At 72.2% G+C, this 57279-nt stretch carries 51 protein-coding genes and 1 pseudogene; 39 read left to right on the top strand and 13 right to left on the bottom strand.

Annotation, left to right across the window (positions count from 1 at the left end):
* Positions 1–140: 140 nt before the first annotated feature.
* Together ACH4SL_RS24560 and ACH4SL_RS24565 are read right to left on the bottom strand one after the other, a co-directional pair.
* Entirely contained in the window at positions 141–392 is a 252-nt protein-coding gene (locus ACH4SL_RS24560; RefSeq protein WP_398449075.1) for a DNA-binding response regulator, read from the bottom strand.
* A 253-nt stretch (positions 393–645) separates the two neighbouring features.
* Positions 646–1710 (bottom strand): PAC2 family protein, encoded by a 1065-nt coding sequence (locus ACH4SL_RS24565; RefSeq protein ID WP_398449077.1) that lies wholly within the window; start codon positions 1708–1710, stop codon positions 646–648.
* A 272-nt stretch (positions 1711–1982) separates the two neighbouring features.
* On the opposite strand from ACH4SL_RS24565, the gene ACH4SL_RS24570 reads away from it, so the two are divergent.
* The 7 genes from ACH4SL_RS24570 to ACH4SL_RS24600 all read left to right on the top strand — a co-directional run bounded on the left by ACH4SL_RS24570 (position 1983) and on the right by ACH4SL_RS24600 (position 9825).
* Positions 1983–3308 (top strand): L-fuconate dehydratase, encoded by a 1326-nt coding sequence (locus ACH4SL_RS24570; protein WP_398449080.1) that lies wholly within the window; start codon positions 1983–1985, stop codon positions 3306–3308.
* Entirely contained in the window at positions 3305–4102 is a 798-nt protein-coding gene (locus ACH4SL_RS24575) for an SDR family NAD(P)-dependent oxidoreductase (RefSeq protein WP_398449082.1), read from the top strand. Before ACH4SL_RS24570 ends, ACH4SL_RS24575 begins: the two co-directional genes overlap by 4 nt.
* Before the next feature lie 165 nt (positions 4103–4267).
* On the top strand, positions 4268–5305 hold the full coding sequence (locus tag ACH4SL_RS24580) for a sugar ABC transporter substrate-binding protein (protein WP_398449084.1): 1038 nt from the start codon (positions 4268–4270) through the stop codon (positions 5303–5305).
* A gap of 6 nt (positions 5306–5311) precedes the next feature.
* Positions 5312–6883: a sugar ABC transporter ATP-binding protein gene (locus ACH4SL_RS24585; RefSeq protein WP_398449086.1), complete on the top strand. Its 1572-nt coding sequence runs from the start codon at positions 5312–5314 to the stop codon at positions 6881–6883.
* Entirely contained in the window at positions 6880–7917 is a 1038-nt protein-coding gene (locus tag ACH4SL_RS24590) for an ABC transporter permease (RefSeq protein WP_398449088.1), read from the top strand. The genes ACH4SL_RS24585 and ACH4SL_RS24590 overlap by 4 nt, the downstream gene beginning before the upstream one ends.
* Before the next feature lie 73 nt (positions 7918–7990).
* Complete coding sequence (locus ACH4SL_RS24595; RefSeq protein WP_398449090.1) at positions 7991–8968, top strand: aldo/keto reductase; 978 nt, start codon at positions 7991–7993, stop codon at positions 8966–8968.
* Between the two features lie 2 nt (positions 8969–8970).
* On the top strand, positions 8971–9825 hold the full coding sequence (locus ACH4SL_RS24600; RefSeq protein ID WP_398449092.1) for an amidohydrolase family protein: 855 nt from the start codon (positions 8971–8973) through the stop codon (positions 9823–9825).
* On the opposite strand, the gene ACH4SL_RS24605 is transcribed toward ACH4SL_RS24600, so the two are convergent.
* Positions 9822–10538 (bottom strand): type 1 glutamine amidotransferase domain-containing protein, encoded by a 717-nt coding sequence (locus tag ACH4SL_RS24605; RefSeq protein WP_398449094.1) that lies wholly within the window; start codon positions 10536–10538, stop codon positions 9822–9824. The two genes, ACH4SL_RS24600 and ACH4SL_RS24605, sit on opposite strands and share 4 nt — an antisense overlap.
* Positions 10539–10712: 174 nt before the next feature.
* Between ACH4SL_RS24605 and ACH4SL_RS24610 the strand changes: the two genes are divergently transcribed.
* On the top strand, positions 10713–11609 hold the full coding sequence (locus tag ACH4SL_RS24610; RefSeq protein ID WP_398449097.1) for a LysR family transcriptional regulator: 897 nt from the start codon (positions 10713–10715) through the stop codon (positions 11607–11609).
* A gap of 15 nt (positions 11610–11624) precedes the next feature.
* On the opposite strand, the gene ACH4SL_RS24615 is transcribed toward ACH4SL_RS24610, so the two are convergent.
* A complete protein-coding gene (locus tag ACH4SL_RS24615) occupies positions 11625–12296 on the bottom strand; it encodes a FadR/GntR family transcriptional regulator (RefSeq protein WP_398449099.1) in 672 nt (223 codons plus the stop codon).
* 101 nt (positions 12297–12397) lie between these two features.
* Complete coding sequence (locus ACH4SL_RS24620) at positions 12398–13195, bottom strand: DUF6597 domain-containing transcriptional factor (RefSeq protein WP_398449101.1); 798 nt, start codon at positions 13193–13195, stop codon at positions 12398–12400.
* A gap of 79 nt (positions 13196–13274) precedes the next feature.
* Here ACH4SL_RS24620 and ACH4SL_RS24625 point away from each other — a divergent pair, with 79 nt between their 5' ends.
* Together ACH4SL_RS24625 and ACH4SL_RS24630 are read left to right on the top strand one after the other, a co-directional pair.
* The gene (locus tag ACH4SL_RS24625) at positions 13275–13838 is read left to right on the top strand and encodes a TIGR03086 family metal-binding protein (protein ID WP_398449103.1); all 564 of its coding nucleotides are present in this window, start codon (positions 13275–13277) and stop codon (positions 13836–13838) included.
* A complete protein-coding gene (locus ACH4SL_RS24630) occupies positions 13835–14593 on the top strand; it encodes a hypothetical protein (RefSeq protein WP_398449105.1) in 759 nt (252 codons plus the stop codon). Before ACH4SL_RS24625 ends, ACH4SL_RS24630 begins: the two co-directional genes overlap by 4 nt.
* Before the next feature lie 16 nt (positions 14594–14609).
* On the opposite strand, the gene glpK is transcribed toward ACH4SL_RS24630, so the two are convergent.
* Positions 14610–16169 (bottom strand): glycerol kinase GlpK, encoded by a 1560-nt coding sequence (glpK, locus tag ACH4SL_RS24635; RefSeq protein ID WP_398449107.1) that lies wholly within the window; start codon positions 16167–16169, stop codon positions 14610–14612.
* An 87-nt stretch (positions 16170–16256) separates the two neighbouring features.
* Positions 16257–17012 carry an MIP/aquaporin family protein gene (locus ACH4SL_RS24640; RefSeq protein ID WP_398449109.1) on the bottom strand — a complete coding sequence of 252 codons (756 nt, stop codon included), beginning with the start codon at positions 17010–17012 and terminating at the stop codon, positions 16257–16259.
* Positions 17013–17291: 279 nt separating this feature from the next.
* On the opposite strand from ACH4SL_RS24640, the gene metH reads away from it, so the two are divergent.
* The 8 genes from metH to ACH4SL_RS24680 all read left to right on the top strand — a co-directional run bounded on the left by metH (position 17292) and on the right by ACH4SL_RS24680 (position 30049).
* On the top strand, positions 17292–20822 hold the full coding sequence (gene metH / locus ACH4SL_RS24645) for a methionine synthase (RefSeq protein WP_398449111.1): 3531 nt from the start codon (positions 17292–17294) through the stop codon (positions 20820–20822).
* 278 nt (positions 20823–21100) lie between these two features.
* Positions 21101–21817 (top strand): HAD family hydrolase, encoded by a 717-nt coding sequence (locus ACH4SL_RS24650; protein ID WP_398449113.1) that lies wholly within the window; start codon positions 21101–21103, stop codon positions 21815–21817.
* Between the two features lie 315 nt (positions 21818–22132).
* Positions 22133–23713, top strand: a complete 1581-nt coding sequence (locus tag ACH4SL_RS24655) for an ABC transporter substrate-binding protein (RefSeq protein ID WP_398449115.1) — start codon at positions 22133–22135, stop codon at positions 23711–23713.
* Positions 23714–23832: 119 nt separating this feature from the next.
* Positions 23833–24852, top strand: a complete 1020-nt coding sequence (locus ACH4SL_RS24660) for an ABC transporter permease (RefSeq protein WP_398449117.1) — start codon at positions 23833–23835, stop codon at positions 24850–24852.
* The gene (locus ACH4SL_RS24665; RefSeq protein WP_398449119.1) at positions 24852–25916 is read left to right on the top strand and encodes an ABC transporter permease; all 1065 of its coding nucleotides are present in this window, start codon (positions 24852–24854) and stop codon (positions 25914–25916) included. Before ACH4SL_RS24660 ends, ACH4SL_RS24665 begins: the two co-directional genes overlap by 1 nt.
* Positions 25913–26974: an ABC transporter ATP-binding protein gene (locus tag ACH4SL_RS24670; RefSeq protein WP_398449122.1), complete on the top strand. Its 1062-nt coding sequence runs from the start codon at positions 25913–25915 to the stop codon at positions 26972–26974. Before ACH4SL_RS24665 ends, ACH4SL_RS24670 begins: the two co-directional genes overlap by 4 nt.
* Positions 26958–28304, top strand: coding sequence for an oligopeptide/dipeptide ABC transporter ATP-binding protein (locus ACH4SL_RS24675; protein ID WP_398449124.1), 1347 nt, complete (start codon positions 26958–26960; stop codon positions 28302–28304). Before ACH4SL_RS24670 ends, ACH4SL_RS24675 begins: the two co-directional genes overlap by 17 nt.
* Positions 28305–28453: 149 nt before the next feature.
* Positions 28454–30049 (top strand): ABC transporter substrate-binding protein, encoded by a 1596-nt coding sequence (locus ACH4SL_RS24680; RefSeq protein WP_398449126.1) that lies wholly within the window; start codon positions 28454–28456, stop codon positions 30047–30049.
* 91 nt (positions 30050–30140) lie between these two features.
* On the opposite strand, the gene ACH4SL_RS24685 is transcribed toward ACH4SL_RS24680, so the two are convergent.
* Positions 30141–30812 carry a response regulator gene (locus tag ACH4SL_RS24685; RefSeq protein WP_398449128.1) on the bottom strand — a complete coding sequence of 224 codons (672 nt, stop codon included), beginning with the start codon at positions 30810–30812 and terminating at the stop codon, positions 30141–30143.
* A gap of 19 nt (positions 30813–30831) precedes the next feature.
* Positions 30832–31734, bottom strand: a complete 903-nt coding sequence (locus ACH4SL_RS24690) for a RecB family exonuclease (protein WP_398449130.1) — start codon at positions 31732–31734, stop codon at positions 30832–30834.
* Positions 31735–31890: 156 nt separating this feature from the next.
* On the opposite strand from ACH4SL_RS24690, the gene ACH4SL_RS24695 reads away from it, so the two are divergent.
* The 3 genes from ACH4SL_RS24695 (at position 31891) to ACH4SL_RS24705 (ending at position 34837) form a co-directional block, all read left to right on the top strand.
* Positions 31891–33096: a site-2 protease family protein gene (locus tag ACH4SL_RS24695; protein ID WP_398449132.1), complete on the top strand. Its 1206-nt coding sequence runs from the start codon at positions 31891–31893 to the stop codon at positions 33094–33096.
* A gap of 50 nt (positions 33097–33146) precedes the next feature.
* Positions 33147–34055: a tRNA (adenine-N1)-methyltransferase gene (locus ACH4SL_RS24700; protein WP_031515101.1), complete on the top strand. Its 909-nt coding sequence runs from the start codon at positions 33147–33149 to the stop codon at positions 34053–34055.
* 182 nt (positions 34056–34237) lie between these two features.
* Positions 34238–34837: a hypothetical protein gene (locus ACH4SL_RS24705; protein WP_398449135.1), complete on the top strand. Its 600-nt coding sequence runs from the start codon at positions 34238–34240 to the stop codon at positions 34835–34837.
* A gap of 39 nt (positions 34838–34876) precedes the next feature.
* On the opposite strand, the gene ACH4SL_RS24710 is transcribed toward ACH4SL_RS24705, so the two are convergent.
* Positions 34877–35176: a ferredoxin gene (locus ACH4SL_RS24710; RefSeq protein WP_398449137.1), complete on the bottom strand. Its 300-nt coding sequence runs from the start codon at positions 35174–35176 to the stop codon at positions 34877–34879.
* Between the two features lie 241 nt (positions 35177–35417).
* On the opposite strand from ACH4SL_RS24710, the gene arc reads away from it, so the two are divergent.
* The 6 genes and pseudogenes from arc to prcA all read left to right on the top strand — a co-directional run bounded on the left by arc (position 35418) and on the right by prcA (position 41119).
* Positions 35418–37184, top strand: coding sequence for a proteasome ATPase (gene arc, locus ACH4SL_RS24715; RefSeq protein ID WP_398449140.1), 1767 nt, complete (start codon positions 35418–35420; stop codon positions 37182–37184).
* A 94-nt stretch (positions 37185–37278) separates the two neighbouring features.
* Entirely contained in the window at positions 37279–38790 is a 1512-nt protein-coding gene (dop, locus tag ACH4SL_RS24720; protein ID WP_398449142.1) for a depupylase/deamidase Dop, read from the top strand.
* A gap of 189 nt (positions 38791–38979) precedes the next feature.
* Positions 38980–39198, top strand: a complete 219-nt coding sequence (locus tag ACH4SL_RS24725; RefSeq protein ID WP_398449144.1) for a ubiquitin-like protein Pup — start codon at positions 38980–38982, stop codon at positions 39196–39198.
* An 84-nt stretch (positions 39199–39282) separates the two neighbouring features.
* Positions 39283–39465 (top strand): annotated as a pseudogene (locus tag ACH4SL_RS24730) (endonuclease VII domain-containing protein); the annotation flags it as partial.
* Positions 39417–40262, top strand: coding sequence for a proteasome subunit beta (gene prcB / locus ACH4SL_RS24735; protein ID WP_398449146.1), 846 nt, complete (start codon positions 39417–39419; stop codon positions 40260–40262). The pseudogene ACH4SL_RS24730 and the gene prcB, both read left to right, overlap by 49 nt.
* Before the next feature lie 65 nt (positions 40263–40327).
* Positions 40328–41119: a proteasome subunit alpha gene (gene prcA / locus ACH4SL_RS24740; protein ID WP_398449148.1), complete on the top strand. Its 792-nt coding sequence runs from the start codon at positions 40328–40330 to the stop codon at positions 41117–41119.
* A gap of 69 nt (positions 41120–41188) precedes the next feature.
* Here prcA and ACH4SL_RS24745 read toward each other — a convergent pair whose 3' ends face one another.
* Positions 41189–42166 carry a LacI family DNA-binding transcriptional regulator gene (locus ACH4SL_RS24745; RefSeq protein ID WP_398449625.1) on the bottom strand — a complete coding sequence of 326 codons (978 nt, stop codon included), beginning with the start codon at positions 42164–42166 and terminating at the stop codon, positions 41189–41191.
* 328 nt (positions 42167–42494) lie between these two features.
* Between ACH4SL_RS24745 and ACH4SL_RS24750 the strand changes: the two genes are divergently transcribed.
* From ACH4SL_RS24750 to ACH4SL_RS24805, 12 genes are all read left to right on the top strand, one after another.
* Complete coding sequence (locus ACH4SL_RS24750; RefSeq protein WP_398449150.1) at positions 42495–43748, top strand: MFS transporter; 1254 nt, start codon at positions 42495–42497, stop codon at positions 43746–43748.
* 9 nt (positions 43749–43757) lie between these two features.
* The gene (gene pafA, locus ACH4SL_RS24755; RefSeq protein WP_398449152.1) at positions 43758–45119 is read left to right on the top strand and encodes a Pup--protein ligase; all 1362 of its coding nucleotides are present in this window, start codon (positions 43758–43760) and stop codon (positions 45117–45119) included.
* Positions 45120–45280: 161 nt separating this feature from the next.
* A complete protein-coding gene (locus tag ACH4SL_RS24760; protein WP_398449154.1) occupies positions 45281–46294 on the top strand; it encodes an FKBP-type peptidyl-prolyl cis-trans isomerase in 1014 nt (337 codons plus the stop codon).
* A 100-nt stretch (positions 46295–46394) separates the two neighbouring features.
* On the top strand, positions 46395–46766 hold the full coding sequence (locus ACH4SL_RS24765) for an FKBP-type peptidyl-prolyl cis-trans isomerase (protein ID WP_398449156.1): 372 nt from the start codon (positions 46395–46397) through the stop codon (positions 46764–46766).
* Positions 46767–46926: 160 nt separating this feature from the next.
* Entirely contained in the window at positions 46927–47865 is a 939-nt protein-coding gene (locus tag ACH4SL_RS24770; protein ID WP_398449158.1) for a helix-turn-helix transcriptional regulator, read from the top strand.
* 15 nt (positions 47866–47880) lie between these two features.
* Complete coding sequence (locus ACH4SL_RS24775) at positions 47881–48837, top strand: helix-turn-helix transcriptional regulator (protein ID WP_398449160.1); 957 nt, start codon at positions 47881–47883, stop codon at positions 48835–48837.
* 9 nt (positions 48838–48846) lie between these two features.
* On the top strand, positions 48847–49098 hold the full coding sequence (locus ACH4SL_RS24780; RefSeq protein ID WP_398449162.1) for a hypothetical protein: 252 nt from the start codon (positions 48847–48849) through the stop codon (positions 49096–49098).
* An 11-nt stretch (positions 49099–49109) separates the two neighbouring features.
* Positions 49110–49313 (top strand): hypothetical protein, encoded by a 204-nt coding sequence (locus tag ACH4SL_RS24785; protein WP_398449164.1) that lies wholly within the window; start codon positions 49110–49112, stop codon positions 49311–49313.
* A gap of 258 nt (positions 49314–49571) precedes the next feature.
* Positions 49572–49835 carry a Sec-independent protein translocase subunit TatA gene (tatA, locus tag ACH4SL_RS24790; protein WP_398449166.1) on the top strand — a complete coding sequence of 88 codons (264 nt, stop codon included), beginning with the start codon at positions 49572–49574 and terminating at the stop codon, positions 49833–49835.
* A gap of 97 nt (positions 49836–49932) precedes the next feature.
* Positions 49933–50871 (top strand): twin-arginine translocase subunit TatC, encoded by a 939-nt coding sequence (tatC, locus tag ACH4SL_RS24795; RefSeq protein WP_398449168.1) that lies wholly within the window; start codon positions 49933–49935, stop codon positions 50869–50871.
* A 63-nt stretch (positions 50872–50934) separates the two neighbouring features.
* Complete coding sequence (locus ACH4SL_RS24800; RefSeq protein ID WP_398449170.1) at positions 50935–51822, top strand: diacylglycerol kinase; 888 nt, start codon at positions 50935–50937, stop codon at positions 51820–51822.
* 176 nt (positions 51823–51998) lie between these two features.
* Positions 51999–54836: a DEAD/DEAH box helicase gene (locus ACH4SL_RS24805; protein WP_398449627.1), complete on the top strand. Its 2838-nt coding sequence runs from the start codon at positions 51999–52001 to the stop codon at positions 54834–54836.
* A gap of 16 nt (positions 54837–54852) precedes the next feature.
* Here the strand turns inward: ACH4SL_RS24805 and ACH4SL_RS24810 are convergent, their stop codons facing one another.
* Positions 54853–55428 carry a hypothetical protein gene (locus ACH4SL_RS24810; RefSeq protein ID WP_398449172.1) on the bottom strand — a complete coding sequence of 192 codons (576 nt, stop codon included), beginning with the start codon at positions 55426–55428 and terminating at the stop codon, positions 54853–54855.
* Positions 55429–55649: 221 nt separating this feature from the next.
* A complete protein-coding gene (locus ACH4SL_RS24815; RefSeq protein ID WP_398449174.1) occupies positions 55650–57278 on the bottom strand; it encodes an allophanate hydrolase in 1629 nt (542 codons plus the stop codon).
* Position 57279 lies beyond the last annotated feature (1 nt).

Below are 57279 nucleotides of genomic sequence, written 5' to 3' on the forward strand. Positions count from 1 at the left end.
GGGTGGCTCTGTGACGGGGGGCCGGGCACGGCGTGGAGGGGTGGCACCGCGTACCTGCGGTGCCACCCCTCCTTCCCCCCTTGCTCCGGGGTCCCCCCCATCCCCCCCGGCTCGGACGCCCCCCCGCGCCCGGGTCTGTGTTACGTGCAGGTGCTCGCGGTAGCCGTACGGCCGAGGTCGGCCGTATGTCCGGGCAGTTCCCGGGCCGCGAGCAGGTTCAGTTCCGCGACTTTCAATCCCAGTGCGAAACGGCCGGAGACGCCGAGACTGTCCATCATGTGGCAGATCCGCCGCTGGATGGTCCGATGACCGCGCGAGAGTTTTCTCCCGATAGTGGCGTCGGACAGTCCTTCACTCATTAATGCCAGAATTCGGAAATCTACGTCGTCCATACGTTCGTCGATTACCAAGATCCCCCCCCCGGGGAAGGTATGCCAACGGATGGAGCACATGCTAACCGGCGACAGTTCCTCCGCGCAACTAACATTCCGGTAAATGCAGGCGGTCGCACCGGGTACGGGATCCGTCCGTGGGCGGCGGGGGCCGTGGCAACCGGCAACGCCAGCGTGGCAGGTGCCGGACGTGGGCGCTTTGGCATGGCGTGCCCGGCTCTTGACGATCCGTTGCCTGTCGGGGGCCCGCGGGCTACTCCGGGTCCTCGCCGGTGCCGTGGCCGCCGCCGGACCCGTCCCCGTCGTTCCCGCTGCCCCCGTCGTCCTCGTCGCCGCCGTCCGCGGTGTTCTCGGGTCTGCCTTCCGTGTTTCCCCCGCGCCCTTCGGTGTTTCGCGGTTCCTCCGGCCGCTGCTGCCGGCCGAGGTCACGGAATTGTGGGACGCCGTCGCCGCCTTCGCTCGCGTAGTCACCGGGCTGCGGGTCGCGGCGTCTCAAATAACGCTCAAATTCCCGCGCGATGGCCTCGCCCGACGCCTCCGGCAATTCCGCGGTGTCGCGCGCCTCCTCCAATGTCTGCACATATTCGGCGACCTCGCTGTCCTCGGCGGCCAGCTGGTCGACCCCGACCTGCCACGCCCGCGCGTCCTCGGGCAGCTCGCCCTGCGGGATGCGCAGGTCCAGCAGGTCCTCCAGGCGGTTGAGCAGCGCGAGGGTGGCCTTGGGGTTGGGCGGCTGCGAGACGTAGTGCGGCACCGCGGCCCACAGGCTGACGGCGGGCACCCCGGCGTGCGTGCAGGCCTCCTGGAGGATGCCGACGATGCCGGTGGGGCCCTCGTAGCGGGACTCCTCCAGGTCGAGCGCGGTGGCCAGGTCCGGGTCCGAGGTGACACCGGTGACCGGGACGGGGCGGGTGTGCGGGGTGTCGCCGAGCAGCGCGCCCAGCACCACGACCATCTCCACGCCCAGCTCGTGCGCGAAGCCCAGCAGTTCGTTGCAGAACGACCGCCAGCGCATGCTCGGTTCGATCCCGCGGATCAGGACCAGGTCGCGCGGCTTGGGGGACTGGATCCTGGCCACCGAGAGCCGGGTGGTCGGCCAGGTGATCCGCCGGACACCGTCCTCCATCCACACGGTGGGGCGGTTGACCTGGAAGTCGTAGTAGTCCTCGGCGTCCAGCGCGGCGAAGACCTCGCCCTTGAACTCCCGGTCCAGATGGGCCACCGCGGTGGAGGCTGCGTCCCCGGCGTCGTTCCAGCCCTCGAACGCCGCCACCATGACCGGATCGACCAGCTCGGGCACCCCCTCAAGCTCGATCACCCGGCGCCTCCTTCCGGCCGGCGGGGCCGTACGGTCCCGATCCGGCACTGCTCTTACCTGCTCGTCACGTGCGCCACCAGCCTACGTGTCCGGGCCCCCGCGGACGGCGGTCCCGCCACCGCCGGAAGGGCCGGGAACGCCACCGATGCGAGACCTGAAGACATCCGATCTGTTATCAACAACTTCGCCCAGCCCCCTGGACGGGCACCCGGCACCCCCGCTATACATCGGATCATCAAGAAAAGATCCGATGTCTCGCGACGGGAGTGTGCATGAGTCCGACCATTACCGAGGTCGACGTGTACGACATCCGCTTTCCGACCTCGGAGCAGCTCGACGGCTCGGACGCCATGAACCCCGACCCCGACTACTCCGCCGCCTACGTCGTGCTCCGTACCGACGCCCCCGGCGGCCTCGCGGGGTACGGCCTCTGCTTCACCATCGGCCGGGGCAACGACGTCGTCGCCGCCGCGATCGAGGCGCTGCGACCCTACGTGGTCGGCCGCTCGGTGGACAGTGTCACGGGCGACCTCGGCGCCTTCTACCGGCTGCTCACCCACGACTCGCAACTGCGCTGGCTCGGCCCCGAGAAGGGGGTGATGCACATGGCCGCCGGGGCGGTGGTCAACGCCGCCTGGGACCTCGCCGCACGCCAGGCGGGAAAGCCCGTGTGGGCGCTGCTCGCCTCCATGAGCCCCGACCAGCTCGTCGACCTCGTCGACTTCCGCTACCTCAGCGACGCGCTGACCCGCGACGAGGCGCTGGACATCCTGCGCCGCGCCGAACCGGGCCGCGCCGCCCGCGCCGAGACCCTGCGCAAGGAGGGCTACCCGGCGTACACCACCGAGCCCGGCTGGCTCGGCTACTCCGACGAGAAGCTCACCCGGCTCGCCAAGGAGGCGGTCGCCGCCGGGTTCGGCCAGATCAAGCTGAAGGTCGGCGCCGACCTGGAGGACGACCTGCGGCGGATGCGGCTGGCCCGCGCCGCCGTCGGCCCGGACATCCGGATCGCGGTCGACGCCAACCAGCGCTGGGACGTCGCCGAGGCCCTGGAGTGGATGGCGGCGCTGGCGCCGTACGACCCCTACTGGATCGAGGAGCCCACCAGCCCCGACGACATCCTCGCGCACGCGGCGGTCCGCGCCGGGCAGCCCGTCCGGGTCGCCACCGGCGAGCACGTCGCCAACCGCGTGGTCTTCAAACAGCTGCTCCAGGCCGGCGCGGTGGACTTCGTCCAGATCGACGCCGCCCGCGTGGCCGGCGTCAACGAGAACCTCGCGATCCTGCTGCTGGCCGCCAAGTTCGGCGTCCCGGTCTGCCCGCACGCCGGCGGGGTGGGCCTGTGCGAACTGGTCCAGCACCTCGCGATGTTCGACTACGTCGCGGTCTCCGGCAGCCTCGAAGGCCGCGTCATCGAGTACGTACCGCACCTGCACGAGCACTTCTCGGACCCCGCCGTCGTCGAGAACGGCCGCTACGTCGCCCCTTCGGCGCCGGGCTTCTCGGCCCGTATGGTTCCGGAAACGCTCACGGACTACCGCTATCCCGAGGGGCCCGTGTGGCAGGAGCGCGCCCAGCGACAGGAGCTCACCCGATGACCGACGGCACCACCACCCCCGCGCCCCTCCAGGACTTCGCCGGCCTGACCGCCCTGGTCACCGGCGGCGCCTCCGGCATCGGCGCGGCCACCGCCGCCCTGCTCACCGCCCGCGGCGCCCGCGTGGCCGTGCTGGACCGCGACCCGTCCGGCGCCCCCGAGGGCTGCCTGCCGGTCGCGGCCGACGTCACCGACGACGCCGCCGTGCGCGCCGCCGTCGAGGAGGCGGTACGCGAGCTGGGCAGCCTGCACGTCCTGGTGAGCAACGCCGGGATCGGCGCCATCGGCACCGTCGAGGACAACGCGGACGACGAGTGGTCGCGGGTGCTGGACGTCAACGTCCTCGGCATGGTCCGCACCGCCCGCGCCGCGCTCCCGCACCTGCGCCGGGCCGCCGCCGACCGCCCCGGCACCGCGTCGGTCACCCACACCTGCTCCATCGCCGCCACCGCGGGGCTGCCGCAGCGCGCCCTGTACAGCGCGAGCAAGGGCGCGGTCCTCTCGCTGACCCTGGCGATGGCCGCGGACCACGTACGCGAAGGCGTACGCGTCAACTGTGTCAATCCCGGGACCGCCGACACCCCGTGGATCGGCCGGCTGCTCGACCAGGCCGGAGACCCCGCCGCCGAGCGCGCCGCCCTCAACGCCCGGCAGCCGATGGGCCGGCTGGTGACCGCCGACGAGGTCGCCGCCGCCATCGCCTACCTGGCGAGCCCCGCGGCCGCCGGTGTCACCGGCACCGCGCTCGCCGTGGACGGCGGCATGCAGGGCCTGCGGGTGCGCCCCGCCAACTGACCGGCGCGCACCACCGCCGGCCGGTGCACCCCGGCCGGCACCGCACCACCGAGCACCACCCGCACCACCGAGCACCACCACCGGCACCACCGCACCACCCACCGGCACCACCGCTTCACCCGCACCACCCCGAGCCGACACACTCCCGAAGGGCAGAACTCGACGATGAGACTGCGCAAGACGACCGTTGCCGCCCTCACGGCGCTTCTCGCGGTCACCGCGCTCGCCGGCTGCAACAGAGGCAGCGACGACAAGGCCGGCAGCTCCGGCAAGGTGGGCATCGACCTGCCGCGCTCCGACAGCGACTTCTGGAACTCCTACAACAGCTACATAGAGAAGGACCTCAAGAGCGACGGCGTCTCCGCGCTGCCCCGCACCAACTCGCAGAACGACATCGGCAAGCTGGTCTCCAACGTCCAGACCTTCACCGACCAGGGCGCCAAGGCCATCGTGATGGCCCCGCAGGACACCGGCGCCGTCGCCTCCACGCTGGACAAGCTGGCCGGCAAGAAGATCCCGGTGATCAGCGTCGACACCCGCCCCGACAAGGGCAAGGTCTACATGGTCGTGCGCGCCGACAACAAGGCGTACGGCTCCAACGCGTGCGACTACCTGGGCAAGCAGCTCGGCGGCAAGGGCAAGGTCGTCGAGTTCGAGGGCGCGCTCGACTCCATCAACGGCCGCGACCGCTCCGAGGCGTTCGCGTCCTGCATGAAGAGCAAGTTCCCCGGCATCAAGGTCATCGAGCTGGCCACCGACTGGAAGGGCGACGTCGCCTCGGCCAAGCTGCAGACCACGCTGGCCTCCGACCCGGACATCAACGGCATCTACATGCAGGCCGGCGGCGTCTTCCTGCAGCCGACGCTCGCCCTGCTGGAGCAGAAGCACCTGCTCAAGCCGCCGGGCACGCCGGGCCACATCACGATCATCTCCAACGACGGCATCCCGGACGAGTTCAAGGCCATCAAGGAGGGGAAGATCGACGCCACGATCTCCCAGCCGGCCGACCTCTACGCCAAGTACGCGCTGTACTACGCCAAGGCCGCGCTCGCCGGACAGACCTTCAAGCCCGGCCCGACCGACCACGGCTCCACCATCGTCTCGATCCCCAACGGACTGGAGGACCAGCTGCCCGCGCCGCTGGTGACCAAGGACAACGTGGACGACCCGAACCTGTGGGCCAACCAGCTCGGGAAGAGCTGAACGCGGATGAGCAACGCATCGACGCCCTCCACCCCGTCCGCGGTACACGCCGAGGGCATCGTCAAGCGCTTCGGCCCGACCGTGGCGCTGGACCGGGTGGGCATCACCGTGGCGGTCGGCGACTCGCACGCGCTGGTCGGCCGCAACGGTGCGGGCAAGTCCACGCTGGTGTCGGTGCTGACCGGGCTGCACGCCCCCGACGCGGGCCGGGTCGCCTTCCTCGGCGAACCCGCGCCCGCCCCCGGGGACACCGCCGCCTGGCAGTCGAAGGTCGCCTGCGTCTACCAGAAGTCCATGGTCGTCCCCGAACTGACCGTCGCGGAGAACCTGTTCCTCAACCGGTTCGGACGCGGCCGGATCCGCTGGCCGAAGCTGCGCGCCGACGCCGCCGCGCTGCTCGCCGAATACGGTGTGGACGTCGACCCCGCCACCCGGGCCGCCGACCTCACCGTCGAGCAGGGGCAGTTCGTGGAGATCGCGCGCGCCCTCTCCTTCGGCGCCCGCTTCATCATCCTCGACGAGCCCACCGCGCAGCTGGACGCCTCCGGCATCGACCGGCTGTTCACCAAGCTGCGCGAACTCCAGCAGCAGGGCGTCGCCTTCCTCTTCATCTCGCACCACCTGCAAGAGGTCTACGACCTGTGCAGCACCGTCTCGGTCTACCGCGACGCCCGCCACATCCTCACCGCGCCCGTCGCGGAGCTGGGGAAGGCGGACCTCGTGGCGGCCATGACGGGCGAGGCGGCGCAGGGCGCGACGAGCTGGCACGCCGGGTCCGGCCTCGTCAAGGAGGCCGCCGGCCCCGCAGGCGGGGCCGCGGCCGGCGAACCCGTGCTGCGGGCCGAGCAGCTGGCGCTGGACGGCGTCTTCGAGCCGATCGACTTCGCGGTGCGGGCCGGCGAGGTCCTGGGCCTGGCCGGTGCCACCGCGAGCGGCAACACCGCGCTCGGCGAGACCCTCGTCGGCCTGCGCAAGGCCACCGGCGGCAGCACCGCCGTGTCCGGCACGGTGGTGCGGCCCGGCAGCGTGCCGCACGCGCTGAACGCCGGCATCGGCTACGTCCCCGAGGACCGGCACCGCCAGGGCCTGGTCCTCGGGCGCAGCGTCGCCGAGAACGCCACCCTCACGGTGACCGACCAGCTCGGCCCGTACGGCACCGTACTGCCGTCGCGGACCCGGAACTTCGCCCAGCGGATGATCGACTCGCTGGACATCAAGACCTCCGGGCCCACGCAGCCGGTGTCCGACCTGTCGGGCGGCAACCAGCAGAAGGTCGTCATCGCGCGGGCGCTGGCCCGCGACCCGCGGGTGCTGGTGGCGATCCGGCCCACCGCGGGTGTCGACATCAAGTCGAAGGACTCGCTGCTCGGCGTGGTCCGCGGTGTCGCCGACCGCGGCGACGCGGCCGTCATCGTCTCCGACGAACTCGACGACCTGCGGGTCTGCGACCGGGTGATCGCGCTCTTCCACGGACGGGTGATCGCGGAGTTCGGCAGCGGATGGAGCGACCGGGACCTCGTCTCGGCGATGGAAGGGCTGCCCGCGGGTGCGGGCGGCGACAAGGGAGCCGAGGAATGAGCGAGACCACCCAGTTGACCGCCGACGCGGCGGTGTCCGGCACGACCCGCGCCGCGGCGCCGCGCTTCCAGCTCGCCCGCTACCGGGACCTGTCGCTGATACCCGTCATCTTCGTGCTGGGCGTCATCGGCTTCATCGTCTCGCCGGTCTTCCTGACGTCCGACAACCTGATCGGCGTGCTCCAGCAGAGCAGCGAACTGAGCCTGCTGGTGCTCGCCGAGGCGATGATCCTGATCTGCGGCCGGATGGACCTGTCGCTGGAGTCCACCATCGGCGTGGCGCCGGTCATCGCCATGTGGCTGGTGATGCCCAGCAGCGGCCCGGCGACCTTCCACGGCATCGGGCTCTTCCCGACCTGGTCCTCGATCCCGGTCTGCCTGGTCGTCGGCCTGCTGATCGGCGCGGTCAACGGCTTCCTGATCCTGAAGCTGCGCGTCAACGGCTTCATCGCCACCCTCGGCATGCTCACCATGCTGCGCGGCCTCCAGGACGGTGTCGCACAGGGCAAGTCCATCGTCGCCGTGCCCGCGTCCTTCTCCTACCTCGGCAAGGCCGAGTGGGCGGGGGCGCCCGCGGCGGTGTGGATCTGCCTGCTGCTGTTCGTCATCGGCGGCCTCGGGCTCGGCTACCTGCGGCACGGCCGCGCGCTCTACGCGATCGGCGGCAACACCGAGGCGGCCCGCGCGGCCGGCATCCGCGTCGACCGCATCACCTGGATCGTGCTGGCGCTCGGCGGCCTCATCGCCGCCTTCGCCGGTGTGCTCTACACCGGCCACTACGGGGCCATCTCCGCCACCCAGGGCGACGGCTGGATCTTCCAGGTCTTCGCCGCCACCGTCATCGGCGGGGTCAGCCTCAACGGCGGCCGCGGCACCCTCTTCGGCGCCCTCACCGGCGTCGTCAGCCTGCAACTGGTCGTGAACGTCACCACCCTCGGCGGTGTGCCGCCGCTGTGGGACAAGTTCCTCTACGGTGCCATCATCATCGTCGCCCTGATCATCTCCCGCTTCGCCAGCGGCGAGAAGCAGGACTGACACCACCGTCCCGTCCCCCGTCCCCTCTCCCTCCCGGCGCACAGCCGGCCGGGCCCGCAGAAAGACACCACGTATGCCCCTCCCGGCACTGCCCCGGCTCGGCCTCGGCTGCGCGCCGCTGGCCAACCTCTACCGCGCCGTCACCGACGAGGAGGCGGCGGCCACCGTGGCCGCCGCCTTCGACGCGGGCCGGCCCGTCACCTACCTCGACACCGCCCCGCACTACGGCCTCGGCCGCTCCGAGGAGCGGCTGGGCCGGGCGCTCGCCGGCCGGGACCGCGCCTCGTACGTGCTGTCCACCAAGGTCGGGCGCAGGCTGCGCGACCTCGCGCCGGGCGAGGAGCCCGACGGCCAGGGCTTCACCGACGTCCCGGCCCGCGCCAGGGTCTGGGACTTCACCGCCGACGGCATCCGCGCCACGCTGGAGGGCTCGCTGGAGCGGCTCGGCGTGGACGCCGTCGACATCGTCTACCTGCACGACGTCGAGGACCACCTCCCGGAGGTCTACGACAGCGGCTTCCCCGCCCTCGCCGAACTCCGCGACCAGGGCGTGGTCAAGGCCATCGGCTTCGGCATGAACCTCAGCGGTGTGCTCGCCCGCCTCGTCGCCGACCTCGACGTCGACGTGGTGCTGTGCGCGGGCCGCTGGACACTGCTGGAGCGCACCGCCTACGACGACCTGCTCCCGGTGTGCGAACGCCGCGGCACCAAGGTCGTCGTCGGCGGCGTCTACAACTCCGGGCTGCTCGCCGATCCCCGGCCCGGAGCGCCCTACAACTACGCGGCCGCGCCGCAGCCGCTCGTCGACCGGGCGCTCGCCATGGCCCGGGTCTGCGGCGACTTCGGCGTCCCGCTGCGGGCCGCCGCGCTGCGCTACCCCTTCGCGCACCCGAGCGTCGTCTCCGCGCTCGTCGGCGCCGCGAACGCGGACGAGGTCCGCGACAACGAAGCCATGTTCGGCCACGACATCCCCGACGCGATGTGGCACGCCCTCGTCGGCGAGGGGCTGCTCGACGCGGACGTGCCGCTGCCGCTCGGCGCGGGGGAGTGACGATGCCGGAAGCCGTACGCGGGACGCGCCGGATCGACGCCCACCACCACCTGTGGGACCTCGACCGGCGCCCGCAGCCCTGGCTGACCGGGCCCGCACTCGACCCCATCGCCCGCACCTTCGCCTTCCCCGAGCTGGAGCCGCTGCTCGACGCGCACGGGCTGGACGCCACGGTGGTCGTCCAGTCCAGCTCCTCGCTCGACGAGACCCGCGAACTGCTGGACGCCGCCGCGGGCTCCGGCGGGCGCATCGCCGGGGTCGTCGGCTGGGCCGACCTCACCGACCCGGCGCTGGCGGACGTCCTGGCCTCGCTGGCCGGTCCGCTGGTCGGCGTACGGCACCAGGTCCAGGACGAGGCCGACCCGTGGTGGCTCGCCCGCGCGGGCGTCCGCCGGGGCCTCGCGACCGTCGCCGCGGCCGGTCTCGCGTACGACCTGCTCGTCACCCCGCGGGAGCTGCCCGCGGCCCTCGACACGGTGGCCGCGCTGCCCGAGCTCCGCTTCGTCCTCGACCACGCGGCGAAGCCGGCCGTCGCCGGCGGTGGGTGGGAGCCGTGGGCCACGCAGGTGGCCGAGCTGGCCGCGCTGCCGAACGTGGTGTGCAAGCTCTCGGGGCTCGTGACCGAGGCGGACTGGTCCGGCTGGGAGCCGGCCGACCTGCTGCCGTACGCACGGCACGTGCTGGCCGTCTTCGGCCCGGACCGCGTCATGTTCGGCTCCGACTGGCCCGTCTGCACGCTCGCCGCGTCCTACGGCGACGTGCTGGCGCTGGCCGCCGAGGCGACCGCCGGGCTCACCCCCGCCGAGTCCGCGGCCGTCTTCGGCGGCACCGCCACGAGCGTGTACGCCCTGCGCTAGGACGCGGTGGCTCCGGTGGCCCCGGCGGCCGCTCGGGCGGCGAGCACCCTGACCAGGGCCTCGCCGACGCCGACGGCTGAGGCCGGGTTCTGCCCGGTGACCAGGCGGCCGTCCACCACGACATGGGCGGTGAAGTCGGGCGCGGCGCTGTGCTCGGCCCCGCGCAGCTCCAGCGCGCTCTGGAGCGGGAAGGGCACCACGCCGGTCAGGTTCACGGCCGCCTCCTCGCTGTTGGTGAAGGAGGCGACCTGCTTGCCGTCCACCAGGTAGCCGCCGTCCGACAGCGTGAGGTCGACCAGCCCGGCCGGGCCGTGGCAGACGGCCGCGACGGCGCCGCCGGCCTCGTAGATGTCGCGGGCGAGCACGGCCAGGTCCCTGTCGCCGCGGAAGTCCCACATGGTGCCGTGGCCGCCGGCGTAGAGGACGGCGTCGTAGTCGGCCGCCTCGACCTGGGCGGGGCGGCGGGTGTCCGCCAGCTGCGCGGCGATCCGCGGGTCGTCGAGGAACTGCCGCTGCACGGGGTCGGAGGCGTCGGCGCCGTCCATCGGCGGCCGCCCGCCGCGAACGGACACCAGGTCCACCTCGTAGCCGGCCTCGGTGAACGTCTTCCAGGGGTGCGCGGCCTCCGGCAGGTAGAAGCCGGTGCCGCGGCCGGTGTCCCCCAGCCGGTCGTGGCTGGTCAGTGCGATGAGGATCTTCCCGGTGCGGGTCATGCCGCTCTCCTTCGGTCTCGTCCGGTGGGCCGGGGCCCGGTGCCCCGGCGGGGTGCCGTGCCGTGTTCCGAGAGCGACAGTAGGCAGCCGAGCCATCAGTGACCAATGGGAGAATGCGCGGTGAGGTATCGGAAATCCGATCGCTCGGGCGATGGGAGGACGGAGGAGACGCGTGTGGACCTGTCGCTGCTGAGGACCTTCCTGGCCGTCCACCGGGCCGGGTCGCTGACCGCGGCCGCCCGGCAGCTGGGGCTGTCGCAGCCCACCGTCACCGCGCAGGTGCGGGCCCTGGAGGAGGACATGGGCAGCCTGCTCTTCCAGCGGCTGCCGCGCGGGGTGGCACCCACCACGGTGGCCGACGAGCTGGCCGCCGAGGTCGCCGCGCACATCGACGCGCTCGCGGCCGTCGCCGAACGCGGTCTGACCGCCCGCCGCCCCTTCGACCGGCCGCTGCACCTGGCGGGACCCGCGGAGCTGACCACCACCCGGGTGCTGCCCGCGCTCGCCCCGTTGACCCGCGAGGGCCTGAAACTGCGGGTGTCACTCGGACTGAGCGACGAACTGCTCGCCGGGCTCGCCGAGGCGCGGTTCGACCTGGTCGTTTCCACCGTGCGGCCCCGCGGCCGGGCGATCGCCGCCGCACCCCTGACGGACGAGGAGTTCGTCCTGGTGGCCGGGCCGGAATGGGCCGGCCGCGTCGACCGCGAGCGGCTGGCCCGGGAGGGCGCCGGCGCGCTCCGCGGCGTACCGCTGGTCTCCTACGCCGAGGACCTGCCCGTCCTGCGCCGCTACTGGCGCACCGTGTTCGGCACCCGCCCCACCGGAGCCGCCGCCGTGGTCGTCCCCGACCTGCGCGGTGTCCTGACCGCCACCGCCGCGGGCGCCGGGATCACCGTGCTGCCCCGCTACCTGTGCGCCGCCGAACTCGCCTCCGGCGCGCTCGTCGCGCTGCTCGAACCGGAGGTCCCGCCGATCAACACCCTCTACCTGGCCGCGCGGGTGGGCACCGAGCACGCCCAGCCGCTCGCGGCGGTCCGCAGCCATCTGCTCATGCAGGCCAGGGTGTGGTGAAGGGCCGGGGGGCGGTCAGAGCGTGGAGCGCAGCCATTGTTCGACGGAGGCGATGTGAACCGTCGCCCAGCTGCGGGCGGCCTCCGCGTCGCGGTCGCGGAGGGCGCCGAGGATGGCCTGGTGCTCCAGGAGCGTACGCGACACCGCGTCCTCCTGGGTGAGGCCGCGCCAGACGCGGGCGCGGGTCGTCGGGCCGGACAGGCCGTCCAGCAGGGAGCACAGGACGGAGTTGCCGGACGCGGCGACGATGCCGCGGTGGAATTCGAGGTCGGAGGCGACCAGCTCCTCCACGGAGGGCTGCGCGCCCAGCGCGTCGAGCTTGCCCTGGAGGGCGTCCAGCTCGTCCTCGGGGATGCTGATCGCCGCCATCGCGGTGGCCGCGGGCTCCAGGATGCGGCGCACCGCCAGGAATTCGAGCACCGTGTCGTCGCGGTGGAAGTCCACCACGAAGCTCAGCGCCTCCAGCAGCAGCTGCGGGTCGAGGCTCGTGACGTACGTGCCGTCGCCCTGCCGGACGTCGAGGATGCGGATGAGGGACAGCGCCCGTACGGCCTCGCGCAGCGAATTGCGGGAAAGGCCCAGCTCGGCGGCGAGTTCGCTCTCCTTGGGCAGCCGGTCGCCGGGCCGCAGCGCTCCGGAGACGATCATCTCCTTGATCTTCTCGATCGCCTCGTCGGTGACCGCCATCCCGCGCCCTCCCCTTGCTTCAGGCCCGCAGCGCCGCCAGACCTCCGATGTATATCCTCATTATGTGCCCGGAGGGCCCGAACACCTAACGAAACCGGGATTCACGCCCCCGCGTACCTGCCCGGCGGCGCCCCCACCGCGGCGGTGAAGTCCCGTGTGAGGTGGGCCTGGTCGGCGTAGCCGAGGTCCGCGGCGAGCGCGGCCCAGTCGATGCCGGTGCCCGAGTCGGCGCGGGCGGCGGCCTCGTGCAGCCGGGCCCGGCGCAGCACCCACTTGGGCGAGACCCCGACGTAGTCGGCGAAGAGCCGCTGGAGCCGCCGTACGGGCATGTCCAGCTCACGGGCCAGCGCGTCCACCCGGAAGAGCTGCGGGCTCGCGGTGATCCGCTCGACGAGCGCGGCGACCTCGGCGACACGCGGGTCGGGCGGGCCCGCGGGGAGCCGTTCGAGCAGGAAGCGGTCGGCGAGCGCGGCCATCTCCGGCAGGTCGTCCAGCGCGAGGATCCGCCGCCCGGTCGCCTCGGCCCCGGCCCCGAAGAAGGAGGCGGCGGGCACCGCGCGGTCGGCGAGCGCGGCCACCGGCCCGGCGCTGAAGGCACGGAAGGCCCCGGGCCGGAATTTGACCCCGAGGGCCTGCCCCCGGCCGGCCAGCCGCCGTACGTACACCTCCCGCGGCACCCCGTAGAGGAGCGGCCCGTCGGGCTCGAAGACCAGGTGCACGTTGGGGTGCGCGAGCACCTTCTGGTCGTACGGGTCGCGGCCGCGCAGATCCCAGCGGGGATTCCAGTAGAAGTCCACGAGCGCGGCCAGCTCCGGGGCGGGCGGGTGCGTCCGCACCTGGAGGAATTCCGCGGCCGTCTCCGGCCGCAGCACCCCGCGGTGGAAGCCGTGCCTGCTCATGGGCCCCAGCCTAGGCGGTGCCGCGTGGGTGTCGCGTTTTTTCAAGACCGGCCGCGGCGGGCCTCGTAGCGTCGCCGGCATGACCTACTCAGCAGACATCGCCGAAGCCGCACGCGAGACGGCCCGCGTCACCGCGGCCGTCACCCCCGACCAGCTCGCCGGGCCCACGCCCTGCGCCGACTACGACACCCGCACCCTGGTCAACCACCTCGTGGCGTACACGGGTATCGGTATGGAACTGCGGGCCCGGCGCGAGCCGCACCCCGAGGGCCTGGACACCCGCGACTTCACCGCCGAGCCGGGCTGGCAGGCCGCCTACACGGCGCAGCTGGACCGCTCGGTCGCCGCGTGGTCCGAGCCGGCCGCCTGGGAGGGCGAGGTGAACGGCATGCCCGCCGAGGGCATGGCGGGCATGCTCTTCCTCGAACTGTGCCTGCACGGCTGGGACCTGGCCCGCGCCACCGGCCAGGACTACGCGGTCGCCGACGCCACCGCCGAGCGGCTGCTCGACAAGGTGCGCGAGTACGCGCAGATGTACCGCGACTACAAGGGCTTCGTCGAGGCGGCCGAGGTCCCCGAGGGCGCGGGCGCCCTGGAAACCGCTGTCGCCCTGTCGGGACGCGACCCATACTGGGCCGGGTGATCCAGGACGACCTCATATCCCGGGTGCGGGAGATCTGCCGCGCCGACGACACGGTCCGCGCCTCGCTGATGTACGGGTCCTTCGCCGCGGGGGAGGGGGACGAGCACAGCGACGTCGAGTTCTGGCTCTTCCTCGACCCCGCCGCGCGGGCCGCCCTCGACCCGGCCGCGTGGTGCGCGCGGGTCGCACCGGTGAATCTGGTGCTGCTCAACGAGTTCGGCACCCATGTGGCGCTCTTCGAGGGCCCGGTGCGCGGGGAGTTCCACTTCGCGACGACCGACGACATCGCCTCGGTCGGCGACTGGCCGGCCCGCGGCGCCGCGGTCGGGGCCATGGTGGTGACCGACCGGGACGGCGCCCTCGCACCCGTGCTGGCCGCCGTGCCCGAGCGCCCGCGCCTCCCCGACGGCCCCGCGGAGATCGCCGACCTGTGCGGGCGCTTCGCGAACTGGCTGGTCCTCGCCGCGCACGTGACCGCGCGCGGCGAGCGGCTGCGCGCGCAGGACGCGCACGCGCACGCCGCCCGGCACCTGCTGTGGATGGCCCGGCTCGCCGAGGGCAGCACCGCGCACTGGCTGACCCCGTCGCGCGCCGCGGAGGACGAGCTGCCCGCCCGTACGGTCGCGGCCGTCGCCGCCGGGACGCCCGCGGCCCTGTGGCGCGAGGGCCGCGGGCACTGGCGCACCCTGCTGGGGCGCACCGGCGGCGAGGTGCCCGCGGCGCTCTTCGCGGAGCTGGACGCGCTTCTCGCCTGAGCCGGCGCCCCGGTCCTCAGCCGCGGGGCTCGTCGTCCTCCTCCAGCCAGCCCATGGTCGCCTTGACGGCCTTGAGCCACTGCTTGTACTCCTTGTCGCGCTGCGTGGGGTCCATCCGCGGGGTCCACTCCGCGGCCCGCCGCCAGTTCTCCCGCAGCGCGTCGGTGTCCGGCCAGAAGCCGATGGCCAGGCCCGCCGCGTAGGCCGCGCCCAGACAGGTGGTCTCGGCGACCATCGGGCGCACCACGGGCACGTCGAGGAAGTCCGACAGCGTCTGCATCAGCAGGTTGTTGGCGGTCATGCCGCCGTCGACCTTGAGGGTGCTGACCTCGGTGCCGGAGTCCTTGAGCATCGCGTCGGCGATCTCCCGGGTCTGCCACGCGGTCGCCTCCAGTACCGCCCTGGCCAGGTGCGCCTTGGTGACGTACCGGGTGAGCCCGGCGATCACGCCGCGCGCGTCGGAGCGCCAGTAGGGGGCGAAGAGGCCGGAGAAGGCGGGTACGAAGTACGCGCCGCCGTTGTCGTCGACCGTCGCGGCGAGCGTCTCGATCTCGGCGGCGGTGCCGATGAGCCCCATCTGGTCGCGCATCCACTGCACGAGCGAGCCGGTCACCGCGATGGAGCCCTCCAGCGCGTAGACGGGCTTGGCGTCGCCGATCCGGTAGCCGACCGTGGTGATGAGCCCGGCGTAGGAGTTGACCGGGGTCTCTCCGGTGTTCATCAGCATGAAGGTGCCGGTGCCGTACGTGGACTTCGCCTCGCCCACGGCGAAGCACGTCTGGCCGAACAGCGCGGCCTGCTGGTCGCCGAGCGCGGAGGCGACGGGTACCGCGCTCAGGCCGCCGACGTCGGTGCTGCCGTAGACCTCGGAGGACGAGCGGATCTCCGGCAGCACCGCGGTCGGCACCCCGATCGAGGCGCAGATCTTCTCGTCCCACTGGAGCGTCTTGAGGTCCATCAGCAGGGTGCGCGAGGCGTTGGTGACGTCCGTGACGTGCTTGCCGCCGTCGACGCCGCCGGTGAGGTTCCAGATCACCCAGGAGTCCATGGTGCCGAAGAGGATGTCCCCGGCCTCGGCGCGCTCGCGCAGGCCGTCGACGTGGTCGAGCAGCCAGCGCACCTTGGGCCCGGCGAAGTACGCCGCGAGCGGCAGGCCGGTCTGCCGCCGGAAGCGGTCCTGGCCGACGTTGCGGCCCAGCTCGCGGCACAGCGCGTCGGTGCGGGTGTCCTGCCAGACGATCGCGTTGTGCACGGGCTGGCCGGTGTTCTTGTCCCACAGCAGGGTCGTCTCGCGCTGGTTGGTGATGCCGATGGCCTTGACGTCCGAAGGGGTGAATCCCGGGACGTCCTCCCCGGCCTTGCGCAGCGCCCCGGCGACGACCTCCTGCACGTTGGTCCAGATCTCGGCCGCGTCGTGCTCGACCCAGCCGGGTTTGGGCAGGATCTGCTCGTGCTCCTTCTGGTCGACGGCGACGATCCGCCCGTCGCGGTCGAAGACGATGCAGCGGCTGGACGTCGTGCCCTGGTCGATGGCGGCGATGTACGGTCCCGTACCGCCGGCGGGCGTGTCGGTCATGGTGTCCTCCTCGTCGAGGGCGAAGCTCGGGGCTCGTGCTCGGGGCTCGCGGGGCGTGTACCCGGTGATCCGCCTACCGCCTACCGTCTATGTGAACGCGAGCCGGTACAACCCGCCCGCGACGGCGGCCCCGGCCAGCGGTCCGGCCACCGGGATCCAGGCGTAGCCCCAGTCCGAGCCGCCCTTGCCGGGCAGCGGCAGCAGGGCGTGCACGATCCGCGGCCCCAGGTCGCGCGCCGGGTTGATCGCGTAGCCGGTCGGCCCGCCCAGCGACAGGCCGATGCCCACCACGATCAGGGCCGTGAGCAGGATGCCCATTCCATTCTCCGCCAGACCGTCGGTCATGCCCTGCGTGAGGATGAAGAGCACCAGCACGAAGGTCGCGACGGTCTCGGTCAGCAGGTTCTGCACCGGGTTGCGGATCTCCGGCCCGGTGGAGAAGACGCCCAGCACCGGCCCCGCGGGCCGGGCGTCCCGGCCCTCGGCGGCCTCCAGCCCCGACATGTGCGCGGAGAACTGCCCGAGGTAGGCCACCCACACGAGAAAGGCGCCGATCACGGCGCCCACGAGCTGTCCCACGAGGTAGTACGGCACTTTCGACCACTGCCCGGTCTTGATGGCTATGCCGAGCGTGACCGCGGGGTTCAGATGCCCGCCGGAGTACCCGTTGGCGATGTACGCGCCGCCCAGCACACCGAAGCCCCAGCCGAAGGTGATCGCCAGCCAGCCCGCGTCCCTGGCCTTGGACCGTTTGAGTGTCACGGCGGCGCAGACCCCGCATCCGAGCAGGATCAGCACCGCGGTTCCGAAGATCTCGCCGGTGACGATATGACCGTTGGACACAGCGACCCCCTTGTCGCGTACGCGTTCGATATCTGGACACCTGGTCGATCGCAGGACGGAAGTCTCCCCATTGATCTGTACGGGTCAAACATTCGCCCTGGTCGCAGACCCGGACGGGGGGTGCGCCGGGGCGCGGCGGGCGCGCACCACCCGTCCGCCCCTCGGAATGCCGCGCCGGTCCGGCGGCCCGGAAGGCTACGCTGGCGGGGTGCGTGGTCCGTCCCCCGGGGGACGGACCGGCGCATAGCCGACAGCCGTCGCATCCCAGGGAGCAGTTCCATGGCCTCGCCGTCCCCCTCGTCCGCCGCGCCCGCCGCGAGCAACGCCCGCGCCGCCGCCCTCCGCGAGGCACTCGCCTCCCGCATCGTCGTCGCCGACGGCGCCATGGGCACGATGCTCCAGGCGCAGGAGCCGACCCTCGACGACTTCCAGCAGCTCGAAGGCTGCAACGAGGTCCTCAACGTCACCCGCCCCGACATCGTGCGGTCGGTGCACGAGGCGTACTTCGCGGCCGGCGTGGACTGCGTCGAGACCAACACCTTCGGCGCCAACGCCACCGCCGCCGCCGAGTACGACATCGAGGACCGCATCTTCGAGCTGGCCGAGGCCGGCGCCCGGATCGCCCGCGAGGTCGCCGACGACTTCTCCGCCGACGGCCGGCAGCGCTGGGTCCTCGGCTCGATCGGCCCCGGCACCAAGCTGCCCACCCTCGGCCACACCACCTACGGCCACCTGCGCGACGGCTACCACGCCAACGCGGCCGGCCTCATCGCCGGCGGCGCCGACGCACTCGTCGTGGAGACGATGCAGGACCTGCTCCAGGTCAAGGCCGCGCTGATCGGCTCCCGTCAGGCCATGGCCGAGGCGGGCGTCGACCTGCCGCTCATCTGCTCGGTCGCCGTCGAGACCACCGGCACCATGCTGCTCGGCTCCGAGATCGGCGCCGCCCTGACCGCCCTGGAGCCGCTCGGCATCGACCTGATCGGCCTCAACTGCTCGACCGGACCCGCCGAGATGAGCGAGCACCTGCGCTACCTCGCCCGGCACTCCCGCATCCCGCTGACCTGCATGCCCAACGCCGGGCTGCCGATCCTCACCAAGGACGGCGCGCACTACCCGCTCAGCCCCTCCGAGCTGGCCGACGCGCACGAGACCTTCGCCGCCGAGTACGGCCTGTCGCTCGTCGGCGGCTGCTGCGGCACCACGCCCGAGCACCTGCGCCAGCTCGTCGACCGCATCGGCGGCCACGAGCTGACCCCGCGCTCGCCCCGCCCCGAGCCCGGCGCGTCCTCGCTCTACCAGACCGTCCCCTTCCGCCAGGACACCTCCTACCTGGCGATCGGCGAGCGCACCAACGCCAACGGCTCGAAGAAATTCCGCGAGGCGATGCTGGAGGGCCGCTGGGAGGACTGCGTCGAGATGGCGCGCGACCAGATCCGGGAGGGCGCCCACCTGCTGGACCTGTGCGTGGACTACGTCGGCCGGGACGGCGCCGCCGACATGGCCGAGATCGCCGGGCGCTTCGCGACCGCCTCCACGCTGCCGATCGTGCTGGACTCCACGGAGGTCGACGTCCTGCGCGCGGGCCTGGAGAAGCTGGGCGGCCGGGCGGTGCTGAACTCCGTCAACTACGAGGACGGCGACGGACCCGAGTCGCGCTTCGCGAAGGTCACCGAGCTCGCCGTCCAGCACGGCGCCGCGCTCATCGCCCTCACCATCGACGAGGAGGGCCAGGCCAGGACCGCCGAGAAGAAGGTCGAGATCGCCGAGCGGCTGATCGCCGACCTGACCGGCAACTGGGGCATCCACGAGTCCGACATCCTCGTCGACTGCCTGACCTTCACCATCTGCACCGGCCAGGAGGAGTCCCGCAAGGACGGCGCCGCGACGATCGAGGGCATCCGCGAGCTCAAGCGCCGCCACCCCGACGTGCAGACCACGCTCGGCCTGTCCAACATCTCCTTCGGCCTCAACCCCGCCGCCCGGGTGGTCCTCAACTCCGTCTTCCTCGACGAGTGCGTCAAGGCCGGTCTGGACTCCGCGATCGTGCACGCCTCCAAGATCGTGCCCATCGCCCGCATCCCCGAGGAGCAGCGGCAGACCGCGTACGACCTGATCTGGGACAACCGCCGCGAGGGCTACGACCCGCTGCAGCGGCTCATGGAGCTGTTCGAGGGCGTCGACGCCCGGTCCGTCAAGGCCGGCAAGGCCGAGGAGCTGGCCGCGCTGCCGCTGGACGAGCGGCTGCAGCGGCGCATCGTGGACGGCGAGAAGAACGGCCTGACCGACGACCTGGACGCCGCGCTCGCCGAGCGCCCCGCCCTGGACATCGTCAACGACACGCTGCTGGCCGGCATGAAGACCGTCGGCGAGCTGTTCGGCTCCGGCCAGATGCAGCTGCCGTTCGTGCTCCAGTCCGCCGAGGTCATGAAGACCGCCGTCGCCTACCTCGAACCGCACATGGAGAAGAGCGAAGACGGCGGCGGCAAGGGCACCATCGTGCTCGCCACCGTGCGCGGCGACGTGCACGACATCGGCAAGAACCTCGTCGACATCATCTTGTCCAACAACGGCTACAACGTCGTCAACCTGGGCATCAAGCAGCCCGTCTCGGCGATCCTGGACGCCGCGCAGGAGCACCGCGCCGACGTCATCGGCATGTCCGGCCTGCTGGTGAAGTCCACCGTGGTGATGAAGGAGAACCTGGAGGAGCTCAACCAGCGCGGCCTGGCCGCCGACTACCCCGTCATCCTCGGCGGCGCCGCCCTGACCAGGGCCTACGTCGAGCAGGATCTGCACGAGGTGTATCTGGGCGAGGTCCGCTACGCCCGCGACGCCTTCGAGGGCCTGCGGCTGATGGACGCGCTGATCGGCGTCAAGCGCGGGGTGCCGGGGGTGTCGCTGCCCGAGCTCAAACAGCGCCGGGTGCCGATCCGCCCGCAGAGCGAGCAGGACGAGCAGGAGGCGCAGGACGAGGCGCGCGGGCCGGTGCGGTCGGACGTCGCGGTGGACAACCCGGTGCCCGAACCGCCGTTCTGGGGCAGCCGGGTGGTCAAGGGCATCCCGCTGGCCGACTACGCCTCGTGGCTGGACGAGGGCGCGCTCTTCAAGGGCCAGTGGGGTCTGAAGCAGTCGCGCGCGTCGGGGCCGTCGTACGAGGAGCTGGTGGAGAGCGAGGGGCGGCCGCGGCTGCGCGGGCTGCTGACCCGGCTGCAGTCCGAGGGGCTGCTGGAGGCCGCGGTCGTCTACGGCTACTACCCGTGCGTGTCCAAGGGCGACGACCTGATCGTGCTGCACGAGGACGGCAGCGAGCGCACCCGCTTCACCTTCCCGCGCCAGCGCCGCGGCCGGCGGCTGTGCCTGGCCGACTTCTTCCGGCCCGAGGAGTCCGGCGAGACCGACGTCGTCGGCTTCCAGGTGGTCACCATGGGCAACCGGATCTCCGAGGCCGCCAACGAGCTGTTCGCCGCCGACTCCTACCGCGACTACCTGGAGCTGCACGGGCTGTCCGTGCAGCTCGCCGAGGCGCTCGCCGAGTACTGGCACGCCCGGGTGCGCTCCGAGCTGGGCTTCGCGGGCGAGGACCCGGGCGAGATGGCCGACATGTTCGCGCTGAAGTACCGCGGCGCGCGCTTCTCGCTCGGCTACGGCGCCTGCCCCGACCTGGAGGACCGGGCGAAGATCGCGGCGCTGCTGGAGCCGGAGCGGATCGGCGTGAAGCTCTCGGAGGAGTTCCAGCTGCACCCGGAGCAGTCCACCGACGCGATCGTGATCCACCACCCCGAGGCGAAGTACTTCAACGCCCGCTGAGGCCCGTACCGCGCCCTGAGGCCCGTACCGCGCCCCGGGGCCCGGCGGGGTCACCGGGCGCGTCACCGGGACGGCACACAGCCGTTGCCTGCCCGTCAGGCGTGTCCGGGCGGGGCGACGTAGACTGGTGGGTCCGGCGAAGGCCGGTCGTCTGCCGCACCCCGCGCGCGGGGTGCGGCAGACGACCGGCCTTCGTGTCCCCCAGAACGGGGCGCTCCGTACCCGGCCTCCCGGCCGGTTCCGGGCCCGGATCCGCACCTCGGCCGAGGAGTGAGCCTATGACCAGCAGCACCCCCGTCGCCGCCACCCGTCCGGCGTACGGCCAGGAGCTCCAGGCCGTGCTGCTGGACATGGACGGCACCCTCGTGGACACCGAGGGCATCTGGTGGGCGGCCGAGACGGGAGTGTTCGCGGACCTGGGACACGTGCTGGACGAGGTGCACAAGGCGGTCGTGGTGGGCGGCCCGATGGCGCGCAGCGTCGGCCACCTCATGGAGGTCACCGGCACCACCGCGACGCTCGCGGAGCTGATGGTCGCGATCGACACCCGCTTCGAGGAGCTGATCGCGCGCGGCGCCCCGCTGATGCCCGGCGCCCGCCGGCTGCTGACGGAGCTGGCGGCGCACGGGGTGCCCACGGCGCTGGTGTCCGCCTCGCACCGGCGCACGATCGACGCCATGCTGCGCACCCTGGGCGCCGAGAACTTCACCTTCACCCTCGCGGGGGACGAGATCGCCCGCACCAAGCCCTTCCCCGACCCGTATCTGACGGCGGCCCGGCGGCTGGGCGCGGACCCGGCGCGCTGCGTGGTGGTCGAGGACACCGTGACGGGCGTGGCGTCCGGTGAGGCGGCGGGCTGCCATGTGGTCGCGGTGCCGTCGCTGGTGCCGATCCCGGCCGCCCCCCGGCGCACCGTCGTCAGCTCCCTCGACCAGGTGAACGTGCCGTTTCTGAGGTCCCTGGTCCGGGGCTCTGTGAATGTGGATCTTCACTGACGGTGACGGCTGAATAACATCTCACGAAGTGGAATCCGGGCAGTGTGATGATTGTCACACGACGCCCCATCGACAGCTGGTGGCGCGCCTGGATGAGATTTCACTTATCGGTTTCTTACGCGGGTGATATGTCCTTTTTGACGCTCCGCCACTCGATAGCCCGGACGTTCGCATATCGGTGGTGAACGTCCTGTTACCGGTATGTAATGTCCCCTCAATCACTCCGTGTCCCGATGGGCGGCGACCACCCCGCTAATGTCCAGGGCGGTCGATGCCGACTCACCTGACCGGCATGTGAGCAAGGGGATTCACTGGATGTCACGAAACAAGCGTGTCGTCGCCGCAGCCGCCGTGGCCTTCCTGGCTATCGGCGCCTCTGCGTGCGGTGGCAAAAAGGATAATTCGTCCGGCAGCAGCAGTGGCGGTGACAACGGCGGCGCCAAGGGCGCCGTGATCGTCGGCACCACCGACTCGGTGTCGTCGCTGGACCCCGCGGGAGCGTACGACTACGGCTCCTGGGAGATCATCGACAGCGTCTACCAGAAGGTCATGCACTTCCCGACCGGCGCCACCACACCGGCCCCGGACGCGGCCAAGAGCTGCTCCTTCACCGACCCCAAGACGTACGCCTGCCAGATGCAGCCCGGCCTGGTGTTCTCCAACGGCGACCCGCTCACCGCGGCCTCCGTGAAGTTCACCTTCGACCGGATGCTGAAGATCGCCGCGCCCAACGGCCCCTCCAGCCTGCTGGCGAACCTGGACAGCACCACGGTCACCGGGACCGACCAGGTCACCTTCCACCTGAAGAACCCCGATTCGACCTTCCCCTCGGTGCTCGCCACCGACGCGGGCACGATCGTCGACGAGAAGGTCTTCCCCGCCGACAAGCTGCTCGACGGCTCGAAGATCGTCGGCTCCGGCCCGTACACGCTGGACAAGTACACCGCCAAGCAGCAGGCGTCGCTGAAGGCCAACCCGAAGTACAAGGGCGACGCCAAGCTCAACAACAGCCAGGTCGTGCTGCAGTACTTCTCCGAGGCCTCCGCGCTCAAGCAGGCCGTCAAGGACGGCACCGTGACCGCCGCCTTCCGCAGCCTGTCGCCCACCGACACCCAGGACCTGAAGAAGACCTCCGGCATCCAGGTCCTGGAGGGCACCGGCACCGAGAAGCGCTACATGGTCTTCGACGCCAAGGTGAAGCCCGCCGACCAGAAGGCCGTGCGGCAGGCCGTCGCGCAGGTCATCGACCGCGCCGGCATCGCCAAGGACGCGTACGACGACACCGTGGCGCCGCTCTACTCGATGGTCGGCAACGGCATCGAGGGCCACACGGAGGCCTTCAAGGACAAGTACGGCGAGCCCGACACCGCCAAGGCCAAGGCGCTGCTCGACGCCGCCGGCATCAAGACGCCGGTGGACCTCGCGTACGCCTGGACGCCCACCCACTACGGCGCCGCGTCCGCCGACGAGGCCACCGCCATCAAGCGGCAACTGGAGGCCACCGGCCTGTTCAAGGTCACCCTCAGCTCCACCGAGTGGCAGCAGTACCAGAAGGACGAGAAGTCCGACACGTACGCCTCGTACATGATCGGCTGGTACCCGGACCTGCCGGACCCCGACAACGACGTCGCGCCGTTCCTGACCAAGGAGCCCTTCCTCGGCACCGGCTACGTCAACCCGCAGATCCTGACCCTGCTCAGCAAGGAGCAGGGAACGGACGACAAGGCCGTCCGCGACCAGGCGTTCGCCGACATCCAGAAGATCGTGGCGGAGGACGTCCCGATCATCCCGCTGTGGCAGGGCAAGCAGACCGTCGTGATCCGCGACGGCGTCACCGGCGCCGACAAGGCGCTCGACCCGACGATGTTCCGGTTCTACGAACTCGGCACGAAGTGAGCGGTGGCCGGCCCGCGGGGGAGTGACCCCCGCGGGCCGGCCCGGCCCGCGGCGCCCCCGCCGCGCATCCCGTCGTCCCCGGTCCGGGCCACTCCGGACAGCCACCGGAAAGTCACCGCATGAGCAACACGAGCAAGCAGTCGGGCTCGCTGCGCCGCTACGTCCTGACCCGGATCGCACTGGCCGTGCCCATGGTGCTGATCCTGCTGATCCTGGTCTTCGTGATGATGCGGGTGGCCCCCGGCGACCCCATCTCCTCGTCGCAGGGCGGCAAGCTCAACGCCACCGAACTCGCCGCGCGGCGGCACGCGGCCGGCTTCGACGCCCCGCTCTACCAGCAGTTCTGGGACTACCTGAAGTCGGTCGTCACCCTGAACTTCGGCACCACCTTCTCCGACCGCCGCAGCGTGCGGGACATCCTCGTCGAGAACGGCGGCGCCACCCTCACCCTGACCGCGGGCGCCCTGGTCTTTGCCGGCGTCATCGGCATCCCCGTCGGCCTGCTCTGCGGCCGCTACCGCGACAGCGCCGTGGACGTCGTCGGCCGGCTGGCCAGCATCCTCAGCTACGCCTCCCCGGTCATCGTCACCGCACCGCTGCTCATGCTCGCCTTCGGCACCACCTCCGGGCAGGCATCCCCGCTGATCCAGCTCAACGTGCCCACCCAGACGCACATCCTGATCGTCGACGCGGCCCTGAACGGCGACTGGGACGCGGTCGGCGACATCCTCCAGCACCTGCTGCTGCCGTCCGTCGCACTCGGCCTGCTGATCGTCGGCGTCTTCATCCGGATGATCCGCATCAACCTCATCCAGTCGCTCCAGGGCGACTACATCGAGGCCGCCCGCGCCCGCGGTGTCCGGGAACGGCACGTCGTCGCCCGGCACGGCTTCCGCAACGCCCTGGTGCCGGTCATCACCGTGCTCGGCCTCCAGGTCGCCATGCTGCTGGGCGGCGCGGTGCTCACCGAGCGGATCTTCAACTGGCCCGGCATCGGCCGCCAGTTGATCGACTACATCAACCAGCGCGACTACGTCGCCGTGCAGGGCATCGTCACCGTCTTCGCCCTGGCCGTCGTCGTGATCAGCCTGCTGATCGACTTCGTCAACGCGCTGATCGACCCGAGGGTGCGCTACTGATGGCCACGACGACTCTCCCCACCGGCCCGATCGAGCCCACGGAGCCGGCCCCGTCCGGCACCCCCGCCCCCGGCGGCACCCGCTTCGGTGGCCTGCGCCGCATCACCACCGCGGTCCGCGAGGCGCGCGGGGTGCCCAGGTTCATGCTGTGGTCCGGCGGGATCATCTCGGCGCTGTTCGTGATCACCGCGGTCTTCGCGCCGCTCATCGCCCCGTACAACTTCGACACCTACCGCGACGGCGGGAAGAACTTCCCCAAGCAGGGCGCGCCCGACGGGGACCACTGGTTCGGCACCACCGTGCAGAACCTGGACGTGCTCTCCCGCACGGTCTACGGCGCCCGCACCGCCCTGGAGGTGATGGTCCTCGCCGTCGTCTTCTCCCTCGTCATCGGCGTGGTCCTGGGCCTGCTGTCGGGATACTTCGGCGGCTGGCTGGACCGCATCCTGGTGCTGGTGATGGACGCGCTGTTCGCCTTCCCGTACCTGCTGCTCGCGATCGTCGCCAGCTTCGTCTTCTCGGGCATCTCCGGCGGCGCGATCGTCACCGCGGCGCTGTCCATCACGGTGGTCTACATCCCGCAGTACTACCGGGTGGTGCGCGCCTCCGCGCTGTCCGCCCGCGAGGCCACCTTCGTCGAGGCCGCCCGCGCCATGGGCGCCAAGCCCTCGGTGGTGATCCGCAAGTACCTCTTCGGCAACGTCATCCAGTCCGTGCCGGTCATCACCACGATGAACGCCGCCGACGGCATCGGCACCCTCGCCGGCCTGGGCTTCCTGGGCCTGGGCATCCAGCCCACCGACGCCGCCGAATGGGGCTACGACCTGGAGCGCGCGATCGACGACGTCAACGCCGGCATGTGGTGGACCTGCCTCTACCCGGGCCTGGCCATGGTCGTCGCGATCCTCGGCTTCACCCTCCTCGGCGAAGGCCTCAACGACGTGCTCAACCCGACCATGCGCCGCCGCAGGATCCGCAAGGTACTGCTCCCCGCCCACACCAGGCGCCGTACCGTCACGGCTCCCGAACTGCCCGACGCGTCCGAAGGCGAGGCCGTCAAGTGACCGAACCCGTCCTGTCCGTCCGGGACCTGCGCGTCTGGTACGGCACCGACCGCGGCGCGGTGCGCGCCGTGGACGGCGTCAGCTTCGACGTCCGGCCCGGCGAGACCCTCGGCCTGGTCGGCGAGTCCGGCTGCGGCAAGTCCACCCTCGGCCGCGGCGTGCTCGGCCTGACCCCGGCCGCGGCCGCCGTCGACGGCGAGGTGGTGCTGCGCAGCGCCGGCGCCGCCGGCCGCAACCTCGTCGGACTGCCCGCCAAGGAACTCCAGAAGCTGCGCGGCCCCGAACTCGGGCTGATCTTCCAGGAGCCGATGACCCGGCTCAACCCGCTCATGCGCATCTCCCAGCACTTCGAGGAGGCGCTGCGCGCCCACCACAAGGGCCTGCCGAAGAAGGAGATCCGGGCCCGCGCCCTGGAGGCGCTGCGCGGCATGGGCATCCCCGAGAGCCGCTACGCCAGCTACCCGCACGAGTTCTCCGGCGGCATGCGGCAGCGCATCATGATCGCGCTGGCGCTCGTGCTGCGGCCCGCCTTCATCGTCGCCGACGAGCCGACCACCGCACTCGACGTGCTGGTCGAGGCGCAGATCATCAAGATCCTCGCCGACCTGCGGAAGAACTTCGACACCTCCCTCGTCCTCATCACCCACAACCTCGGCATCGTCGCCGAGGCCTGCGACCGCGTCGCGGTGATGTACGCCGGGCACATCGTCGAGCAGGGCGAGGCCCGCGAGGTCTTCGCCCGCCCGCAGCACCCGTACACCAAGGAGCTGCTGCGCTCCACCATCTCGCTGGCCACCACCGGGCTGCACTTCATCCCGGGCAGCCCGCCGGACCTGGTGGAGCCGCCGCAGGGCTGCCGCTTCCACCCGCGCTGCCCCGTCGCCATGCGCGGCTGCGCGCAGGCCGAGCCGCCCGAGGTGCAGCTGCCCACCGGGGTCACCAGCGCGTGCTGGCACCAGGCGCTGGACGTCGCGCCCGAACTCGCCGACGAGCTGGGACCGGACGGGCGCGAAGCGCTCCACGCCGTAGAGGAGATCAGCGTTGCTGACGAAGCCTGACATCGAGCCGGCCGGCGAGGGCGCCCCCGGCGACGCCGGCGAGCCGCTGGTCGAGGCGTCCGGCCTCGAAGTCCACTTCGGCCTGCGCAGCCGGCTGCTGGGCCGCCTGTCCGGGCAGCCCGCCGGCGGCGCCGTACGCGCCGTCGACGGCATCGACCTGCGGCTGCGCAAGGGCGAGGTGCTCGGCCTGGTCGGCGAGTCCGGCTCCGGCAAGACCACGCTCGGCCGCACCCTGATCGGCCTGACCAAGGCCACCGGCGGATCCGTCCGCTACCGCGGGCAGGACATCACCGGCCTCGGCGAGCGGCAGCTGCGGCCGCTGCGCCGCCGCCTCCAGATGGTCTTCCAGGACCCGCACGCCTCCCTCAACCCCGCGATGGACATCCGCACCGCGGTCGGCCACCCGCTGCGCATCCACAACCTCGTCGCCACCGAGGCCGAGTACGAGGCCCGGGTCGTGGACGCGCTGGAACGCGTCGGCCTGACCCCGCCCGAGCGCTACCTCGGCAAATTCCCCGGCGACCTGTCCGGCGGCCAGAAGCAGCGCGCCGTACTCGCCCGGGCCATCATCGCCGAGCCCGAACTCCTCGTCGCCGACGAGCCGATCTCCATGCTGGACATGAGCGTCCGCGCCAAGATCCTGCAGCTCATGCTGGACCTCAAGCGCGACCTGGACCTCACGTACGTCTACGTCACGCACGACCTGGCCAGCGCGAAGTTCTTCTGCGACACCATCGCCATCATGTACCTCGGCCGGATCGTCGAGTACGGGCCGACCGCGGAGGTCTTCGCCAACCCGCAGCACCCCTACACCGAGGCGCTGCTCGCCGCGATCCCCGAGCCCGACCCCGAGCGGGCCGTGCCGCGCGAACTGCCCCGCGGCGAGATCCCGGACGCCGCCCGGCCGCCGCTGGGCTGCTCCTTCCACCCGCGCTGCCCGGTGGCCGTCGCCGACTGCGGCTGGGAGGCCCGGGACCTGCGCACGCTGCTGGAGAACCGCTGGCTCGAGCTCGCCCCGGAGGCCGCCGAGCGCGAGCGTGGGCTGTTCGCCGACGTGGAGGCGCTCGCCGAACCGGGCCTGGGCACCGTCGAGATCAAGCCCGGCCACGGGCACACCCCCGACGACGTCCTGGACTTCCTGCGGACGCTGCGCGACGAGGACGGCGCCGAGGACCGGCCGCACGAGCCGCTCTGGCGGGGCGTGGCGGACCTGCGCAGCGAGAACGGGCGCGCCGTCGTCGCGTTCACCGCCGCCCGCGACCCGCGGCTCGCACTGGTCGCCGGCGCGGGCGTCCAAGTGGCCTGCCACCTGCGGGAGTCCGCCGGCTGACGGGGGCGGCACCGCTGCCGGAGCTGTACAGCACAACGCATAGGGTGAACCACGCGAGCCCCGCACACCACGCGGGGCTCGCATACCTCGTGAGCCACGCCAACAAGACGGATCTCACGACCACGCCAGGCAAGAGGAGAACGACGAGGATGAACCGCAAGCTTCTGGTCCTGCCCGTGCTGCTGGGCGCGATGTCGCCACTGGTCACCGGGTGCGGCAGCGCCAGTGTGGGAAGCAGCGGCGGCAAGCCCATCGTCGTGGGCACCACCGACAGCATCGAACTGACCGACGACAACCCCGCGCCGCTCGACCCCGCCACCTCGTACGACAGCGCCACCTGGAACATCTTCTACAACACCTTCCAGATGCTGCTGACCTACCAGCGGGGCAGCACCACCCCCAGCCCGGACGCGGCGTCGGAGTGCCACTACACCGACAACACCGTGCTCACGTACCAGTGCCGGATACGCGACGGCCAGGAGTTCTCCAACGGGCACCCGCTCACCGCGAAGGACGTGAAGTTCTCCGTCGACCGGATGCTGAAGATCAACTTCGCGGCCGGTCCCGCCACCCTGCTGTCCGGTGTGAAGTCCGTCGAGGCGCCCGACGAGAAGACCGTGGTCTTCCACCTCAAGGCACCCGACACGACCTTCCCCGCCAAGCTCGCCACCCCGGCGGCGGCGATCCTGGACCCCGCGGTCTACCCGGCCGACAAGCCCTACACCGGCTTCCGGCTCGTCGGCTCCGGCCCCTACACGCTCGACTCCTTCGCCCAGGCCAAGGGCGGCACCTTCAGCAAGAACGGCCACTACAAGGGCGCGCTGAAGATGAACAACGACAAGATCCAGCTCAAGCTCTTCGCCGACTCCCACGCCATGGAGAAGGCACTGAAGGCGGGCAGCATCGACGTCATGGCCCGCACCATCAGCCCCGACCAGATCAGCGGCCTGCTCGCGAGCACCGACTCGGACATCAAGACCACCGAGTCCTCCGGCGGCGAGGCCCGCTACCTCTTCCTCGACACCACCTCGACCGACCTCAAGACGCTCGCGGTACGGCAGGCGCTGGCCCAGGTCATCGACCGGGACGCGATCACCCGCAACGTCTACCAGGGCACCGCCGACCCGCTGTACTCGGTGATCCCGGCCGGCATCACCAGCCACACCAACTCCTTCCACAACCGCTACGGCGACCCCTCGGTCTCCAAGGCCAAGACGCTGCTGCGCAACGCCGGCGTCACCTCGAAGGTCCCGCTGACCATCAACTTCCGCCGTGACACCGGCGGCACGATGAACGAGGCGGAGGCCAAGGAGATCGCCCGGCAGCTCAACGCCAGCGGGCTGTTCACCGTCACGACCAAGAGCGAGCAGTGGAACACCTTCCTGAAGAAGGCGACCCAGCGCGACTACGAGCTCTTCGCACTGAGCTGGCTGCCCGACTTCCCGGACCCGGACAACTACCTGGCGCCGTTCTTCGACAAGGAGAACTTCCTCAACCTCGCCTACAACAACTCCACCATCCAGAACAACCTGCTGCCCGCCACCCGCAAGCTCGCCGACCGCGGCTCCACGGCCACGGCGTTCGGCAAGGCCCAGGACATCGTCGCCGACGACGTGCCGATGCTGCCGCTGTGGCAGGGCAAGCAGTACATCGCCGCGCGCAACGGCATCACCGGCGTGGAGTGGGCGCTCAACTCCTCCACCACCACGCAGTTCTGGGAGCTGGGCCGCGGCAAGACCGGCTGACCGGCCCCGCAGCCGCAGCGCGGCACCGCCGTACGCGCCCGGCCCCCGCACCAGGGGGGCCGGGCGCCCGGCGTCCGGCCCGCGGAAGGCGTCAGCCCGCCCCGGGGCGCACCAGCCCGCTCTCGTACGCGTACACCGCCGCCTGCACCCGGTCGCGCAGACCCAGCTTCGTCAGCACGTGCCCCACATGCGTCTTGACGGTCGTCTCCGACACGAACAGCTCAGCGGCGATCTCCGCGTTCGACAGCCCGCGGGCCACCAGCTTGAGCACCTCGACCTCGCGCTCGGTCAGCGCGTGCAGCGGCTGCGGCACCGAGTCGTCCCCCGACGGCAGCCGGCCGGCGTACTTGTCCAGCAGCCGCCGGGTGATGCTCGGCGCGAGCATCGCCTCGCCCGCGGCCACCACCCGGATCGCCTGCACCAGCTCCGCCGCCGGCGCGTCCTTGAGCAGGAAGCCGCTGGCCCCCGCCCGCAGCGCCTCCACCACGTACTCGTCCAGATCGAACGTCGTCAGCACCAGCACCTTCGCCGGGCCCGAGCGGTCCGGCCCGGTGATCTGCCGGGTCGCCTCCACACCGTCCATCCGGGGCATCCGGATGTCCATCAGCACCACGTCGGGCTGCAGCGCCCGCACCTGGTCCAGCGCCTGCTGGCCGTCCCCGGCCTCACCCACCACCGCGAGGTCGGGCTCGGCCTCCAGGATCATCCGGAAACCGGTACGCAGCAGGGGCTGATCGTCCACCAGCAGGACACGGATCGCCACGGTCTTCCTCCGTCTTTCGCTAGACCGGACCATTCTCGCCGACCACCGGCAGCGCCCCCGCTATTTCCGCCAGCGGATACGGCGGGGGAGTCCCCCCGAATTCCGGACAGAACGCCTGGTGGTCGCACCACCCGCACAGCGCGGTGCGGCGCGGCAGCCACTCCCCGCTCGCCGTCGCCGCCCGGATCGCCTCCCACAGCGCCAGCAGCCGCCGCTCCGTCCGCAGCAGGTCGCTCTCCGACGGGTCGTACGTCAGTACGTCCCCGCTGCCCAGATACACCAGCTGGAGCCGCCGCGGCACCACGCCGCGCAGCCGCCACAGCACCAGCGCGTAGAACGACATCTGGAACAGCGGCTCGTCCCGGTACTCCGGGCGCGGGGCCTTGCCCGTCTTGTAGTCCACCACCCGCAGATCGCCGGTCGCCGCCGCCACGTCCAGCCGGTCGACGTAGCCGCGCAGTGTCAGCCCCGACTCCAGCCGCGTCTCCACGTACAGCTCGCGCTCGGCCGGCTCCAGCCGCGTCGGATCCTCCAGCGTGAACCAGCGGTCCACCAGCACCCGCGCGCTCTCCAGCCACTCGGCGAGCGCGGCCGGCTCCGCCGCGTCGAACAGCGCCGCCAGCTCCGGGCGGGCCGCCAGCAGCCGCTCCCACTCGCCGGGCACCGACGCGCGGGCCCGCTGCGCGGTGCGCTCGGCGGCCGGCGCGTCGAAGAGCCGCTCCAGCACCGCGTGCACCACCGTGCCGCGCGTCGCGGCCAGGCTGGGCTTCTCCGGCAGCTTGTCGATCACCCGCAGCCGGTAGAGCAGCGGGCAGCGCATGAAATCCGCCGCGCGGGAGGGCGACAGCGACGACGGCGGCCGCGGGTGCCCGCCCCGCCCCGCCGTGCCCGCGCTTCCTTCGCCTTCGGTGGTCGTCCCCATGGCAGACGACCTTACGGCCTGCCACTGACAAGCCGGTGCCCGCCGGACGTAACGGAGCAATAGCATGGCTGCCGAGGCCTCGGTCCCGCATGATCGGTACTGATCGCAGCGACAGGGACCTGGTGGGACCGGGATCAAGCCGAGCGAGGGGAAGCAGTGAGCGAGAGCGGTGGGCCGCCGTCCGGCAAGAACGACGCCCCTGGGGGCGACCCCGCCACGGCCGCACGCGGCCCCGGCGGCGGACTCCTCATGGGCCGCTTCTTCGGCGTCCCCATCTACGTGGCGCCCAGCTGGTTCCTGATCGCCGCCCTGATCACCTGGGTCTTCGGCGACCAGCTCGACACCGTGCTGCCCGAGCTCGGCCGGGCCCGCTACCTGGTCTCGCTGTTCTTCGCCGTCGCCTTCTACGGCTCGGTGCTCGTCCACGAGCTGGCCCACACCGTGGCCGCGCTGCGCTTCAAGCTCCCCGTGCGGCGGATCCAGCTGCAGTTCTTCGGCGGCATCTCCGAGATCGAGAAGGAGTCCGACAGCCCCGGCCGGGAGTTCGTGCTCGCCTTCGTCGGACCGCTGCTGTCGCTGGTCCTCGCCGGCGTCTTCTTCGGCGGCATGCAGCTTGTCGAGTCCGGCACCGTGCCCGGCGTGCTGCTCGCCGGGCTGATGATCAGCAACCTCATCGTGGCGATCTTCAACTTCCTGCCCGGACTGCCGCTCGACGGCGGCCGCATGCTCCGCGCGGTCGTCTGGAAGATCAGCGGCCGCGCCATGACCGGCACCGTCGCCGCCGCCTGGGTCGGCCGCGCCCTCGCCCTCGCCGTCCTCGTCGGCCTGCCGATGCTCTCCTACCGGCGCGACGACAGCGGCACCGGCGTCGACTCGCTCACCGACGCACTCCTCGCCGCGATCCTCGCCGCCATCATCTGGACCGGCGCCGGCAACAGCCTGCGCATGGCCCGGCTGCGCGAGCGGCTGCCCGCGCTGCGCGCCCGCACCCTCACCCGGCGGGCCGTCCCGGTCGCCTCCGACACCCCGCTGTCCGAGGCGCTGCGCCGCGCCGACGAGGCCGGCGCCCGCGCCCTCGTCGTCGTCGACGGCCACGGCGACCCCACCGCCCTGGTGCGCGAGTCCGCGATCGTCACCACCCCCGAGCACCGCCGCCCCTGGATCGCCGTCGGCGGCCTCGCCCAGGACCTCACCCCGGGCATGCGGGTGTCCGCCGAGCTGTCCGGCGAGGACCTGCTCGACCGGCTGCGGGCCACCCCGTCCACCGAATACCTGGTGGTCGAGCCCACCGGGGAGATCTACGGCGTGCTGTCCACCTCCGACGTCGAGAAGGCCTTCATCGCGGCCATGTCCCGCCCGTAGCAGGTCCGGGACGGTCAGGGGCGGGGGAAAAGCCCGATAAGGTGATCCCCATGTCCGAACCGACCGGTGCCGCCCGCCGTCGCGGGCCCTTCAGAGTCGGGGACCAGGTCCAGCTCACCGACCCCAAGGGACGCCACTACACCTTCACGCTCGAAGCAGGGAAGCAGTTCCATACCCACAAGGGCGCCTTCCCGCACGACGAGCTGATCGGCGCCCCCGAGGGCAGCGTGGTCCGTACCACGGGAAACGTCGCGTACCTCGCGCTGCGCCCCCTCCTCCCCGACTACGTCCTGTCCATGCCCCGCGGCGCCGCCGTGGTCTACCCCAAGGACGCGGGGCAGATCCTGGCCATGGCCGACATCTTCGCCGGCGCCCGGGTCGTCGAGGCCGGCGTCGGATCGGGATCGCTGAGCACCTTCCTGCTGCGCGCCATCGGCGACCACGGCATGCTGCACAGCTACGAGCGCCGCGCGGACTTCGCCGAGATCGCCTCCCAGAACGTCGAACGCTACTTCGGCGGCCCGCACCCCGCCTGGCAGCTCACCGTCGGCGACCTCCAGGACAACCTGTCCGACACCGAGGTCGACCGCGTCATCCTGGACATGCTCGCCCCCTGGGAGTGCCTGGAAGCGGTCTCCAAGGCCCTGGTGCCCGGCGGCATCCTCTGCGCCTACGTGGCCACCACCACGCAGCTCGCCCGCACCGTCGAGTCGATCCGCGAGCACGGCAGCTTCAACGAGCCCGCCGCCTGGGAGACCATGGTGCGCACCTGGCACGTCGAGGGCCTCGCCGTCCGCCCCGACCACCGGATGATCGGCCACACCGGCTTCCTGCTCACCGCCCGCCGCCTCGCGGACGGCGTCGAGCCGCCGCTGCGCCGCCGCCGCCCCGCCAAGGGCGCCTACGGCGAGGACTACACGGGCCCGGGCTCCGGCTCCGGCGCGGGCTCCGACAGCTAGCACCACGCCGAATTTCGGCCAACTTCGCTACGACGCCGCCGGTTTGTCCGTTCCGGCAAGCCGGCGGCCCGCTTCCCGGAGCCCGCGCCCCCACCCCGCTACCCGCCCCCGCCGTACCCGCCCGGTGTGACGTGTGGCACGATGCCGGCAACCCCCGCCGAGCGACCCCGGGAGACAGGCGAGTGCAGCCCTCCGCAGGCCAGGACGTGGACCTCCCGCACACCCGCGCCGGACGCGTCCACTGGATCACCACCGCCGCCGCGGTCGGTGCCGTCGTGGCCGCGATGGCCGCCATCCAGCCCGCCGACGCCTCGCCGCGCACTCACACCGCGGCTGCCCCCGCCGGCACCGAGGGGCCCGCGGCCCCCGTCGCCCCGCCCGACCCGCTCGCCGTCACCTACCCGCTGACCTGCGCCCCCGGTACGAAACCGGACGTCGTCAACCGGGTGTCCGGCGACCTCGACGGCGACGGGCGCCCCGAGACCGCAGTCGTCGTGCGCTGCCACTCCGACACCGGCACCCCGCCCAGCGGCGTCTACATCCTCAGCGCCCCCGCCAAGGCCGGCGGCCCCCCGCGGATCGCCGTCACCCTGGTCAAGCCGCAGGACAACCGGCAGATCCAGGACTTCCGCCTGGAGGACGGCACCGTCAAGGCCACCGTGCTGGGCTTCTCCTCCGACAGCGTCCCGCAGTGCTGCCCCGACATGAGCCGCACCTACACCTGGGAATGGCGCGGCGACCGCTACGTCGCCCTGCCCGGCCCCGCCCCGAACACCGTCTGAGAAGGCCCCGCGGCCCCGGACCGGGGCCGCGCGTGGCGGCTACCCGGCGTCGGGGCCGTACACCTCGACCCGGTCCGCCACCCGACGCACATGGATGCAGTCGCCGGGACACTCCTTGGCGGAATCCACCACGTCCCGCAGCAGCGGCAGCGGGACGGGTACGGTGCCCCCAGGGCTCTGCACCAGCTCGTCGTCCGCGTCCTTGACGTAGGCCAGACCGTCGATGTCCAGCTCGAACACGTCAGGCGCGTACTGCACGCAGATCCCGTCGCCGGTGCACAGGTCCTGGTCGATCCAGACCTCCAGCGCCTCGGTCGCCTCAGCCGTCTCGTTGCTCACGGAAACTCATCCCTGCCGTCGGTCGTTCAGGAAGCAACCGGCCCATCCGGCTGTTGACCGAATCGACGATACAACCGGCTGCTTTCCGGGCGTGCTCGGTGGGTATCTCAGTGGCGGAGGGACGTGCGCAAGGGTGAAGATCGGACACACCGCGATCGTCTTTGTGATCTAGGGGTTTCAACCCCCACCGGCCCAGGTAGGGTCTGGAAACGTCCAGCTCCCCTTGGAGGAGGTGAGGACCGTGGCGGCCCACGACGACGACACCAACCGTGGCGGCCGACCCGCTCGGGGTTCGGAAGAACCCATGAGCCAGGTCGCCTTTCTTGAGCAGGAGATCGCCGTCCTGCGACGCAAGCTCGCCGACTCTCCGCGGCACACGAGGATTCTCGAGGAGCGGATCGTCGAGCTGCAGACCAACCTGTCCGGCGTGTCCGCGCAGAACGAACGCCTGGCAGGCACCCTCCGCGAGGCCCGCGACCAGATAGTGGCCCTCAAGGAAGAGGTCGACCGGCTCGCGCAGCCGCCGGCCGGCTTCGGCGTCTTCCTGCAGGCCAACGACGACGGCACGGCCGACATCTTCACCGGCGGGCGCAAGCTCCGGGTGAACGTCAGCCCGTCCGTCGACCTCGACGAGCTCCGGCGCGGCCAGGAACTGCTGCTCAACGAGGCGCTCAACGTGGTCGAGGCCATGGAATTCGAGCGCATCGGCGACATCGTCACCCTCAAGGAGATCCTGGAGGACGGCGAGCGCGCCCTGGTCATCGGCCACACCGACGAGGAGCGCGTGGTCCGGCTCGCCGAACCGCTCCTCGACGGCACCCTGCGCACCGGCGACGCACTGCTGCTCGAACCCCGCTCCGGCTACGTGTACGAACGCGTGCCCAAGAGCGAGGTCGAGGAGCTGGTGCTCGAAGAGGTCCCCGACATCGACTACCGCCAGATCGGCGGCCTCGGCAACCAGATCGAGCAGATCCGCGACGCCGTGGAGCTGCCCTACCTGCACGCCGACCTGTTCAAGGAGTACGAACTGCGCCCGCCCAAGGGCGTACTGCTCTACGGCCCCCCCGGCTGCGGCAAGACGCTCATCGCCAAGGCCGTGGCCAACTCGCTGGCCAAGAAGGTCGCCGAGGTCACCGGCCAGCCGCAGGGCAAGAGCTACTTCCTGAACATCAAGGGCCCCGAGCTGCTCAACAAGTACGTCGGCGAGACCGAGCGGCAGATCCGCCTGGTCTTCCAGCGCGCCCGGGAGAAGGCGAGCGAGGGCACCCCCGTCATCGTCTTCTTCGACGAGATGGAGTCGCTCTTCCGCACCCGCGGCAGCGGCGTCAGCTCCGACGTGGAGAACACGATCGTCCCCCAGCTGCTCGCCGAGATCGACGGCGTCGAGGGCCTGGAGAACGTCATCGTGATCGGCGCCTCCAACCGCGAGGACATGATCGACCCGGCCATCCTGCGCCCCGGCCGGCTGGACGTGAAGATCAAGATCGAGCGTCCGGACGCCGAGGCGGCCAAGGACATCTTCTCGAAGTACCTGCTGGACACCCTCCCGCTGCACGGCGACGACCTCGCCGAGCACGGCGGGTCGCCCGCGGCCACCGTCGACGCGATGATCCAGTCGGTCGTCGAACGGATGTACTCCGAGACCGAGGAGAACCGCTTCCTGGAGGTCACCTACGCCAACGGTGACAAGGAGGTCCTGTTCTTCAAGGACTTCAACTCCGGCGCCATGATCCAGAACATCGTGGACCGGGCCAAGAAGATGGCGATCAAGGCCTTCCTCGACCACGAGCAGCGCGGCATGCGGGTCTCCCACCTGCTCGCCGCCTGCGTGGACGAGTTCAAGGAGAACGAGGACCTGCCCAACACCACCAACCCCGACGACTGGGCCCGCATCTCCGGCAAGAAGGGCGAGCGGATCGTGTTCATCCGCACCCTGGTGACCGGAAAGCAGGGCGCGGACACCGGACGATCCATCGACACCGTGGCGAACACCGGACAGTATCTGTAGGCATTACCCTCCGGCTGCGGGTCCCGACGCGGGTACCCGCAGCCGGTGTGTGTTTCCCGGCCCGCACGGGCCGGGGCCCGGCAAGGAGGGCCGCATGACCGTACGGCGAGTAATGGGCATCGAGACGGAGTACGGGATCTCCGTCCCCGGCCACCCCAATGCCAATGCCATGCTCACCTCGTCCCAGATCGTCAACGCGTACGCGGCAGCCATGCACCGCGCACGCCGCGCCCGCTGGGACTTCGAGGAGGAGAACCCGCTGCGGGACGCCCGCGGCTTCGACCTCGCCCGGGACACCGCGGACACCAGCCAGCTGACCGACGAGGACATCGGCCTGGCCAACGTCATCCTCACCAACGGCGCCCGGCTCTACGTCGACCACGCCCACCCCGAGTACTCGTCCCCCGAGATCACCAACCCGCGCGACGCGGTGCTGTGGGACAAGGCCGGCGAGCGGATCATGGCCGAGGCCGCGCAGCGCGCCGCCCAGCTGCCCGGCGCCCAGCCGATCCACCTCTACAAGAACAACACCGACAACAAGGGCGCCTCCTACGGCACCCACGAGAACTACCTCATGCGGCGTGAGACACCGTTCTCGGACATCGTCCGGCACCTCACCCCCTTCTTCGTCTCCCGCCAGGTCGTCACCGGCGCCGGCCGGGTCGGCATCGGCCAGGACGGCCAGGGACACGGCTTCCAGCTCAGCCAGCGCGCGGACTACTTCGAGGTCGAGGTGGGCCTGGAGACGACCCTCAAACGGCCCATCATCAACACCCGCGACGAACCGCACTCCGACGCCGAGAAATACCGCCGGCTGCATGTGATCATCGGCGACGCGAACCTCTCCGAGATCTCCACCTACCTCAAGCTCGGCACCACCGCCCTGGTCCTGTCGATGATCGAGGACGGCTTCATCAAGGTCGACCTCGCCGTCGACCAGCCCGTCCGCACCCTCCACGAGGTCTCCCACGACCCCGGCCTGCGCCAGCTCGTCACGCTGCGCAACGGCCGGACACTCACCGCGGTGCAGCTCCAGATGGAGTACTACGAGCTGGCCCGCAAATACACCGAGGAGCGGTACGGCACGGACGCCGACCCGCAGACCAAGGACGTGCTGGCCCGCTGGGAGGACGTGCTCAACCGGCTGGAGAGCGACCCGATGAGCCTGTCGCGCGAGCTGGACTGGGTCGCGAAGCTGGAGGTCCTGGAGGGCTACCGGCGCCGCGACAGCCTCGGCTGGGACGCCGCCCGGCTCCAGCTCGTCGACCTCCAGTACGCCGACGTACGCCCCGACAAGGGCCTCTACAACCGCCTGGTCGCCCGCGGGCGCTTCCAGCGGCTGCTGGACGAGCCGGAGACCGTCCGCGCCGTCACCAAGCCGCCGGAGGACACCCGGGCGTACTTCCGCGGCCGCTGCCTGGAGCAGTACGCCGACGACGTGGCCGCCGCGTCTTGGGACTCGGTCATCTTCGACCTCCCCGGCCGCGACTCCCTGCAGCGCGTCCCCACCCTGGAGCCGCTGCGCGGCACCCGCAAACACGTCAAGGAACTCCTGGACCGCTGCCGTACGGCCGAGGACCTGGTCCGCATCCTGTCCGGCGGCTGACCTCCGGTGACTCCCGGCAACCCCCGCGACTCCCGGTGACCGATCTCCGGCGGCCGAAGCACGGCTGAAACGGGTCAGAACCGGGAATCAACGGGGTAGCACTCGGACGTTGACTAATCGAGAGCCAAGATCAGGGCCTCCTTGTAGGGTCGGATCTTGCAGGGCACGCAACCGAGCGGGGTGAGGGACATGGCAACCAAGGACACCGACGGCGGGCAGCAGAAGGCAACGCGTTCCACGGACGAGGCCGAGGAAGTCCAGGAGGACACCAAGGCCGCCGATGACCTCAAGGAACGCCACGAGAAGCTCTCCAACGACGTGGACTCCGTCCTCGACGAGATCGACGACGTACTCGAGGAGAACGCCGAGGATTTCGTGCGGTCCTTCGTTCAGAAGGGTGGACAGTAATCACGGATGTGAACGAGGGCGCCAAGTGGCGCCCTCGCCGCCGACGAGAGCTGCCCCCTGCCGCCTTCGCGCCCCGCGCTTCCGATCGATGTGGATCACTGCCACGAAACGGGTAGGGTCCGGGGCGTACTGTGCTTCAACTGCAATTCCGCCATCGGCAAGTTGGGTGACGATCCCGGCACTTTGCGGCGGGCTATCGCTTACTTGGAGGGAAACGCGTGGAAGCCAATTCTCGTAGCACCGGGCGTCTACCAGCTGCCTTCCTGACGCCCGGCTCGTCGTCCTTCCTGGACTTCCTGGGGGATCACGCTCCCGGGCTGCTGCCGGGGAGCAAGGCGCTGCCGCCGATCAAGGGGGCGGTCGAGCTGCCGCACGGGACGACGATCGTGTCCGCGGTCTTCGCCGACGGCGTCATCCTCGCGGGTGACCGGCGGGCGACGATGGGCAACGTGATCGCGCAGCGCGACATGGAGAAGGTCTTCCCGGCCGACGAGTACTCGGCCGTGGGGATCGCGGGCACCGCGGGGCTCGCCGTGGAGATGGTCAAGCTCTTCCAGCTGGAGCTGGAGCACTACGAGAAGATCGAGGGCGCCACGCTCTCCCTGGAGGGCAAGGCCAACCGGCTGTCCACGATGATCCGCGGGAATCTGAGCATGGCGCTCCAGGGCCTCGCCGTCGTCCCGATCTTCGCCGGCTACGACACCGAGCGCGGCAGGGGCCGGATCTTCTCCTACGACGTCACCGGCGGCCGCAGCGAGGAGCTGGGCTTCGCGGCCACCGGCTCCGGTTCGGTGTACGCCCGCGGCACCCTCAAGAAGCTCTACCGCAGCGACCTGACGGAACGCCAGATGGTCACCGCCGTCGTGCAGGCGATCTACGACGCGGCGGACGAGGACTCGGCGACCGGCGGTCCCGACCTGACCCGGCGCATCTTCCCGACCGTCACGGTGATGACGGACGAGGGCTTCCGGCTGCTGCCGGACTCCGAGGTCGGCGCGATCGCCCGCGAGGTGGTCGACGCGCGCCAGGAGCGCCCCGACGGCCCCCAGGCCCCGGTGCTGTGACCGCGAGTCAGCCGACGTCCCTCCGCGCGCTCCCAGCGCCGACCGCAGAAAGGCACGGTTAGCCGGTGTCCACGCCCTTTTACGTCTCACCCCAGCAGGCCATGGCGGACCGCGCCGAATACGCCCGCAAGGGCATCGCGCGCGGCCGCAGCGTGGTGGTGCTGCAGTACACCGACGGCATCGTCTTCGTCGCCGAGAACCCGTCCCGAGCATTGCACAAGGTCAGCGAGATCTACGACCGGATCGCCTTCGCGGCGGTCGGTAAGTACAACGAGTTCGAGAATCTGCGGCTCGGCGGTGTCCGCTACGCCGATCTGCGCGGATACACCTACGACCGGGCCGATGTGACGGCCCGGGGCCTGGCCAACGTCTACGCCCAGACGCTCGGCACGATCTTCTCCAGCGTCGGCGAGAAGCCCTACGAGGTGGAGCTGATCGTCGCGGAGGTCGGCGCCGCGCCCGAGGACGACCAGATCTACCGGCTCCCGCACGACGGCTCGATCGTCGACGAGCACGGGGCCGTCGCGGTCGGCGGCAATTCCGACCAGATCGGCAGCTATCTCGACCAGCGGCACCGCGACGGCATGAGCCTCGCGGAGGCGCTGGAGCTGGCGGTCGACTCGCTCAAGCGTGACACGAACGGCAGTGACCGGCAGATCACCGCCGAGCAGCTGGAGGTCGCGGTCCTGGACCGTACGCGGCCGCAGCAGCGGAAGTTCAAGCGCGTCCTCGGGCCCCAGCTGGCCCGCCTGTTCGACGGCGGGTCCGCGCCCGCTGCCGATTCCGAGGCCGAGTCGGCCTCGGAGGCCGAGACCGACGCCCCGTCCGGTGACGAGGAGCCGCCGCCCACCGCGTAGGGCGTCGTGCCTGCCCCGTGCCCTCCTCCGCAGCTTCCCGCGGGGGAGGGCGTCTTCATGTGGGGAGCGTCAGGCGGCGGGCGGGGCGGAGGAGCCGCGGGGGACGAGGGTGAGGGGGAGTTCCACCGCGGGGGCGGGGCGGCCCGCGAGGACGGCGAGCAGTGCGCGCATGCCGTGCTCGCCGATGCCCTCGGCGGGCAGCCGTACGGTCGTGAGCTCGGGGTCCAGTGCCCGTGCGAGCGAGAGGTCGTCGAAGCCGGTCACGGACACGTCGGCGGGTACGGACAGGCCCAGGGTGCGGGCGCCCTTGCAGGCTCCGGCGGCGAGGATGTCGTCGTCGCACAGCAGCGCGGTGGGGCGGGGCCCGGGTGCGGTGAGGGCGCGTACCGCGGCTTCGCGTGCCGCGTCGACGCCGAGGGCGGACCGGTGCCGTACGGCCGCGGGGGCGCCCGCGGCGGCGAGTTCCGCGGTGACGGCCTGGGTGCGGGCGCGGAAGGTCCAGGTGTCGACGTCGGCGGCGATGTGGGCGATCCGGCGGTGGCCGAGGGCGAGCAGGTGCCGGACGACCTGGCGGATGCCGTCGGTGACGGCGAGGTTGACGGTGGGCGGCCCGCCGGGCGTGTCGGGGTCGCTGTCGAGCATGACGAGGGGCAGTCCGCCGTCGCCGATGCCGGTGAGGGCGTCGGCGGCCATGGAGGAGGCGATGACGCCGTCGATGGCGGTGCGTGCGGAGCCGAAGGGGTCGCGGGCGGGGCCGATGCCTGCGGGGGAGGGGTAGAGCACGACACCGAAGCCGTTCTCGGCGGCGACGCGGGCAGCTCCGGTGTAGACGCGGGCGAAGTATTCGTGGGTGAGGGCGGGGACCACGAGCATGGCGGTCCTGGTCACGCCGAGCCGCAGGCTGCGGGCGGCGAGGTTGGGCCGGTAGCCGAGCCGGGCCGCGGCGTCGCGGACGGCCTGCGCGGTGCGTTCGGAGACCCGGCCGCGCCATTTTCCGCCGAGCACGAGGGAGACGGTCGCCTGGGAGACCCCGGCGGCGTGTGCCACGTCCCGCGAGGTGACCCGGGCGTCGCCGCCGGGCCCGCGGCGGTCGGCGGCGCGGCCCGCGCCGCGCGACCTGCCCGGCCCCGCGGCGGATCGGCCCCCGTCCCCGCCCCCTTGCCGGCCGCCGGCAGCGGCGCCCGCGCCGCCGCCGGCGTGGTCGCGGGCCGGTCCGGGGGCGGGGGGCGGCGGGGTGGCGGGGTCGTGCACGTGCGGGCTCCGTTCGCGGGTCGGGCGGATGGACCGGCGGGTGTGGCGCCGGTGGATGGACCGGCGGGTGGCGCCATGGTACGTATGAGGGCTGACGTTATACGTAACACGGGAAGGGGCGGGCATGGGTGGCGCCGGGTACGGGGAGCTGCTGCGGACACCGCACGCGGCGCGGCTGCTCGGCGGGACGCTGCTGGGGCGGCTGCCGAACGCGATGGCCGCCTTCGCGGTGCTGCTCTTCCTGCGGGACGAGGGCGCGAGCTACGGGCTCGCGGGCGCCTTGTCGGCGGGGTACGGCTGCGCGGTGGCCGTGGGGCAGCCGCTGCTGGGGCGGGCGGTGGACAAGCGGGGGCAGCCGCGGGTGATGGCGGGGGCGGCGCTGCTGTCGGCCGCCGGGTTCGCGCTGCTCGCGGCGACGGGGCCGGACCCGCTGCCGCTGGCGGTGGCCGCCGTGGTGCTCGCGGGGGTGGCGACGCCGCCGCTGGAGGGCGGGCTGCGGGCGCTGTGGCCGGGGGTGCTGGGGGGCAGTGCGGAGCGGGTGCAGCGGGCGTACGCGCTGGACGCGGCCGCCCAGGAGGTGATGTTCGTCGTGGGGCCGCTGCTGGTGACGCTGCTGGTGGCGGCCGCGTCGCAGGCTGCGGCGCTGGTGGTGACGGGGCTGCTGGGGGTGGCGGGCACCCTCGTCGTCGTCACCTCCCCGCCGTCGCGCGGCTGGCGGGCGGCCGGACGGGAGGCGCACTGGCTGGGCGCGCTGCGCTCGCCCCGGCTGGCGGTACTGCTGGGCGCCTTCTTCTTCCTCGGTATCGCGCTGGGCGCCCTCGCCCCGGCCGCGGTCGCGTACGGCGACGCGCACGGCGGCGGCGCCACGGCCTCGTACGTGCTGGCCGCCAACGGCCTGGGCGCGCTGGCCGGCGGTGTCACGTACGGCTCGCGGGAATGGCCGGGCACCCCGGAGTCGCGGCTGCGGGTGCTCGCGGTGGCGCTCGCGGCCTGCTATCTGCCGCTGCTGCTCGCCCCGGGCCTGCCCGGGATGCTGCCGCTGGCCGCGCTGTCCGGCTTCTTCCTCGCCCCGGCGCTCGCCTGCGGCTTCGTGGTCGTCGACCGGCACGCGCCGGCCGGCACGGTGACCGAGGCGTTCTCCTGGGTGGTCACGGCCGTCGGTGTCGGCGGCGCGCTGGGGACGGCGGCCGCGGGCGCGGCCGCCCAGCACGGTGGCGCGGCGGCCGGATTCGCCGTGACGGCGGCGGGCTGCGCGGTCGCGACGGCGGTACTGCTGGCGACCGGCGGTTTCCTGACAGCGGCAAACCTCGAAACCCGGCCGGAAAAAGATCCAAATCGTGCCGTCGAACCCCGTTTCAGCTCCACGCATCAGGCGTAATGTTCAGACATGGACCGCCGCATTTTCGGGCTGGAGAACGAGTACGGCGTCACATGCACGTTCAGGGGACAGCGGCGCCTGTCCCCTGACGAGGTGGCGCGGTACCTCTTCCGCCGTGTCGTGTCATGGGGCCGGAGCAGCAATGTTTTCCTCCGCAACGGTGCCCGCCTCTACCTCGACGTCGGCTCGCACCCGGAGTACGCCACTCCGGAGTGCGACAACGTCACCGAACTGGTCACGCACGACAAGGCCGGTGAACGGATCCTGGAAGGCCTTCTCGTCGACGCCGAACGCCGGCTGCACGAAGAGGGCATCGCCGGGGATGTCTACCTCTTCAAGAACAACACCGACTCGGCCGGCAACTCCTACGGATGCCACGAGAATTACCTGGTGGCCAGGCACGGGGAATTCTCCCGGCTCGCCGACATCCTGATTCCCTTCCTCGTGACGCGGCAGCTGCTGTGCGGCGCGGGCAAGGTCCTCCAGACCCCGCGCGGCGCCGTCTTCTGCGTGAGCCAGCGCGCCGAGCACATCTGGGAGGGGGTCAGCTCGGCCACCACCCGCTCCCGGCCGATCATCAACACCCGCGACGAGCCGCACGCCGACGCCGAGCGCTACCGCAGGCTGCACGTCATCGTGGGCGACTCCAACATGTCCGAGACCACGATGCTGCTCAAGGTCGGCGCGACCGACCTGGTGCTGCGGATGATCGAGGCCGGGACGGTGATGCGCGACCTGACGCTGGAGAACCCGATCCGGGCCATCCGCGAGGTCAGCCACGACATAACGGGACGCCGCAAGGTGCGCCTCGCGTCCGGGCGCGAGGCGTCGGCGCTGGAGATCCAGGAGGAGTACTACTCCAAGGCCGTGGAGTTCTGCGAGCGCCGCGGCATCCGCAGCGGTGTCATCGAGCAGGTGCTGGAGCTGTGGGGCCGGGCGCTGGAGTCGATCGGCAGCGGCGACCTGGGCCGGATCGGCACCGAGATCGACTGGGTCATGAAGTACCAGCTGATCGAGCGCTACCGGAGCCGCGACAACATCTCCATGTCGCATCCGCGGGTCGCCCAGATAGACCTCGCCTACCACGACATCCACCGCAGGCGCGGGCTGTACTACCTGCTGGAGCGCAAGGGCCAGGCCGCGCGGGTCTGCAACGACCTGCGGATCTTCGAGGCCAAGTCCGTGCCGCCGCAGACCACCAGGGCCCGGCTGCGCGGCGACTTCATCCGCCGCGCCCAGGAGCAGCGCCGCGACTTCACCGTCGACTGGGTGCATCTGAAGCTCAACGACCAGGCGCAGCGCACGGTGCTGTGCAAGGACCCCTTCCGGTCGGTCGACGACCGGGTGGAGAAGCTGATCGCCGGAATGTAGGACCGGGCGGCCCGGCCGAGCCGGGCCCACCGGGACGAAATGCCTGCACAGCAAGCCCACAGGCCCCGTACGGACGTCGTACGGGGCCTGTGGCACACCGTAGGGTGTGGGGCGGCAAACCCACGACCGAAAGCCCCGCCCCCGACCCGAACGAGGATCCCGTGCGCCGACGCTCCGTCCTGCTCGCCGTACCCGCGCTCATGCTCACCGCCGCCGGCTGCGGTAAAGACTCCGGCAAGAGCGACTCCGGGGCCTCCACGTCGCCCTCGGCCACCGACTCGGCGAGCCCGTCGGCCACGGCCACGTCCACGGCCACCGTGTCCGGCCCGCTGCCCGACGTCACCAAGGGCACGGCCTTCAACTCCAAGCCGACCGTCGCCAAGGGCCCCGGCACCCCGTCCAAGGAGCTGGCGGTCAAGACGCTGATCCAGGGCAGCGGCGCCGCTGCCGCCTCGGGCGATGTCGTCAGGGTGAACTACCTGGGTCAGGTGTGGAGCAGCGCGAAGGTGTTCGACACGTCCTACGGCAAGGAGCCGTACGACGTGCAGCTCGGCGAGCAGAAGGTCATCCCCGGCTGGGACCAGGGCCTGGTCGGCGCCAAGGCCAACAGCAGGATCATGCTGGGCATCCCGCCAGCCCTCGGCTACGGCACCTCCGGCAACCCGCAGGCGGGCATCAGCGGCACCGACACGCTGGTCTTCGTCGTGGACGTCCTCGACGTGTGGAACGGCCGTTCGTCGGCCAAGGGCAAGCTCGTGCCGCAGAACGACGCCAACCTCCCGAAGGTCGGCACCAACGTCGACGGCCTGGCACCGTCGATCACCGTGCCCAAGGTCAAGGCGCCCACCAAGCTGGTGTCCAACTACGTCATCGAGGGCGACGGCCCCGTCGTCAAGGACAGCGACGCGCTGCTGGTGCAGTACAAGGGTGTGCTGTGGGACGGCGGCAAGGAGTTCGACTCCAGCTACTCCCGCAAGCAGCTCACCCACTTCCCGCTCACCGGTGTCATCCCGGGCTGGACGCAGGGCCTGACGGGCAAGAAGGTCGGCAGCCGGGTCGTGCTGGTGACCCCGCCCGACCTGGCCTACGGCGACCAGGCCCAGGACACCATCCCGGCCAACTCCACCCTGGTGTTCACCGTCGACATCATCGCGGTGTACAACGGGGCGGCCTGAGCCGGGAGCCGCGCCGGTTGTCCACAGGCCCTGCGGCTGCTGCCGCCCTGACTCTGCAAGACTGTCCGGGTTGCCCGCAACCGTACAAGGAGCACGGACTGTGAACATCGAGAAGCCCGAGATCGACTTCCCGGGCGGCGAGCCGCCGGCCGATCTGGAGATCAAGGACATCTGGGAGGGCGACGGACCGGTCGCCGAGGCCGGTGCCACGGTCGCGGTCCACTACGTCGGCGTCGCCTTCTCCACCGGCGAGGAGTTCGACGCGAGCTGGAACCGCGGCGCGCCGCTGCGCTTCCAGCTGGGCGTCGGCCAGGTCATCTCCGGCTGGGACCGCGGGGTGCAGGGCATGAAGGTCGGCGGCCGCCGCCAGCTGACCATCCCCGCGCACCTGGCGTACGGCGACCGCGGCGCGGGTGCGGCGATCAAGCCCGGCGAGACGCTGATCTTCGTCTGCGACCTGGTCTCGGTCTGACACAAGGCCCGGCGGGTCCCGCCGGCACGGTGCCGTCCCCCCTGCGCGTGCACGGGGGACGGGCCCGGACCTGCGCGCCGTCCGCGCGCGGTACGGTGCGGGAGGACATCCGGGCGGCAGCCGGCCCCGGAAGACGCGGAAGAGACAGAAGGGGGTGGCGGTGGCGATCGCCAAAGCCGAACGGCTGATGAACCTGGCCCTGTGCCTGATGAACACCCGCCGTCCGGTCAGCAAGCGCGAGCTGCGCGCCTCCATCGAGGCCTACCACGAGGTGGCCTCGGACGACGCCTTCAACCGGATGTTCGAGCGGGACAAGGACGACCTGCGCGAGCTGGGCCTGCTCATCGACACCGTCGAGAACCTGGAGGGCGAGTTCGGCTACCTCGCCCGCCGCGACCGCAACCGGCTGCCCGACATCGCCCTCGACCCCGAGGAGGCCGCCGCCCTCGCGCTGGCCGCGAAGGTCTGGCAGCAGGCCCGGCTCGCCGAGGCCGCCAGCGGCGCGCTGCAGAAGCTGCGCGCGGCCGGGGTGCCGTACGAGGACGCGCACAGCGCGCTGGAGCCGCGCATCCCCACGCCGGAGCCTGCCTTCGAGGCGCTGATGCTGGCCACCCGCGAGCGCCGCGCGGTCACCTTCGACTACCGCAAGGCCAACGCGGTGCGCCCCGAGCCGCGGCAGGTCGAGCCGTGGGCGCTGGAGTGCTGGCGCGGCCACTGGTACATGGCCGGTCACGACCGCGACCGCGGCGCCGTACGGGTCTTCCGGCTGTCGCGGATCAGCGGCCGGGTCAAGGCCCGCGGCCGCTTCACCGCCGAGGTGCCCGCGCACGTGGACGTCCGCGCGGCCGTGGAGCGCTGGGCGGGCGAGGGCGCGACGGCCACCGCGACCATCCGGCTGCGCCGCGACAGCGGCTACCCGCTGCGGGCCCGCGCCGTGGTCCTGACCCCGGTCGACGCCGAGTGGGACGAGCTGGAGGTCCCCTACGGCCACGGGCTGGACGCGTGGCTCGCCGAATTCGGGCCCGACGTGGTCGTGCTGGCACCCGAGGAGCTGCGCTCCGAGGTGCTGGACCGGCTGCGCGCCGTGGCCAAGGGCTGAACGGGAGACGGCGGCATGAGCAACGCGATCGACCAGACCCGCAGGATGCTGTCCCTGGTGACATACCTGCGCGAGCGGCCCGGCGCCCGGGTGGACGAGGTGGCGCGCGCCTTCGGCGTGACCGAGGCCGAGCTGATCGGCGACCTGAACGTCCTGCCGCTGTGCGGCACCAGCTTCCGCGGCGGCGACCTGCTCGACATCGACACCGACGGCGAGCAGATCTGGTGGCACAACCCCGGCACCGCCGACGACGTGGCCCAGCCGCTGCGGCTGGCCGCCGACGAGGCGACGGCGCTGCTGGTCGCCGCCCGCGCGGTCGCCAACCTGCCGGGCCTGCGCGACAGCGACCGGCAGGCCCTGCTGCGGGCCGGCGCCAAGCTGGAGGCGGCCGCGGGCGAGGCGGCCGGCGGCAGCGCCCGGCTGTCGGTGACCTTCGAGTCCGAGGGCAGCGTCTTCGCGACCGTGGACCGCGCGCTCACCGAGCGGCGCCGGCTGTGGATGCGCTACTACTCGCCGGCGCGCGACGAGCTGACCGAGCGCGAGGTCGACCCGATCCGGCTGTTCGCGGTGGGCCACACCTACGTCGAGGGCTGGTGCCGGCTGTCCGAGGACCGGCGCACCTTCCGGCTGGACCGGGTCGCCGAGATCCGGCTGCTGGACGAGCCGTCCGACCCGCCCCGGCTGGAGCCGCGCGACCTGTCGCAGGGGCTCGTGCAGCCGGCCGGCGACGACCCCGAGGTCGTCGTCGAGGTGGGGCCCGGCGGGCGCTGGGTCGCCGAGTACTACCCGCACGACAGCGCGGAGGAGCTGCCGGACGGCGGCCTGCGCATCACGCTGCGCACCCCCGACCCGGGCTCGCTGCGCCGGCTCGCGCTGCGGCTGGGCCGCGACGGGCGGATCGTGGCGCCCGCCGCGCTCGCCGCCGACGCGCGCGACGCGGCGGTGCGCGCCCTCGCCGGATACGGGGAGTAGAGGCCGCCCATGACGGTCAGCTGCCCGCCGCCCGAGGCCGGGGCCGGTCCCGCGGTCTTCCGGGCCGGCTGCCCGCACTGCCGGACCAGTTTCGAGATCACCGCCGACGCCCTGCGGCTGGCCATCGGCGCCAGCGCCCGCACCACCTTCTACTCCTTCACGTGCCCTGGGTGCGGTGAGGCGGTGCGCAAGCCGGCCGGGGAGCGGATCGTCGAGCTGCTGACCGTCGGCGGCGTCCGGACCATGCGGCTGCAGGGGTAGGCTGCCGGGCCATGTGGTGGATCTTTCTGAGCGTCGGCCTGGCAGCCGCGGGCCTGCTGGTGCTCGCGGTGTTCGCGGCCCGGGTCTTCCGCGCGGTGGGCGAGCTGGCCGCGCAGGTGGCCGCCAGCAGCGAGGCGCTGGGCGCCGCGGGCGACCGGTTGCAGCGCGCCGCCGCCCCGCTGGCCAGGAGCGCGGGCGAGATCGCCCGCCGCTGAGCCTGCCGCGGGCGCCCGCGTGAAGGTACGCTGACCCGGCGACCGGACACCGCTCGGGCCCGCTGATCAGGGACGGTTCCCGTGCGGTCGCAACCTGGTGGACCCCGGCACTCATTCCGGCGTTCACCGCCGCACGCTACGATCCTTGCGTGGGAGATGGCCGCCGGGCCCGGGAGACCGGGGCGAACCGCCGGCCACCGGCCCTCGCACGGACGTACCGCACGGACCACGCCGCTCCCGGTGAGAAGGTAGATATTCATGCTCAGCAACATCAAGGGCTGGGAACTCCTCGTCATTGTCGCCGTCGTCGTCCTGCTCTTCGGCGCCAAGAAGCTGCCCGACATGGCCAGGTCGCTCGGCAAGTCGGCCCGCATCCTCAAGAGCGAGGCCAAGGCGATGAAGAACGACGGTTCGACGCCGGGGGCCGCCCAGGAGCAGGCGGCGCCGAAGACGATCAAGGCCGCGCCCGGTGACACCGCGAGCTCCCGCCCCGTCGAGGAGCGCAGCACGACCACCGGCTGAACCACCGGCCGGCCGCCGGGCCGGACAGCGAACGACCAAGCCGAACGACCAAGCCGAGAAGCACCGCCGACGGCTGCCGCACGAGACGAGGACGTGGGTGCTCAAGACTGCCCGCAAGCAGCAGAAGGACCCCGAGGGGCGGATGCCGCTCGCGGACCACCTGCGAGAGCTGCGCAACCGGCTGTTCAAGTCCGTGCTCGCGGTCATCGCCGTCACCATCGTGGCCGCGTTCTTCTACAAGGACATCATCCACCTGCTCCAGCAGCGCATCCCGGACAACGTCCGCTGCCTCGACGGCAGCTCGGCGGGCCACAAGGGCAGCGACGCCTGCGCCACCATGACCGTCAGCGGTCTGATGGGCGGCTTCTCCATCGCGCTGAAGGTCTCGCTGATGGCCGGCGTGGTCGGTGCGTCCCCGGTCTGGCTCTACCAGCTGTGGGGCTTCCTCGCCCCCGGCCTGCACAAGAGCGAGAAGCGCTACACGCTGGGCTTCGTCGGCGCGGGTGTGCCGCTCTTCCTGGGCGGCGCGGTGCTGGCGTACGAGATCCTGCCGCAGACCGCGCGGATCATGATCGGCTTCGTGCCGGACGACACCACCAACCTGCTGCCGCTGGACGACTTCCTCGACCTCGTCGTCCGGCTGGTCATCGTCTTCGGCCTCGCCTTCGAGCTGCCGCTCGCGCTCGTCGCGCTGAATTTCACCGGCATGGTCAGCGGCAGGCGGATGCTCGGCTGGTGGCGCGCCATGGTCATCGGCATCACCGTCTTCGCCGCGGTCGCCACGCCGACCGGCGACCCGTTGACCATGTGTCTGCTGGCCGCGCCCATCGTGCTGCTGTACTTCCTCGCGGTCGGCGTGTGCTTCTTCAACGACGGGCGCCGGGCCCGCCGCCGCGCCGCCGACCCCGACTTCGGGCTCGACCCGGACGAGGCCTCCAGCCTGGACCACGTCCCCGAGCAGGTCGGCTCCGTCGAACCGCTCGACGACGAGGACGACGACGACCGGCGCGGCAACGGCTACGACGACGCCACCTGACCGGCGCTTTCCGGGGGACCCCGCCCGTACCGCCGAAGCGGTGATACGGGATAGGGTCCGCCCGTGACCGGCGACATCACCCTTCTCGTCAATCCGACCTCCGGCCGCGGCGCGGGCGCCAGGGCCGCCCGGCCCGCCGCCGAGGCGCTGCGCTCGGCGGGTCTGGCCGTCCGCACCGTCGTCGGCTCCGACGCCGCCGACGCCCTCGACCAGGCCCGCAAGGCCGTCGACGGCGGCACGGGCGCGCTCGTCGCGGTCGGCGGCGACGGCATGGTCTCGCTCGCCCTTCAGGCGGTCGCCGGCACCGGCACACCGCTCGGCGTGGTCGCCGCCGGCACCGGAAACGACTTCGCCCGGGTCAGCGGCCTGCCCGTGCGCGACCCGGCCGCCGCGGGCGCCGTCGTCGCCGCGGCACTGAGCGAGGGCCGCAGCCGCCCGGTCGACCTGGGCCGGACCGGGGAGCGCTGGTTCTGCACCGTGATGGCGACCGGCTTCGACTCCCGCGTCAACGACCGCGGCAACCGGATGCGCTGGCCCCGCGGCCGCTTCCGCTACGACGTGGCGATGCTCGCCGAGCTGGCCGCGCTGCGCCCGATCCGCTACCGGGTGCAGTTCGACGACGCCCCCGAGCGCGAGCTGGACGCCACCCTCGTCGCGGTCGGCAACGGCTCCTCGTACGGCGGCGGCATGCGCATGTGCGCGGACGCGGAGATGGACGACGGGCTCTTCGACATATGCGTCGTCGGGCCCTGCACCCGCCGCACCCTGCTGCGGGTCTTCCCGCTGGTCTACAGCGGCAAGCACCCGCGGCACCCGGTCGTCACCGTGCACCGCGCCGCCCGGGTGCGGCTCGCCGCCGACGACGTCACGGCCTACGCCGACGGCGAGCGGGTGGGCCCGCTGCCGCTGTCCGCCGAGACCGTGCCGGGCGCCCTGCGGCTGCTGGCCTGAGCCGCGCCCCGCCCGTCCCGCCTGCCCCGTGAGGGGTCGGGCACCGCTCGGCGGGGGGGATTCCCCGGTTCACCCGGAGATAAAGATCACGCGGTGTGTCAGTCCCGTTGGGTAGGCTCAGGAGCGAGATGACAGACGAGAAGTCCGACGAGATGTACGGCGAGCTCTCCGACGATATGTCGCAGATGTCGCCTGCCGAACGCTACGCCGCGAGCCGCCGCCGTGCCGTGGAGAACGCCACCGCACTCGCGCAGTTCCGCGGCCTGTACGACTTCGGCCTCGACCCGTTCCAGATAGAGGCGTGCAAGGCGCTGGAGGCGGGCAGCGGCGTGCTGGTCGCGGCCCCCACCGGCTCCGGTAAGACCATCGTGGGCGAGTTCGCCGTCCACCTCGCCCTCGCCGAGGGCCGCAAGTGCTTCTACACCACCCCGATCAAGGCGCTCTCCAACCAGAAGTACAACGACCTGGCCAAGCGCTACGGCACGGACAAGGTGGGCCTGCTCACCGGCGACAACAGCGTCAACGGCGACGCGCCGGTGATCGTCATGACCACCGAGGTGCTCCGCAACATGCTCTACGCGGGCTCCGCGGCCCTCGACGGCCTCGGCTACGTGGTCATGGACGAGGTGCACTACCTCTCCGACCGCTTCCGCGGCGCGGTGTGGGAAGAGGTGATCATCCACCTCCCGCAGTCCGTGACCCTGGTGTCGCTGTCCGCGACCGTCTCCAACGCCGAGGAGTTCGGCGACTGGCTGGACACCGTACGCGGCGACACCCAGGTCATCGTCTCCGAGCACCGCCCCGTCCCGCTGTGGCAGCACGTGCTGGCCGGCCGCCGGATGTACGACCTCTTCGAGGAGAAGGCCGACGGCACCCCCGCCGCCATCGGCAACCGCGGCCGCCGCGAGGTCAACGCCGACCTGGAGCGGCTGGCCCGGATGGAGAACCAGCGCACCTACCACCCGCGCGCCAAACGCGGCCGGGAGGCCGACCGGGAGCGCGAGCGGCGCGCCCGCAGCCGGGTCTGGACGCCCAGCCGCGCCGAGGTCATCGACCGCCTCGACGCCGAGGGCCTGCTGCCCGCCATCACCTTCATCTTCAGCCGGGCCGGCTGCGAGGCCGCCGTCCAGCAGTGCCTGTACGCCGGGCTGCGGCTCAACAGCGACGAGGCGCGCGCCCGGGTCCGGGCGGTCGTCGAGGAGCGCACCCGCTCCATCCCCGACGAGGATCTGCACGTCCTCGGCTACTTCGAGTGGCTGGAGGGCCTGGAGCGCGGTATCGCCGCGCACCACGCGGGCATGCTGCCGGCCTTCAAGGAGGTCGTCGAGGAGCTCTTCACCGCCGGCCTGGTCAAGGCGGTCTTCGCCACCGAGACGCTCGCGCTCGGCATCAACATGCCGGCCCGCTCGGTGGTGCTGGAAAAGCTCGTGAAGTGGAACGGCGAGACCCACGCCGACATCACCCCCGGCGAATACACCCAGCTCACCGGGCGCGCCGGGCGGCGCGGCATCGACGTCGAGGGCCACGCCGTGGTGCTGTGGCAGCGCGGCTTCGACCCCGGCGCCGTCGCGGGCCTGGCCGGTACGCGCACCTACCCGCTGCGGTCGTCGTTCAAGCCGTCGTACAACATGGCCGTCAACCTCGTCGGGCAGTTCGGGCGGCACCGCTCGCGGGAGCTGCTGGAGACGTCCTTCGCGCAGTTCCAGGCCGACCGCTCCGTCGTCGGCATCTCCCGGCAGGTGCAGCGCAACGAGGAGGGACTCGACGGCTACAAGGAGTCGATGACCTGCCACCTCGGCGACTTCGACGCGTACATGGCGCTGCGCCGCGAGCTGAAGGAGCGCGAGGCGCACCTGTCGCGGCAGGGCGCCTCGCTGCGCCGCGCCGCCGCGACCGAGGCGCTGGAGAAGCTCAGGCCGGGCGACATCATCCACGTCCCCGCCGGGAAGTACGCCGGGCTCGCGCTGGTGCTGGAGCCCGGCATCCCCGGCGGGCGCGCCGCCGGGCACATCCCGCGCGACGGCGTCCACCACGACGGGCCGCGCCCGCTCGTGCTCACCGCCGAGCGGCAGGTCAAGCGGCTCGCGCAGCTGGACTTCCCGGTGCCCGTCGAGGCGCTGGACCGGATGCGCATCCCCAAGTCCTTCAACCCGCGCAGCCCGCAGTCCCGCCGCGACCTCGCCTCGGCGATGCGCAGCAAGGCCGGGACGGCGGGCTGGGCGGCCCCCGCGCACCACCGCCGCAAGGAGCGGTCGGCCGCGGCCGACGACACCGAGATCCTGCGGCTGCGCGCCGCGATCCGCGCGCACCCCTGCCACGGCTGCGACGAGCGCGAGGACCACGCCCGCTGGGCCGAGCGCTACCACCGGCTGCGCCGCGACACCCAGCAGCTGGAGCGCCGCATCGAGGGCCGCACCAACACCATCGCCCGCACCTTCGACCGGGTGTGCGCGGTGCTCGCGGAGCTGGGCTATCTGGAGGGGGACAAGGTGACCCCCGAGGGCCGCAGGCTCGCCCGCCTCTACGGCGAGCTGGACCTGCTGGCGAGCGAGTGCCTGCGGGACGGCGTGTGGGACGGGCTGGACCCGGCGGAGCTGGCCGCGTGCGCCTCCGCCCTCGTCTACGAGTCCCGGCAGGCCGACGACGCGGTCGCGCCCAAGCTGCCCAGCGGCGAGGCGCGGGCCGCGCTCGCCGAGATGGTCCGCATCTGGGGCCGGCTCGACGCGCTGGAGGAGGATCACCGGATCAACCAGACCGAGGGCGTCGGCCAGCGCGAGCCCGACCTCGGCTTCGCGTGGCCGGCCTACCGCTGGGCCTCCGGCCACGGCCTGGACGCGGTCCTCGGCGACGCCGACATGCCCGCCGGGGACTTCGTGCGCTGGTGCAAGCAGCTCATCGACGTCCTGGGCCAGATCAGCGAGGCCGCCCCGGAGGGCAGCCCCGTCCGGCGCACCGCCCGCAAGGCCGTGGACGGCCTGCTGCGGGGGGTCGTGGCGTACTCGTCGGTGGGCTGACCGCGGCCCCGCCCGGTCAGCTCACGCGGGTGCAGGTCAGGGAGCCCTTGAGGGTCACGATGGCGCCGGCGCCGCTGTAGTCCTTGGCGATCTGCAGGCCGTCGACGGTCACCGTCCAGGTGTCGCCCGACTTCTGCGCGGTCACGCCCTGCGACTTCGCCACCCGCCCGGAGTACGACGTGCCGTCCGGGGTGTTGAAGAGGGCCACCTGCGCGGGGCTGTCGGCCGTGGTGGCGATGAAGGACGGGAAGATCTGCTTCTTCGCCAGCACGTCCGGCGTCGTCACCCCGATGAGCTTGCCGTCCTTGACCTCGCACACCACCCCGCCGGTGAAGTCGGCCCCGCCGGTCGCCGCCCCGGTGAAGTCCAGGTGCCCCGACACCTTCCCCGCGGGCTTCGCGGGCGCGCTGCTGCTGTCGGCGGGCGCGCTGCTCCCGCCGGACGCGGCGCCGGTGCCGGTGGAGGCGCTGGTCGAGGGGGCCTTCGCGTCGTCGGACTTCTTGTCGGAGGAATCCGACGAGCATCCGCTGAGCGCGGTGGCGGCGAGCGCCGCGCCGAGCGCGACAGCGGTGAGGGCGGTGCGGTGACGCATGGGGCGGGTGTCCTCTCCCGGATGCCTGTGGTCGCGCCAGTGTACGGATGCGGGGGACGAACCTCCCAGCGCAGGGCCGCGGGCCGGCGCCCACGGCCGGTGGGCGTACGGACGCGGGCGCGGCGCGGGGCCGTAGCGGCGGGGGTCGGGCCGTGAGCGCGCGGGCGCGGCGCGGTCCGTACCGGCGGGGGCAGGGCGTACGGGCGCGGGCGCCGGCGGGCTCAGGGCGTACGGGACAGGTACGCGCGCCAGCCGCCGTAGGCGGTGATGTCCGGGGCCGTGGTGAGGGCGGCGGGCTCGCAGAGGAAGCCGGTCGCCTCGGTGCCGTCGCGCAGGGTCACCCGGCCCAGGGCCATCGGGCGGGGGAGGGCCGCGGCCAGCGTACCCAGAGCCGCCGGGGACAGCTCCCACACCTCGGCCTCGACGGGCGCGCCGCCCTCCGCGACCCGCGCCAGGCCCGGCTTGGGCGGCACGGTGTCCAGCGCGTACAGGCGGTAGGCGGGCGCCGTGGCGGTCGTCTCCGCGAGGCGGGCGCCCAGCGCGAGGAGCTGCCCGTTGAGCGGCTGGCCGGACAGATGCGCGCCCACGACCGCGAGCCGCACCGGCGGCTGGAGCAGCGCGGCGATCTCCGCGACCCGGTCGTCCGCGCCCGCCGGGCCCAGCAGCATCACCCCGAAGGGCCGCCCCCGCACCGTGCCGCCCGGCACCGCGGCCGCGCACAGGCCGAGCAGATTCGCCGAGTTGGTGAAGCGCCCGAGCCGGGTGTTGGTGCCCACCGGGTCGGCGGCGACCTCCGCGAGCGTCGGGTGGCCGGGGACGGTCGGCAGGAGCAGCGCGTCGCAGCTTCCCAGCTCGGCGGTCGCGCGCCCGCGCAGGACGGCGAGCCGGTCGCGGTCGGCGACGAGGCGGTACGCCGGGATGTCGCGCGCCGCGCGGATGATGCCGGCCACGGTGGGGTCGAGGTCCGCGCCGCCCCGCTCCACGAACGCGCCCACCGCCGTGTAGCGCTCCGCGACGAACGCGCCGCCGTACAGCAGCGCTGCCGCTTCGCTGAACGGGGCCAGGTCGATCGTCCGCAGCTCGGCGCCGGCCGCCGCGAGCCGCCGGGCGGCCGCCTCGTACGCCGCCGCCCAGCCGTCGTCCAGCTCGCCGAGCTGCTCGGGGCGCGCGACCGCGACCCGCCACGGGCCCGGGCGGCGCGGCGGCGGGACGGGGCTCGCCAGCAGCGCGAGAGCCCGGCGGGCCTCCGGCAGCGTACTGGCGAAGACGCTCACGCAGTCGAGGCTCGCGCACGCCGGGACGACGCCCTCGGTCGGCACGAGGCCCGGCGTCGGCTTGAGGCCCACGATGCCCTGGAAGGCCGCGGGGACGCGGCCCGAGCCCGCGGTGTCCGTGCCCAGCGCGATGTCGGCGAAGCCGAGCGCGACGGCCGCCGCCGATCCCGAACTCGACCCGCCGCCGATCCGCTCCGGTGCGAGCACGCTTGGTACGGGCCCGTAGGGGCTGCGGGTGCCGACCAGGCCGGTCGCGAACTGGTCCATGTTCGTGGAGCCCAGCACGACCGCGCCGGCCGCGCGCAGGGCCGCCACGGCGGGGGCGTCGCGCTCCGGCACGTAGGCGTACGAGGGGCAGCCGGCGGTGGTCGGCAGCCCGGCGACGTCGATGTTGCCCTTGACGGCGAGCAGCGTGCCCGCCAGCGGGAGCGCGGCCCCCGCCTTGACCTGGGCGTCCACCTCCCGCGCGTCCGCGGCGGCCTCCTCCTCCGGCCGCAACGCGATCCACACGTCAGCCCTGCGGGCCCGCTCCATCTCCCGATACGCCGCGCCGACGCGCGCCTGAGCTCTGCTCATT

The organism is Streptomyces sp. NPDC021020 (genome assembly GCF_044333285.1).
GTDB lineage: Bacteria > Actinomycetota > Actinomycetes > Streptomycetales > Streptomycetaceae > Actinacidiphila.

Excerpts from the sequence above, each read along its gene's own strand:
- ACH4SL_RS24585 (WP_398449086.1), top strand. The coding sequence starts at position 5,312 with ATGAGCAACGCATCGACGCCCTCCACCCCGTCCGCGGTACACGCCGAG.
- ACH4SL_RS24575 (WP_398449082.1), top strand. The coding sequence starts at position 3,305 with ATGACCGACGGCACCACCACCCCCGCGCCCCTCCAGGACTTCGCCGGC.
- ACH4SL_RS24595 (WP_398449090.1), top strand. The coding sequence starts at position 7,991 with ATGCCCCTCCCGGCACTGCCCCGGCTCGGCCTCGGCTGCGCGCCGCTG.
- dop (WP_398449142.1), top strand. The coding sequence starts at position 37,279 with ATGACCGTACGGCGAGTAATGGGCATCGAGACGGAGTACGGGATCTCC.
- ACH4SL_RS24560 (WP_398449075.1), bottom strand. The coding sequence starts at position 392 with ATGGACGACGTAGATTTCCGAATTCTGGCATTAATGAGTGAAGGACTG.
- ACH4SL_RS24700 (WP_031515101.1), top strand. The coding sequence starts at position 33,147 with ATGTCCGAACCGACCGGTGCCGCCCGCCGTCGCGGGCCCTTCAGAGTC.
- ACH4SL_RS24815 (WP_398449174.1), bottom strand. The coding sequence starts at position 57,278 with ATGAGCAGAGCTCAGGCGCGCGTCGGCGCGGCGTATCGGGAGATGGAG.
- ACH4SL_RS24580 (WP_398449084.1), top strand. The coding sequence starts at position 4,268 with ATGAGACTGCGCAAGACGACCGTTGCCGCCCTCACGGCGCTTCTCGCG.
- ACH4SL_RS24780 (WP_398449162.1), top strand. The coding sequence starts at position 48,847 with ATGACGGTCAGCTGCCCGCCGCCCGAGGCCGGGGCCGGTCCCGCGGTC.
- ACH4SL_RS24690 (WP_398449130.1), bottom strand. The coding sequence starts at position 31,734 with ATGGGGACGACCACCGAAGGCGAAGGAAGCGCGGGCACGGCGGGGCGG.
- ACH4SL_RS24725 (WP_398449144.1), top strand. The coding sequence starts at position 38,980 with ATGGCAACCAAGGACACCGACGGCGGGCAGCAGAAGGCAACGCGTTCC.
- ACH4SL_RS24680 (WP_398449126.1), top strand. The coding sequence starts at position 28,454 with ATGAACCGCAAGCTTCTGGTCCTGCCCGTGCTGCTGGGCGCGATGTCG.
- ACH4SL_RS24615 (WP_398449099.1), bottom strand. The coding sequence starts at position 12,296 with ATGGCGGTCACCGACGAGGCGATCGAGAAGATCAAGGAGATGATCGTC.
- ACH4SL_RS24570 (WP_398449080.1), top strand. The coding sequence starts at position 1,983 with ATGAGTCCGACCATTACCGAGGTCGACGTGTACGACATCCGCTTTCCG.
- pafA (WP_398449152.1), top strand. The coding sequence starts at position 43,758 with ATGGACCGCCGCATTTTCGGGCTGGAGAACGAGTACGGCGTCACATGC.
- ACH4SL_RS24810 (WP_398449172.1), bottom strand. The coding sequence starts at position 55,428 with ATGCGTCACCGCACCGCCCTCACCGCTGTCGCGCTCGGCGCGGCGCTC.
- ACH4SL_RS24775 (WP_398449160.1), top strand. The coding sequence starts at position 47,881 with ATGAGCAACGCGATCGACCAGACCCGCAGGATGCTGTCCCTGGTGACA.
- ACH4SL_RS24605 (WP_398449094.1), bottom strand. The coding sequence starts at position 10,538 with ATGACCCGCACCGGGAAGATCCTCATCGCACTGACCAGCCACGACCGG.
- tatA (WP_398449166.1), top strand. The coding sequence starts at position 49,572 with ATGCTCAGCAACATCAAGGGCTGGGAACTCCTCGTCATTGTCGCCGTC.
- metH (WP_398449111.1), top strand. The coding sequence starts at position 17,292 with ATGGCCTCGCCGTCCCCCTCGTCCGCCGCGCCCGCCGCGAGCAACGCC.
- ACH4SL_RS24600 (WP_398449092.1), top strand. The coding sequence starts at position 8,971 with ATGCCGGAAGCCGTACGCGGGACGCGCCGGATCGACGCCCACCACCAC.
- ACH4SL_RS24625 (WP_398449103.1), top strand. The coding sequence starts at position 13,275 with ATGACCTACTCAGCAGACATCGCCGAAGCCGCACGCGAGACGGCCCGC.
- ACH4SL_RS24805 (WP_398449627.1), top strand. The coding sequence starts at position 51,999 with ATGTCGCAGATGTCGCCTGCCGAACGCTACGCCGCGAGCCGCCGCCGT.
- ACH4SL_RS24750 (WP_398449150.1), top strand. The coding sequence starts at position 42,495 with ATGGGTGGCGCCGGGTACGGGGAGCTGCTGCGGACACCGCACGCGGCG.
- ACH4SL_RS24650 (WP_398449113.1), top strand. The coding sequence starts at position 21,101 with ATGACCAGCAGCACCCCCGTCGCCGCCACCCGTCCGGCGTACGGCCAG.
- ACH4SL_RS24785 (WP_398449164.1), top strand. The coding sequence starts at position 49,110 with ATGTGGTGGATCTTTCTGAGCGTCGGCCTGGCAGCCGCGGGCCTGCTG.
- ACH4SL_RS24660 (WP_398449117.1), top strand. The coding sequence starts at position 23,833 with ATGAGCAACACGAGCAAGCAGTCGGGCTCGCTGCGCCGCTACGTCCTG.
- ACH4SL_RS24665 (WP_398449119.1), top strand. The coding sequence starts at position 24,852 with ATGGCCACGACGACTCTCCCCACCGGCCCGATCGAGCCCACGGAGCCG.
- glpK (WP_398449107.1), bottom strand. The coding sequence starts at position 16,169 with ATGACCGACACGCCCGCCGGCGGTACGGGACCGTACATCGCCGCCATC.
- ACH4SL_RS24655 (WP_398449115.1), top strand. The coding sequence starts at position 22,133 with ATGTCACGAAACAAGCGTGTCGTCGCCGCAGCCGCCGTGGCCTTCCTG.
- ACH4SL_RS24620 (WP_398449101.1), bottom strand. The coding sequence starts at position 13,195 with ATGAGCAGGCACGGCTTCCACCGCGGGGTGCTGCGGCCGGAGACGGCC.
- ACH4SL_RS24590 (WP_398449088.1), top strand. The coding sequence starts at position 6,880 with ATGAGCGAGACCACCCAGTTGACCGCCGACGCGGCGGTGTCCGGCACG.